General features: G+C 62.7%; 61 protein-coding genes, 1 tRNA gene and 1 riboswitch (2 of these 63 only partly in view). Of the genes, 36 read left to right on the plus strand and 26 right to left on the minus strand.

From position 1 onward, the window contains the following. A protein-coding gene (locus tag BTW08_RS09630) for a bifunctional acetate--CoA ligase family protein/GNAT family N-acetyltransferase (RefSeq protein WP_075562311.1) crosses the window boundary here: on the minus strand, positions 1–2,158 show its 5' portion. The gene continues 635 nt to the left of window position 1, outside the view; the window shows 2,158 of its 2,793 coding nt (coding positions 1–2,158); the start codon lies at positions 2,156–2,158; its stop codon lies beyond the left edge, outside the window. Between the two features lie 153 nt (positions 2,159–2,311). On the opposite strand from BTW08_RS09630, the gene BTW08_RS09635 reads away from it, so the two are divergent. The 5 genes from BTW08_RS09635 to glp all read left to right on the plus strand — a co-directional run bounded on the left by BTW08_RS09635 (position 2,312) and on the right by glp (position 6,184). After that, positions 2,312–3,247: a histone deacetylase family protein gene (locus BTW08_RS09635; protein WP_075562312.1), complete on the plus strand. Its 936-nt coding sequence runs from the start codon at positions 2,312–2,314 to the stop codon at positions 3,245–3,247. 102 nt (positions 3,248–3,349) lie between these two features. Next, entirely contained in the window at positions 3,350–3,982 is a 633-nt protein-coding gene (locus BTW08_RS09640) for an XRE family transcriptional regulator (RefSeq protein ID WP_075562313.1), read from the plus strand. 117 nt (positions 3,983–4,099) lie between these two features. Then, positions 4,100–4,435 (plus strand): DUF1244 domain-containing protein, encoded by a 336-nt coding sequence (locus BTW08_RS09645; protein ID WP_075562314.1) that lies wholly within the window; start codon positions 4,100–4,102, stop codon positions 4,433–4,435. Then, on the plus strand, positions 4,432–4,962 hold the full coding sequence (gene moaB / locus BTW08_RS09650) for a molybdenum cofactor biosynthesis protein B (RefSeq protein ID WP_075562315.1): 531 nt from the start codon (positions 4,432–4,434) through the stop codon (positions 4,960–4,962). The genes BTW08_RS09645 and moaB overlap by 4 nt, the downstream gene beginning before the upstream one ends. Beyond that, entirely contained in the window at positions 4,955–6,184 is a 1,230-nt protein-coding gene (gene glp, locus BTW08_RS09655) for a gephyrin-like molybdotransferase Glp (protein ID WP_075562316.1), read from the plus strand. Before moaB ends, glp begins: the two co-directional genes overlap by 8 nt. Before the next feature lie 78 nt (positions 6,185–6,262). Here glp and BTW08_RS09660 read toward each other — a convergent pair whose 3' ends face one another. The 6 genes from BTW08_RS09660 to BTW08_RS09685 form a co-directional block, all read right to left on the minus strand. After that, a complete protein-coding gene (locus BTW08_RS09660; RefSeq protein WP_075562317.1) occupies positions 6,263–6,811 on the minus strand; it encodes an ACP phosphodiesterase in 549 nt (182 codons plus the stop codon). A 26-nt stretch (positions 6,812–6,837) separates the two neighbouring features. Continuing rightward, entirely contained in the window at positions 6,838–7,188 is a 351-nt protein-coding gene (locus BTW08_RS09665; protein ID WP_075562318.1) for a TusE/DsrC/DsvC family sulfur relay protein, read from the minus strand. Next, positions 7,188–7,478: a sulfurtransferase complex subunit TusB gene (gene tusB, locus BTW08_RS09670; protein ID WP_083627795.1), complete on the minus strand. Its 291-nt coding sequence runs from the start codon at positions 7,476–7,478 to the stop codon at positions 7,188–7,190. Before tusB ends, BTW08_RS09665 begins: the two co-directional genes overlap by 1 nt. A gap of 16 nt (positions 7,479–7,494) precedes the next feature. Beyond that, complete coding sequence (gene tusC / locus BTW08_RS09675) at positions 7,495–7,881, minus strand: sulfurtransferase complex subunit TusC (protein WP_075562319.1); 387 nt, start codon at positions 7,879–7,881, stop codon at positions 7,495–7,497. Beyond that, a complete protein-coding gene (gene tusD / locus BTW08_RS09680; RefSeq protein WP_075562422.1) occupies positions 7,878–8,270 on the minus strand; it encodes a sulfurtransferase complex subunit TusD in 393 nt (130 codons plus the stop codon). Before tusD ends, tusC begins: the two co-directional genes overlap by 4 nt. Positions 8,271–8,391: 121 nt before the next feature. Beyond that, positions 8,392–9,063 carry a Bax inhibitor-1/YccA family protein gene (locus BTW08_RS09685; protein WP_075562320.1) on the minus strand — a complete coding sequence of 224 codons (672 nt, stop codon included), beginning with the start codon at positions 9,061–9,063 and terminating at the stop codon, positions 8,392–8,394. Positions 9,064–9,227: 164 nt separating this feature from the next. Between BTW08_RS09685 and BTW08_RS09690 the strand changes: the two genes are divergently transcribed. From BTW08_RS09690 to BTW08_RS09715, 5 genes are all read left to right on the plus strand, one after another. Next, a tRNA-Ser gene (locus BTW08_RS09690) sits at positions 9,228–9,318 on the plus strand. A gap of 1,240 nt (positions 9,319–10,558) precedes the next feature. Next, positions 10,559–10,810 carry a hypothetical protein gene (locus BTW08_RS09700; RefSeq protein WP_110691821.1) on the plus strand — a complete coding sequence of 84 codons (252 nt, stop codon included), beginning with the start codon at positions 10,559–10,561 and terminating at the stop codon, positions 10,808–10,810. A 146-nt stretch (positions 10,811–10,956) separates the two neighbouring features. Beyond that, the gene (locus BTW08_RS09705) at positions 10,957–11,199 is read left to right on the plus strand and encodes a DUF1654 domain-containing protein (RefSeq protein ID WP_075562323.1); all 243 of its coding nucleotides are present in this window, start codon (positions 10,957–10,959) and stop codon (positions 11,197–11,199) included. Between the two features lie 162 nt (positions 11,200–11,361). Continuing rightward, on the plus strand, positions 11,362–11,664 hold the full coding sequence (locus BTW08_RS09710) for a hypothetical protein (RefSeq protein ID WP_075562324.1): 303 nt from the start codon (positions 11,362–11,364) through the stop codon (positions 11,662–11,664). A gap of 154 nt (positions 11,665–11,818) precedes the next feature. Further along, positions 11,819–12,034, plus strand: a complete 216-nt coding sequence (locus BTW08_RS09715) for a hypothetical protein (RefSeq protein ID WP_075562325.1) — start codon at positions 11,819–11,821, stop codon at positions 12,032–12,034. Between the two features lie 71 nt (positions 12,035–12,105). On the opposite strand, the gene BTW08_RS09720 is transcribed toward BTW08_RS09715, so the two are convergent. Then, complete coding sequence (locus BTW08_RS09720; protein WP_075562326.1) at positions 12,106–13,815, minus strand: potassium/proton antiporter; 1,710 nt, start codon at positions 13,813–13,815, stop codon at positions 12,106–12,108. 92 nt (positions 13,816–13,907) lie between these two features. Beyond that, positions 13,908–14,774, minus strand: coding sequence for a hypothetical protein (locus BTW08_RS09725; protein WP_075562327.1), 867 nt, complete (start codon positions 14,772–14,774; stop codon positions 13,908–13,910). A gap of 69 nt (positions 14,775–14,843) precedes the next feature. Beyond that, positions 14,844–14,994, plus strand: a riboswitch (TPP riboswitch). Between the two features lie 35 nt (positions 14,995–15,029). On the opposite strand from BTW08_RS09725, the gene BTW08_RS09730 reads away from it, so the two are divergent. The 4 genes from BTW08_RS09730 (at position 15,030) to BTW08_RS09745 (ending at position 18,645) form a co-directional block, all read left to right on the plus strand. Then, a complete protein-coding gene (locus tag BTW08_RS09730) occupies positions 15,030–15,773 on the plus strand; it encodes an ABC transporter ATP-binding protein (RefSeq protein WP_075562328.1) in 744 nt (247 codons plus the stop codon). Continuing rightward, entirely contained in the window at positions 15,766–16,542 is a 777-nt protein-coding gene (locus BTW08_RS09735; RefSeq protein ID WP_075562329.1) for an ABC transporter permease, read from the plus strand. Before BTW08_RS09730 ends, BTW08_RS09735 begins: the two co-directional genes overlap by 8 nt. 115 nt (positions 16,543–16,657) lie before the next feature. Further along, positions 16,658–17,701, plus strand: a complete 1,044-nt coding sequence (locus BTW08_RS09740) for an ABC transporter substrate-binding protein (RefSeq protein ID WP_246837691.1) — start codon at positions 16,658–16,660, stop codon at positions 17,699–17,701. 20 nt (positions 17,702–17,721) lie between these two features. Continuing rightward, a complete protein-coding gene (locus tag BTW08_RS09745; protein ID WP_075562330.1) occupies positions 17,722–18,645 on the plus strand; it encodes a GIY-YIG nuclease family protein in 924 nt (307 codons plus the stop codon). Between the two features lie 51 nt (positions 18,646–18,696). Here BTW08_RS09745 and BTW08_RS09750 read toward each other — a convergent pair whose 3' ends face one another. Continuing rightward, complete coding sequence (locus BTW08_RS09750) at positions 18,697–19,482, minus strand: alpha/beta fold hydrolase (RefSeq protein WP_139313621.1); 786 nt, start codon at positions 19,480–19,482, stop codon at positions 18,697–18,699. Positions 19,483–19,571: 89 nt separating this feature from the next. Beyond that, entirely contained in the window at positions 19,572–20,252 is a 681-nt protein-coding gene (locus BTW08_RS09755) for a 7-cyano-7-deazaguanine/7-aminomethyl-7-deazaguanine transporter (RefSeq protein ID WP_075562332.1), read from the minus strand. Positions 20,253–20,544: 292 nt separating this feature from the next. Between BTW08_RS09755 and BTW08_RS09760 the strand changes: the two genes are divergently transcribed. Continuing rightward, a complete protein-coding gene (locus tag BTW08_RS09760; RefSeq protein ID WP_075562333.1) occupies positions 20,545–20,847 on the plus strand; it encodes a metalloregulator ArsR/SmtB family transcription factor in 303 nt (100 codons plus the stop codon). Positions 20,848–20,866: 19 nt separating this feature from the next. Here BTW08_RS09760 and sohB read toward each other — a convergent pair whose 3' ends face one another. Then, positions 20,867–21,919, minus strand: a complete 1,053-nt coding sequence (sohB, locus tag BTW08_RS09765) for a protease SohB (RefSeq protein ID WP_075562334.1) — start codon at positions 21,917–21,919, stop codon at positions 20,867–20,869. A 188-nt stretch (positions 21,920–22,107) separates the two neighbouring features. Between sohB and BTW08_RS09770 the strand changes: the two genes are divergently transcribed. Next, positions 22,108–22,428: an SCP2 sterol-binding domain-containing protein gene (locus BTW08_RS09770; RefSeq protein WP_075562335.1), complete on the plus strand. Its 321-nt coding sequence runs from the start codon at positions 22,108–22,110 to the stop codon at positions 22,426–22,428. Positions 22,429–22,438: 10 nt separating this feature from the next. On the opposite strand, the gene nudC is transcribed toward BTW08_RS09770, so the two are convergent. The 4 genes from nudC to BTW08_RS09790 all read right to left on the minus strand — a co-directional run bounded on the left by nudC (position 22,439) and on the right by BTW08_RS09790 (position 25,545). Continuing rightward, positions 22,439–23,206 (minus strand): NAD(+) diphosphatase, encoded by a 768-nt coding sequence (gene nudC, locus BTW08_RS09775; protein WP_075562336.1) that lies wholly within the window; start codon positions 23,204–23,206, stop codon positions 22,439–22,441. After that, complete coding sequence (gene dnaQ, locus BTW08_RS09780) at positions 23,206–23,955, minus strand: DNA polymerase III subunit epsilon (protein WP_075562337.1); 750 nt, start codon at positions 23,953–23,955, stop codon at positions 23,206–23,208. The genes nudC and dnaQ overlap by 1 nt, the downstream gene beginning before the upstream one ends. A gap of 144 nt (positions 23,956–24,099) precedes the next feature. Further along, a complete protein-coding gene (rnhA, locus tag BTW08_RS09785) occupies positions 24,100–24,558 on the minus strand; it encodes a ribonuclease HI (protein WP_075562338.1) in 459 nt (152 codons plus the stop codon). 60 nt (positions 24,559–24,618) lie between these two features. Beyond that, positions 24,619–25,545: a methyltransferase domain-containing protein gene (locus BTW08_RS09790; protein ID WP_083627797.1), complete on the minus strand. Its 927-nt coding sequence runs from the start codon at positions 25,543–25,545 to the stop codon at positions 24,619–24,621. Positions 25,546–25,778: 233 nt separating this feature from the next. Between BTW08_RS09790 and gloB the strand changes: the two genes are divergently transcribed. The 6 genes from gloB (at position 25,779) to BTW08_RS09820 (ending at position 33,716) form a co-directional block, all read left to right on the plus strand. Continuing rightward, the gene (gene gloB, locus BTW08_RS09795; RefSeq protein ID WP_075562340.1) at positions 25,779–26,546 is read left to right on the plus strand and encodes a hydroxyacylglutathione hydrolase; all 768 of its coding nucleotides are present in this window, start codon (positions 25,779–25,781) and stop codon (positions 26,544–26,546) included. 78 nt (positions 26,547–26,624) lie between these two features. Further along, positions 26,625–27,791 carry a transglycosylase SLT domain-containing protein gene (locus BTW08_RS09800; protein WP_075562341.1) on the plus strand — a complete coding sequence of 389 codons (1,167 nt, stop codon included), beginning with the start codon at positions 26,625–26,627 and terminating at the stop codon, positions 27,789–27,791. A 194-nt stretch (positions 27,792–27,985) separates the two neighbouring features. Beyond that, positions 27,986–29,920, plus strand: coding sequence for an extracellular solute-binding protein (locus BTW08_RS09805; protein ID WP_075562342.1), 1,935 nt, complete (start codon positions 27,986–27,988; stop codon positions 29,918–29,920). 9 nt (positions 29,921–29,929) lie between these two features. Further along, on the plus strand, positions 29,930–31,018 hold the full coding sequence (gene yejB, locus BTW08_RS09810; protein ID WP_075562424.1) for a microcin C ABC transporter permease YejB: 1,089 nt from the start codon (positions 29,930–29,932) through the stop codon (positions 31,016–31,018). Beyond that, positions 31,018–32,136 (plus strand): ABC transporter permease, encoded by a 1,119-nt coding sequence (locus tag BTW08_RS09815; protein WP_075562343.1) that lies wholly within the window; start codon positions 31,018–31,020, stop codon positions 32,134–32,136. The genes yejB and BTW08_RS09815 overlap by 1 nt, the downstream gene beginning before the upstream one ends. Beyond that, complete coding sequence (locus tag BTW08_RS09820; protein ID WP_075562344.1) at positions 32,133–33,716, plus strand: dipeptide ABC transporter ATP-binding protein; 1,584 nt, start codon at positions 32,133–32,135, stop codon at positions 33,714–33,716. The genes BTW08_RS09815 and BTW08_RS09820 overlap by 4 nt, the downstream gene beginning before the upstream one ends. Positions 33,717–33,842: 126 nt before the next feature. On the opposite strand, the gene BTW08_RS09825 is transcribed toward BTW08_RS09820, so the two are convergent. The 3 genes from BTW08_RS09825 to BTW08_RS09835 are packed head-to-tail and all read right to left on the minus strand — an operon-like array spanning position 33,843 to position 36,356. Next, positions 33,843–34,544, minus strand: a complete 702-nt coding sequence (locus BTW08_RS09825) for a pseudouridine synthase (RefSeq protein ID WP_075562345.1) — start codon at positions 34,542–34,544, stop codon at positions 33,843–33,845. Between the two features lie 30 nt (positions 34,545–34,574). Continuing rightward, the gene (gene corA / locus BTW08_RS09830) at positions 34,575–35,522 is read right to left on the minus strand and encodes a magnesium/cobalt transporter CorA (protein ID WP_075562346.1); all 948 of its coding nucleotides are present in this window, start codon (positions 35,520–35,522) and stop codon (positions 34,575–34,577) included. 9 nt (positions 35,523–35,531) lie between these two features. Beyond that, the gene (locus BTW08_RS09835) at positions 35,532–36,356 is read right to left on the minus strand and encodes an amidohydrolase (RefSeq protein ID WP_075562347.1); all 825 of its coding nucleotides are present in this window, start codon (positions 36,354–36,356) and stop codon (positions 35,532–35,534) included. Between the two features lie 222 nt (positions 36,357–36,578). Between BTW08_RS09835 and rarD the strand changes: the two genes are divergently transcribed. Continuing rightward, positions 36,579–37,448: an EamA family transporter RarD gene (rarD, locus tag BTW08_RS09840; protein ID WP_075562348.1), complete on the plus strand. Its 870-nt coding sequence runs from the start codon at positions 36,579–36,581 to the stop codon at positions 37,446–37,448. Positions 37,449–37,520: 72 nt separating this feature from the next. Here rarD and fliE read toward each other — a convergent pair whose 3' ends face one another. Next, positions 37,521–37,847: a flagellar hook-basal body complex protein FliE gene (gene fliE / locus BTW08_RS09845; protein WP_075562349.1), complete on the minus strand. Its 327-nt coding sequence runs from the start codon at positions 37,845–37,847 to the stop codon at positions 37,521–37,523. Positions 37,848–38,327: 480 nt separating this feature from the next. Here fliE and fliF point away from each other — a divergent pair, with 480 nt between their 5' ends. The 5 genes from fliF (at position 38,328) to fliJ (ending at position 43,947) form a co-directional block, all read left to right on the plus strand. Next, complete coding sequence (fliF, locus tag BTW08_RS09850) at positions 38,328–40,133, plus strand: flagellar basal-body MS-ring/collar protein FliF (RefSeq protein WP_075562350.1); 1,806 nt, start codon at positions 38,328–38,330, stop codon at positions 40,131–40,133. Then, on the plus strand, positions 40,130–41,128 hold the full coding sequence (gene fliG / locus BTW08_RS09855; RefSeq protein ID WP_075562351.1) for a flagellar motor switch protein FliG: 999 nt from the start codon (positions 40,130–40,132) through the stop codon (positions 41,126–41,128). The genes fliF and fliG overlap by 4 nt, the downstream gene beginning before the upstream one ends. Beyond that, positions 41,115–41,906 carry a flagellar assembly protein FliH gene (locus BTW08_RS09860; RefSeq protein WP_075562352.1) on the plus strand — a complete coding sequence of 264 codons (792 nt, stop codon included), beginning with the start codon at positions 41,115–41,117 and terminating at the stop codon, positions 41,904–41,906. Before fliG ends, BTW08_RS09860 begins: the two co-directional genes overlap by 14 nt. Further along, positions 41,896–43,320, plus strand: coding sequence for a flagellar protein export ATPase FliI (gene fliI, locus BTW08_RS09865; protein ID WP_075562353.1), 1,425 nt, complete (start codon positions 41,896–41,898; stop codon positions 43,318–43,320). Before BTW08_RS09860 ends, fliI begins: the two co-directional genes overlap by 11 nt. Before the next feature lie 171 nt (positions 43,321–43,491). Then, complete coding sequence (fliJ, locus tag BTW08_RS09870; protein WP_139313622.1) at positions 43,492–43,947, plus strand: flagellar export protein FliJ; 456 nt, start codon at positions 43,492–43,494, stop codon at positions 43,945–43,947. Here the strand turns inward: fliJ and BTW08_RS18930 are convergent. Further along, on the minus strand, positions 43,923–44,273 hold the full coding sequence (locus BTW08_RS18930; RefSeq protein ID WP_075562355.1) for a hypothetical protein: 351 nt from the start codon (positions 44,271–44,273) through the stop codon (positions 43,923–43,925). The genes fliJ and BTW08_RS18930 overlap by 25 nt on opposite strands. Positions 44,274–44,337: 64 nt before the next feature. On the opposite strand from BTW08_RS18930, the gene BTW08_RS09880 reads away from it, so the two are divergent. The 8 genes from BTW08_RS09880 (at position 44,338) to fliR (ending at position 50,230) form a co-directional block, all read left to right on the plus strand. Continuing rightward, positions 44,338–45,564: a flagellar hook-length control protein FliK gene (locus BTW08_RS09880; protein ID WP_075562356.1), complete on the plus strand. Its 1,227-nt coding sequence runs from the start codon at positions 44,338–44,340 to the stop codon at positions 45,562–45,564. Positions 45,565–45,788: 224 nt separating this feature from the next. Then, complete coding sequence (fliL, locus tag BTW08_RS09885) at positions 45,789–46,259, plus strand: flagellar basal body-associated protein FliL (protein WP_245392142.1); 471 nt, start codon at positions 45,789–45,791, stop codon at positions 46,257–46,259. Between the two features lie 18 nt (positions 46,260–46,277). After that, positions 46,278–47,288 (plus strand): flagellar motor switch protein FliM, encoded by a 1,011-nt coding sequence (gene fliM / locus BTW08_RS09890; RefSeq protein ID WP_075562358.1) that lies wholly within the window; start codon positions 46,278–46,280, stop codon positions 47,286–47,288. Next, on the plus strand, positions 47,281–47,841 hold the full coding sequence (gene fliN / locus BTW08_RS09895; protein WP_139313623.1) for a flagellar motor switch protein FliN: 561 nt from the start codon (positions 47,281–47,283) through the stop codon (positions 47,839–47,841). Before fliM ends, fliN begins: the two co-directional genes overlap by 8 nt. Next, on the plus strand, positions 47,838–48,272 hold the full coding sequence (gene fliO / locus BTW08_RS09900; protein ID WP_075562359.1) for a flagellar biosynthetic protein FliO: 435 nt from the start codon (positions 47,838–47,840) through the stop codon (positions 48,270–48,272). Before fliN ends, fliO begins: the two co-directional genes overlap by 4 nt. Before the next feature lie 98 nt (positions 48,273–48,370). Then, entirely contained in the window at positions 48,371–49,105 is a 735-nt protein-coding gene (gene fliP, locus BTW08_RS09905) for a flagellar type III secretion system pore protein FliP (protein ID WP_246837693.1), read from the plus strand. Positions 49,106–49,152: 47 nt separating this feature from the next. Beyond that, positions 49,153–49,422 (plus strand): flagellar biosynthesis protein FliQ, encoded by a 270-nt coding sequence (gene fliQ, locus BTW08_RS09910; RefSeq protein ID WP_075562360.1) that lies wholly within the window; start codon positions 49,153–49,155, stop codon positions 49,420–49,422. 16 nt (positions 49,423–49,438) lie between these two features. After that, positions 49,439–50,230 (plus strand): flagellar biosynthetic protein FliR, encoded by a 792-nt coding sequence (fliR, locus tag BTW08_RS09915; RefSeq protein ID WP_075562361.1) that lies wholly within the window; start codon positions 49,439–49,441, stop codon positions 50,228–50,230. 227 nt (positions 50,231–50,457) lie between these two features. Here the strand turns inward: fliR and flgL are convergent, their stop codons facing one another. From flgL to BTW08_RS09940, 5 genes are all read right to left on the minus strand, one after another. Continuing rightward, positions 50,458–51,672: a flagellar hook-associated protein FlgL gene (gene flgL / locus BTW08_RS09920; protein ID WP_075562362.1), complete on the minus strand. Its 1,215-nt coding sequence runs from the start codon at positions 51,670–51,672 to the stop codon at positions 50,458–50,460. A gap of 99 nt (positions 51,673–51,771) precedes the next feature. Then, complete coding sequence (gene flgK / locus BTW08_RS09925) at positions 51,772–53,400, minus strand: flagellar hook-associated protein FlgK (protein ID WP_075562363.1); 1,629 nt, start codon at positions 53,398–53,400, stop codon at positions 51,772–51,774. 127 nt (positions 53,401–53,527) lie between these two features. Next, positions 53,528–54,613 carry a flagellar assembly peptidoglycan hydrolase FlgJ gene (gene flgJ / locus BTW08_RS09930; RefSeq protein ID WP_075562364.1) on the minus strand — a complete coding sequence of 362 codons (1,086 nt, stop codon included), beginning with the start codon at positions 54,611–54,613 and terminating at the stop codon, positions 53,528–53,530. Next, a complete protein-coding gene (locus BTW08_RS09935; RefSeq protein ID WP_075562365.1) occupies positions 54,613–55,764 on the minus strand; it encodes a flagellar basal body P-ring protein FlgI in 1,152 nt (383 codons plus the stop codon). Before BTW08_RS09935 ends, flgJ begins: the two co-directional genes overlap by 1 nt. 5 nt (positions 55,765–55,769) lie before the next feature. After that, a protein-coding gene (locus tag BTW08_RS09940; RefSeq protein WP_075562366.1) for a flagellar basal body L-ring protein FlgH crosses the window boundary here: on the minus strand, positions 55,770–55,907 show its end. Its footprint extends 534 nt past the window's final position; 138 of the gene's 672 nt are visible here — the last part of the coding sequence; the start codon falls outside the window, past its right edge; the stop codon is at positions 55,770–55,772.

Raw genomic sequence — 55,907 nt, forward strand, 5'->3', positions numbered from 1 at the left:
ACGGTTCCCCCAGGTCGAGCGCGAAATCCACCGCCATCAACCCTTCCTGATTGAGCAGCAGCGGATTGATCTCCAGGCCTTTGAGTCGTGGCAGATCCGACGCCATCTGAGATAACTTGACCAGTAACCGCGAAACCCAGGCCACGGCGTCCTGCGGGTCGTGACTGTGTTCACGAATCAGTCGGCCGGCCCGGGTGCGATCGATCAACTCCTGCGCCAGACGCAGATTGAGCGGCGGCAGCGCCGTCTGTCGATCGGCCATGACGTCGATCTTGTAGCCCCCGCTGCCGAAGACGATGACCGGGCCGAACTCCGCATCCCGGGTGATCCCGGCGCAGAGCTGGAGCGAGCCCTTGCCGCGCTGCATGGTCTGCAGGCAGTAGCTGTAGATCGGGCTGTCCGGCAGCATTTCGCTGATCTGCGACTCCAGCCGCACCACGGCGTCCACCACGCGACCCGGCTGCTCCAGATCCTGAATCAGCGAGGTTGCCGGCCGGCGCGACTCCCCGCCGTCGCGAAACGGCTCGCAGTTGTCTCGATGGACGATCTTGACCGCCCAGGGTCCTGGCAGCCGCTCGGTGGCGCGCTCCGCCTGTTCTAGATCGAATACGTATTCGCTGGGCGCGCACTCGATACCGTAGGCGCTCAGAATCTCGCCGGTCTCCTGATGCGTCAGCCGATCCCGCTGGCGCACCAGGGCGTCGTCGACGAGTGCGTGGCAGCGCCGGCGCACTTCGGCATCGGAGTCGAACGGTAACGACGGCGGCGTTTCCTGCAGCAGTCGCTGGACCTGCCGGTAGCGCACCAGATGGAGGAACGCTCTCACGGCCTTTTCCGGCGACACGTAGCTGGGAATGCCGGCTCGGTTGCAGGCCGCGCGGGCATCGAGCGCCTCCTTCAGCCCCATCCAGCTCACCAGCAGGCGATGGCGGAAACGCTGGCGGGCCTCGACCAGCGCGTTGGCCGTTGCCAGCGACGGTGCCAGACGTGTCGGTGCATGCAGCACCAACACCGCGTCGACGCCGGGATCGCGGGTCACGATCTCCAGCGCGCGCAGATAGTGATCCGGGGTGGCCCTGCCCCCCAGATCGACCGGATTGCGCCCGGGCCGGCTGACATCCAGCTTCTGGGCAACCAACGCCTGGGCGGATGTCTCGCTGAGCTCGGCCAGCAGACCGCCGCCGTCGATCAGCTTGTCGATCGCCAGCAGCGCCGGGCCCACGCCGTTGGAGACGATCGCCAGACGATCACCTTTGGGGGGCTTGAATCGCGATAGCGTCTCCAACGCGTCGAACAGCTCGTCGGAATCCGCGACCCGCACCACGCCCGCCCGGGCCAGTGCCGTATCGACGATCGCGTCACGTCGGTCGATCCCGGCCGTCGCCGGGACCGGATTCAGTGTTGCCTCGGCAGTGCGCCCGCTCTTGATCGCCAGCACCAGCCGGTTGCGTGAGGACTCGCGCAGTGCCGTCATGAAGTGGCGCGCGTTGCGGACGTCTTCCAGATGCAGCAGCAGGGCTCGGCAACGTCCGGATTGATTGAGATAGTCGATGACATCCGGCAGTTGAACGTCGAGGCTGTCGCCCAGCGTCACCAGGTGTGAAAAGCCGACTTCACGCCCGGCGGCCCAATCGATCATCGCATTGCCCAGCATGCCCGACTGACCCAGATAGGCGACGGTGCCATCGCTGATCGGCTGACTGGCATAGGTCGCATTGAGCTTCACGGACGGAACGGCGACACCCAGACATTCAGGGCCGAGTACGCGCATGCCGGAACGCAGCGTCGCTCTCTGCAAGCGTCGACGCAGTGCCGCGCCGGCTTTCGAATCGGGGTCGAGCGACACCCCGCCCGAGACGATCAGCGCCGCGCGGACCTGCCTGTCACCCAATCGCTCCAGCACCTCGGGCACGCTTTCCAGCGGTGAACAGACCACGGCCAGATCCGGCGTCTCGGGGAGATCGGCGATGCGTCGAAAGCAGGTCACGCCATGCACCTCCTTGTAGCCCCGCGGGTTGACCACCCACAGCGGGCCGGGAAAACCCGCCTGGAGCAAATTCTGCAGCACCATCCCCCCGATGGATTCGGGTTTGGGGGAGGCTCCGACCACTACCAGCGAGCGGGGAGCAAAGAATCGGCGCAAGAACTGCGTGGCCACGGTGGACCTCTCGACATCGGCTATGAGGGTTTCAACCCTACACGGTCAGACCGTTGAGGTTCAGCTCATAGACCAAAGTCGACACGTGACGGTGTGACGCAGCCGCTGCTCTGGCTCAGAATGAAGCCACCTCGAACCGGCCGGCGAGTCTCAATGATCACTTCGTATCTCACGCATCCCGATATCGCGCTGCATGACATGGGCTCTCATCATCCGGAGTCGCCAATGCGTCTCGAGGCCATCCGCGCCAGGCTGATGCTGAGCGGCCTGCTCCAGCAGACCATGCAGTCCGAGCCCGGCCCGGCAACGCGGCTCCAGCTGGAACGCGTACATGCGCCAGACTACCTCAGTGCGCTGGACGCACAGCGACCGCAAAGCGGCCTCCATCAGCTCGATAGCGACACGCGGATGGGCCCGCATTCGCTGGACGCCGCGGCGCTGGGCGCCGGCGCTGCCGTACGAGGCGTCGATCTGGTCTGCGGCAATCGCGCCGACAATGTCTTCTGTGCCGTGCGCCCCCCCGGCCATCACGCCGAACGGTCGCTGGCGATGGGTTTCTGCTTCTACAACAATGTCGCGGTGGCGGCGGCCCACGCTCGTGCCGTCCACGGTATCGAGCGTATCGCCATCCTCGATTTCGATGTCCATCAGGGCAACGGCACGCTGGACATTTTTCACGACGATCCGGCGATCCTGATCTGCAGCAGCTATCAGGAAGCCTTCTACCCCTGGCGCTATCTGACGGGAGACTGGCCCAACATCGTCAATACGCCGTTGGCGGCCGGCACCGGCAGCCTCGGTTTCAAAAACGCGGTCGAACGCGAATGGCTACCGGCGCTGGAACGACATCGCCCTCAGCTGGTGCTGCTCTCCAGCGGCTTCGATGCCCATCGTGACGATCCACTGGGGCAATTGACTCTCGATCACGAGGATTTCTACTGGGTCACCACACTGGCCATGGATATCGCGCGTCGACATGCCGGCGGCAGGCTGGTCTCGGTGCTGGAAGGCGGTTATCACTTGAAGACCTTGCCTGTGAGCGTCGAAGCTCACCTGACCGCGCTGCTGGGGCAACCGTATTCGCCCTGACACGCCGTCAGGTCGGTTTCGGCGCAGAGCCCGAGCGACTGGCTGTGATATTCTTCGCCCTCATGCCGTCAACGACTTTTCACGCTCCTGACAGAGAGTTTCATGGCCGCCAGTAACGATCAGGATGCCGCGCTGCGTATCGCCGCCGGTCGCAAAGCCTTCGTCGAACCCCTGCGTCTGGGTGAGCGGCTCAAGGAGATACGGCTTTCGAATCAGTGGACGCTCGGCGATGTCAGCACCCGTACCGGCCTGGCGCGTTCGACGCTGTCCAAGATCGAGAACAATCAGATTTCGCCGACGTTCACCGCCGTTCAGAAACTGATTGCCGGGTTGGGCATCGATCTGCCCCAACTGCTCAAGCCCACCAAGCCCAAGCGTCAATCTAGCGGACGTCGCGATCTCACGCCCCGCGGCGATGGCAAGCAGCATCCCACGCCGACCTATGAACACGAGCTGCTGTCGTATCAGCTGGCGCAGAAGCGGATGATCCCGTTCAAGACGATCGTGCGCGCGCGTCGTTTCGAGGAGTTTCAGGAGTGGGTTCGCCATGATGGCGAGGAATTTCTGATGATTCTCGAGGGAGAGATTCTGATCTATTCCGAATTCTACGAGCCGCTGGCGATGACCGCCGGAGATTCGCTCTATTTCGACAGCGACATGGGCCATGCCCTGGTCTCCACCAGCGATGCCGATGCCGTGGTGCTCTCGGTCTGCACTCCCGGCGACGGCGAGTAGCGATTCATCGGCTATTCTCACGATTCGTCGACTATTCCCATATCACGCGATTGCCTCGAACGCTCGGCATCGACGCGGGTATCGAACCTTTCACCTCCGAGACGACAGGAGCCCGTTATGCATCACCTCGATGAACAGACCCGTACCGAACTCGAAGCCGCCGCCTTCCGGCGCCTGCTTCGCCATCTGGATGACAACAAGGACGTCCAGAACATCGACCTGATGATCCTGGCCGATTTCTGTCGCAACTGTCTCTCCAAATGGCTGGTCACTGCGGCCGAGAAGCGCGGAACCGAACTGGATTACGAAACGGCGCGCGAGTATGTCTACGGCATGCCCTACTCCGAATGGAAGGCGCACTATCAGGCGCCGGCCAGCGACGAGCAGCTCGCCGCGCTGGAAGCCCGTCAAGCGCGCAAGGCGGCAACTGAAGACGGCAAGGGGGAATCATGAGCGAATCGGCCATGATCCCGCTGTCGATCGCGGTGCTGACGATCTCGGACACGCGTGACGAAAGCAGTGACCGTTCCGGCCAGACACTCGTCGAACGCCTGGAAGGCGCTGGCCATAGTCTGGTCGAGAAGCGCATCGTGCCGGACGACATCTACCAGATCCGCGCGGTGGTGGCGGCCTGGATCGCCGATGCTGGCGTGCAGGTGGTGCTGACCACCGGCGGCACCGGTTTCACCGGCCGCGACTCCACCCCGGAAGCGGTTGCGCCGTTGCTCGACAAGCACATCGAGGGATTTGGCGAACTCTTTCGCCAGCTCTCGTTCGAGGAGATCGGCAGCTCCACCGTTCAGAGCCGCTGTCTGGGCGGGCTTGCCAACGCCACCGTGATCTTCTGCCTGCCGGGTTCGACCGGCGCCTGCCGCACCGGCTGGGAGCGTATCCTCGAAGAGCAGCTGGATAGCCGTCACCGGCCGTGCAACTTCGCCAACCTGGTCATCCCCGAGCGAGGCACGCAACTTCATGGCTGAGCGATCCACGACCGGACAATCGAGCGCCAAAGGCCCCACGGATGGACTCCAGAGCGTCGAGCAGGCGCTGGAAGCGCTGCTCCATGGTGTCGAGCGTCTCGAAGGCGAAATCATCAACTGTGTCGATGCCGATGATCGCGTGCTGGCGGAAGACGTGCTGGCCACCATCGACGTGCCGCCGGCCGACAACAGCGCCATGGATGGCTACGCGCTGGCCAGCGAAGATAGCGGCCGGCGTCTGCCGATCTCCCAACGCATTCCTGCCGGCCACCCCGCACAGCCGCTCGCCCCCGGCACCTGCGCCCGCATTTTCACGGGTAGCGAAATTCCGCCCGGCGCGGACTGCGTGGCGATTCAGGAAAACGTCGAGCTGGACGGGGACATGGCGATGATTCCGGCTACCCAGCCCGGCCAGAACGTGCGTCTACGAGGGCTCGACGTCAGCGCCGGTACCCCGCTTCTTGCGGCAGGCACTCGCCTCGGCGCCGCGGCGTTGGGATTGCTGGCGGGGCAAGGGTTGTCGACGGTGAACGTAGTTCGACGCCCGAAAGTGGCACTGCTGCTGACCGGAGACGAGATTATCGAACCCGGGCAGGCGCTGGCTCGCGGCCAGATCTACAACAGCAATGGCCCGATGCTGGCCACGCTGATCCGCCACTTCGGCGGTGACCTGGTCAGCCAGGTCAAGGTGGCGGACGATTTCGACACCACGCTGGCGCGACTGCGGGAAGCCTCGGCCCAGGCCGATGTCATCGTGACCACGGGCGGGGTCAGTGTCGGCGAGGAGGATCACGTCAAGCCGGCGCTCGAGCAGCTCGGCGAACTCTCGCTGTGGCGTCTGGCAATGCGCCCGGGCAAGCCGCTGGCGCTGGGAACGATCGGCAACGCGCGGCTGGTGGGCCTGCCCGGCAATCCGGTATCGAGTTACGTCGGCGCCTGGCTTTATCTCCGGCCGCTGCTTGGGCGGCTCCAGGGTTGTCGTGACAGGGAGTCGCTTCCGGTGGTTAGCGCTGAAGCGCAGTTCGAAGCCCTTACCCAGGGGCGGCGCCATTACATGCGCGCCAATCTCGAATTCCACGGCGAGCGTATCGTCGCAAGCGTCTATCCCGAACAGAGCTCGGCGGTACTGACTTCCTGCGCCGCGACCAATGCGTTCGCGGTGATTCCGGCCGACAGCCATATCCGCCCCGGCGACCGCGTCGACTGTCTGTGGCTCCGGTGACGGAGCCTGGATGACGAAGCGTGGATAATGAAAGCCAGATGACGATCCCTGCGGACTGCAGGCGGCGTCGGCATCGCGTCATTCGCTGAAGCGGTGCTGCATCTCCGGCCATAGCGTGACGAAGGCGGCTTCGAGATTGGCGTACTCGTCACGCAACCAGGGCGTCAGCGCCGCGAGCTGATTGGGGCCACGCAAGCGCTGGCCGATACCGGCGATGGCGCGGCAGGTGAAGTCGAAGTCCGCGTAGCGCTGCAACCAATCACCCTCGATCATCGCCGGCACCATCCCTGCCAGACGCGCAGGCGCTTCGCGCTCGCCCAGTACCCGATAGCAGCGTTCGACCAGCGCTGCATCCGGGTGGCGGCTAGCCAGAAAATGATCCCATACCAGATCCAGCGCGATACCGGTATAACGCCGCTGCGCTTTCGGCGCCATCTGCAACAACTGCAGAACTTCGGCGTGATGATCGATGCCGGCATCGACCCGGCGGTGGTGGCGGATGCCGGCAGCCACTGCCGTCGGCCAGGATTCGAGATGCGCCCCTTTGACACCATCGGCAATCAGATTGCCGTAGAGAAAGTCATCGCTGCCGTGGCGGGAGAGCCAGGCGTGAGCGAGAAAATTCATCGTCGGAATTCCAGGAAGATCACGAACTAGAGACAGTTGGTCGGCTTGGGCAGACCGGCCAACCGAGCGCCGACCTTGGCCGGGCTTTCGGGAAAGAGTTTCATCAGATAGATCGAGCTGCCCTTCTCCGCGCCCAGCGACTGCTTCACCGCCTTGACCAGCGGGCGCATGGCTGGTGCCGCCTCGAAGCGTTGGTAGAAGTCACGCAACACCTCGATCACTTCCCAATGCTCGGAAGTCAGCTCTCGACCGTCTTCCGCCGCCAATGCTTCGGCAACGCGCTCCGACCAGTCGTCGAGCGATACCAGATAGCCCTCCGGGTCCAGCGCGATGGGCTGGCCTTCCACCATCAAGGTTCTTGCCGTCGTCTTTGCCATCAGAACCAGCTCACACAGCGTTCATGGGTTTCCGTCAAGGCCAGGAACCCTTTCATATCCACCACGGTAATGTCCGGGCTCACTCGCCCCGCCAGGCCGCGAGATACCAGATCTTCCTCGAGTACCGAAATCCGCCCCCCGAATGCCGCGAGCACGCCGCTGGCAGCGGGCAGCGCTGCGTAGCAGGCATCTTCGATCAAGAGTAGCTGATCATTCACGCCGAAAGCCTCGCCCAGGTCTCGATAGACGGCCGTCGACTGCGGAGATCGGTTAAGCAGATGCAGCAGCATGGGATGCGTTCCGGACTCAGAAAATCAGTGTATGGGGTTGGACCTGCATCAGTTCGGCCACCGCTTCGGCGCCCAGGGGCTTCACCGGCAACATCAACTCGTCTACCGACAGGCCGCGTTCCGAGAGCGCCGCTGCGCTGACCCATAACGAATCGATATCGTACATCTCCAGCATCGCCAGCTGTGGATGGGTACCCTTCTGGCCCAGCGCGCCGCTCTGCTGACCTTCCAGCAGCGCATAGACGCCATCGCCCTGAAACAGCAGACCCACACGCTGGCCGAACGCCGCAGCGACCAGCGCCACGTCGATCCCTTCGCGTAGCCAATGGCTGCCGTGGGGCGGATGACGCAGCACGATCAATACGTCCTGCGGCTCGATGTCGGAAACGTGAACACTCGTCATGGGGCAAACGTGATCAGTCGATCGTTGTTGAGCATGGCATCGACCAGTTGGCCAATGCCGGTCAGTTCGAACGGCGCTTCGACATTGTGCGCGGCCAGACCATGACGGCTGGCTTCGTCGGCACTCAACAGGCCACGCCGCAGACCAGCTGCAATGCAGACCAGCAGCTGGGTACCATAATTCTGGTGCAGCCGCTGCCAGCCCTCGGCCAGATGGACTTCGTCCTGCGGCGGCGACATCAATGCCGAGGCATTGTGCACACCGTCGTGGTAGAAAAACACGCTTGCCAGCCGGTGCCCGCTCGTGACGACGGTATCCGCAAAACGCAACGCCGACAGCGCCGCCTGGTGGCTATAGGGCGCGCCATGGACCAGCAACGCGTAATTCAGCATGACACCGCGGCTCCCGTTCATCCGATCGGTCATAGAAGGTCGAACCGATGACATGGTATCAAACGACGGGGCCCCACCGTAGTGGGGCCCCGAGACAGCCTATGTCACACCATGATCGCTAGTCGCGAGACATGACGCCGAGAATCGACAGCAGGCTGAGGAACAGATTGTAGATCGACACGTAGAGCGTGACGGTCGCCAGAATGTAGTTCGTCTCACCCGCACGGTTCACGATCTCGCTGGTCTGGTACAGGATCGCCGCTGACGAGAACAACACGAAACCGGCTGATACCGCCAGAGCCAGGCCGGGGATGTTGAAGACCATTGCCGCGACCATGGCCAGTACCAGCACGATGGCGCCTGCCATCATAAAGTTGCCCAGGAAGCTGAAGTCCTTGCGCGTGATCAGCGCAACGGCAGACAGGCCCAGGAACGTCGCGGCCGTCATGCCCAGCGCCGTCATCACCAGCTGTGCGCCGTTGGGAATCGACAGATAGAGGTCGATGATCGGCCCCAACGTGAAACCCATGAACCCGGTGAAGGCAAATATCGCTGCGATGCCCGCGCCGGAGTTAGCAGTCTTGTGAACCAGGAACATCAGGCCGTAAGCCCCGATGAAGAATACGAAAATGTTGAGCTGCGTGACGCCCATTGCCATGGCGGCGCCGGCGGTCACGGCAGAGAATAGCAGCGTCATGGCCAGCAACATGTAGGTGTTACGCAACACCTTATTGGTGCTGACCGCGCTCGATCGACGATCTGTGATGTCGTGCGACGTTCGAAAATCCATTGTAGTCCCCTCAGTTCTGTTGAAACTCACCCATGGACCACAATGCCCTTGCAAAGTTCCCCTGACAAGCGTTATACGACCGGCTCGAGGCGAAATAAGTTGTTGAAAGCTAAAGAACCTGTTGACGTATTCGGATCAGCTGGTAGTATTCCACGCCGTAAGCCGGAGGGATGGCAGAGCGGTTGAATGCACCGGTCTTGAAAACCGGCGTAGGTTAATAGCCTACCCAGGGTTCGAATCCCTGTCCCGCCGCCACGCTACATCTGGGAAGCCTCGTAAGCATCTGTGCTGCGGGGCTTTTTCCTTTCTGAGCCTGTCAAACCGCCCTCTTCTTCCTCCCGATCCTCGACCCACGCGTATTCGCCAGTATCTCTCGCGGCTTGCAAGCTGGCTCAGACTGAGAAATCCTGCATTTCAGTAATATAGAGCATCGTCGCGACCGAGCTTCGCAACCGAGACTTTGAGCCCGTCGTCGAAGACAAGCCGTACTTCGGTCAGGCAGCACGGGTGGCGAAATAGCGCTTTCCGAGCCCGGCACTCTATATCAATCTAAGCGAATCCCGTTCAAGGAAAACTACAATGACTCGCCCTACTCACTTCCCGCTTTGCTTCTCGACGAGCTGTCTGCTGTTGTCGTTGATGTCTTGCTCCGTCGCCCAAGCAGATAATGATGGATGGCCATGCACCAGTGGAACCTCAACGGCCGATATGAACGAATGCCTGACAAGTGTCGCGAAAGAGGTCGACGAAGAACTACATCGTTATCTGAAGGTAGCTCAGGCGTCACTCGATCAAGGCCATGAGCAGTTTCCCGACGGAGTCAAAAAAATAGATCTTTCTGAGGAGAGCGCTGCTTGGAAAGAGTACGTCAGCACCTATTGCAGGCACGTTTACGACTCCTATGGCACAGGTAGCCTGAGGGATTCAGCCGCAAGGCGCTGCTACGTCGATTTGACGAAGGAACGTACACATCGAATCTGGGAGGACTTCATCGCCACACCCGACTCGAGCGCTCCTGCGTTACCTGAGCCGAAAATATAAAGAGCTCGACGCTCGAGCCCGTTCCGCCATGTGGGTCAGCATCGCCTACAACTTTCCATTGTAGCCGAGGCAGCGCCTCTGCCGTGGGCAGCCCAATGCATTTTCTATAGCGCCACAAGCCAATCAAGACCAGCCAAGCTTTTCCGGCGGGTAGCTTTTTTTCGCGTCGGATTATTGGTCTTCACGCTGCTCAATCGATGCGACTCCCGCATATTGGTAGTTATCGCCGAGCGACGTAGATCTCAAAGTCGGTGTGGCTATTGCTTCTATCGCTGGGGCTCCTTCACGGCCTAGGCTCCAGAAGCCAAAGCTGTCATAGTGGATAGCCAACGCTTTAAAAATGGATACTCCATTGAATTACATAAGAAATATTGCTTATGCCGCTGTGATCGGCGCTGTATTCGCTTCGACTCAGGCGCTCGCAGACGATCTCGAATGCACCTCGGATAGCCTGATGAAGCATGTCAGCGAGCAGACGCAACAGATCGATGACTACATTTCCAGCAGCGACAATCCGCAGCAGACCCAGCAGGATCTGACCAGCATGGCGCGGGGCCTGCGGGAGAATGGTCAGGTTTCCAATCACGATGAAGAGATGAAGAAGCTGGCTAGCGGCGCTGACTTCGAGCCGTCCCAGTCTTTCTGTGACGATATGCAGACCACCATGTCTGCGCTCGAGTCTTACATGGAGAGTCATCCACAGTAATTCTCTCGAGCGATGCCGCTTTCGAGCCTGACGGCGGCAAGCTGGGCCAGCCGTCGCGCCGTGCCGGCATCATTTCGGCATCGAGATTGTTTTCGGGTCTATTCTGCTAGATACTGTATGGATAAACAGTCATTGCGGAGCCTTCGATGGTCATTTCCTTTCCAACGCCTGAAGCCAGACTCAGACGCCGTGTGGAAAAGCTTATCTCGGTGGCGCACGCCAATCGTCGCCATCAGGTGACGATCAGTCGAGGCGAAGGCGAGCCCGTGAATGTATGGGAACGGCTCGTCGAGCAGTTCGATGACAGCGACAGAATTCATGTCATACACATCACTCGTCACGACATCCTGCTCAACTGGTGCTCGTCTACTTCGGGCCTCGCTTCGTGAAGCCATCCGTGGGGTCACTCGTGCGGCCACAAGGCATTTTTTTCACGCACCGGTCTTGTCGGATATCGTAAATGGCGGGTGGATCTAGGCTTTTTTTGATTGACGATGCGGATGCGGGCATGAACGGTGCTACCCTGAACCTAGTCTTCAGTGATGTAGCCAATGTACCGCGCGTTAATTTTTCTCATCGCTCCCCTTCTTCTGGCAGGCTGTGTGTCGGCTAAGCCGCGGCTGACGGCCACGAATTTCCTGCAGGACAGTAATACCTGCGAGCGTCAGACACATCAGATCAGCGGTGAACCCGAGTATCAGCTATGCATGGCCAGGCGTGGGTGGCCGGATCCTCAGACGCAGGTGGCGAGAGAGCAAGCGGACGATAGCAATGGCGGCCGCAACAACGGCCTCATCGACGAGGCCATCAACGGCCTTCAATTCGGTTTGCAGTGGGATCTGGATCCAGATTGAGCGGTCATGCGTCATTCATGGAGCTGTTCATCAAGTGACATTAAGTGACAGTACCGTCGGCGAATCATCGCCTTGGCGACAACCGCCGCGCCGCTGTACAACACGGGCCACTCGGCTAACCTGATAGCCGACCCCTTTTCAGGAGGATTCCATCATGTCAGAACCGTTTGTCGAGATCAGAAAGACTCACAAACCGGGTAATCCGGCCGAGGTTTGCTACGAGGTCTATGATGGCGATACCGGTGGCAGCCTCGGACATTTTGCCGATGTCTCCCAGGCTCAGAAACGTGCCGACAGCATGAACCGGATGACATCCCGCGAGACCGGCAAGCGACTGGACAACCCCACCGACGAGGCTGAAGTCGAGTAGTACGCCTCGGGCCTTTTCCTGGGCTGCCGCTAAATTGAGCCCAGCACCTCTTCGCTGTCTTCACTCTCGGCTCAGTGGTAGAGACGCAAGCCGACCCGGGTCACGCGATTGCCTTCCATTTCGTTGACGACCCAGTGAAATCCGTGCCAATCGACGTCATCCCCGACCACGGGATGGCCTCCGACGCGAAGCGCCACGAACTCCCCAAGCGTCATCTCCTGCTCGCCAGGGCTCAAGGTCAAGCCGTAGGCGTTGGCCACTTCCTGCATCAGTGCCTCGCCATCCAGCGTGAACGTGCCGAAGAAAGCACGCTCTCGCTTGAGTTTGGCTTCGCCATTGAACAGGCGGTTGAGGGAGGGCAGATCACCGGTTCGCCCGATCAGACAGATGACGTCGCGCAGACGAAGGCGAGTACTCCCCTTGGGGTGCAGCATCGCGTGCTGGCGGAAAATCGCGGAGATCAACGTGCCTGACGGTAGACGCAATAGGCGAATCGGCACGTCATCGAGCGATTCGTTCTCGACCTTGTAGATGAACATCTCGTAGTCGTTTTCGGGCAATACGCCCAACTGCCCTCGCCGATCCGGTGTGGTGCTCTCCGGCAGCACGACGCGCATCCAGACCGCGACGCGTGCCAGCGTCGACCCCTGAAGCAGAAGCGAAATCAACACGACGAAGAACGCCACGTTGAAATAGAGCGAGGCGTTTTCGACACCGCTGATGACGGGGAAGATCGCCAGCACGATGGGTACCGCGCCGCGAAGCCCGACCCAGGAGATGAAAAAGAGTTCGCGCCAACGAAAATTGAAGAACGGCAGCAGCGAGACCATCACCGCGACGGGACGCGCCAGCACGATCAACGCCACTGCCAGAATCGCGCTGGGGATGGCGTAGTCGATCATCTCGGACGGCGTCACCAGCAACCCCAGCACCAGGAACAGACCGATCTGGCTGAGCCACGCCAGCCCGTCATGCACCGGCAGAATATGGTTGAGATGGCGGCCCGGCTGGTTGCCGATCATCAGGCCCGTCAGGTAGATGGCCAGGAACCCGCTGCCACCGGCGGCACTGGTCGCGCCGAAAATGCAGAATCCCAGGGCCAGGGCCAACAGAGAATAGAGACCCGGCGCCAGGTCCAGCCAGCGCAGCAGTTTGGCCGACACCCAGCCCCCACCCAGTCCGACCGCGAGACCCAGGCCGAACTGGAGAATGAAGTGCATCAGCGTATCCCAGACCCCACCGACGGCTCCCGTCAACAGCTCGGCCAGCGTGATGGTCAGGAAGATCGCCATCGGATCGTTGGTGCCGGACTCGATCTCGAGCGTCGCCCCTACCCGCTCGTTGAGATTGACGCCCTGACCCTTGAGCATCGAGAACACCGCCGCGGCATCGGTCGAGCCGACGATCGCGCCCACCAGCAAACCTTCGACCAGGCTCAGATCGAGTAACCACATCGCCAGCAGGCCGACAATGCCGCTGGTCAGGAAGACACCGATGGTCGCCAGCGAGAGCGCGGGCTTGAGGCCCACGCGAAACGTCCTGAACCGTGTGCGAAGGCCGCCATCGAGCAGGATCATCGCCAACGCGAGATGGCCGATCAGAAACGCCTGGGAATAATCGTCGAACTGCAGGCCGAGCACACCCTCCTCCCCGGCGAGCATGCCGAGACCCAGAAAGATGACGAGCAGCGGTACGCCGATTCGCGACGAAACGCGACTGGCCAGGATGCTGAGGGCTATCAGTGCCCCGCAGACGAGAAAAAGGCTATTGATCGAGTCCAAGACTGAGCCCGTTGGTCAGGTTGAAAGGGCAAGATTCAAGCCACAGTATGCCACGTCCGCGAAAGCTTGCGGCGCTGAAAAGTGCTGTGAATTTAATCTTTTAGCCATTGAGGGTGAGCGTATACCCAGTTTTTTCCGTCTTCGCCATGCAGCGATAACGCCAGCGCCAACGCCCGCATACCGGCACGATACGCGCCGAGCGCGGGCAGGGGCTGATAGCGGCGATACGCGGTGACGAACGCGTCACGCTGGCCCGCGGTGGCGAGAATCAGTTCGAGCAGACACAGATCGAATTCCAGCGGCGCCCACACCAGGGCTTCCCAGTCACTCCAGAGCCAGTCCGTCGCCCCCGCCAGGAACTGATCGCTACGCAGGTCGGGCAGCGACCAGACGGCCCGCGTGGGCACCGGAAAGATCGGCGCCTCACCCACCCAGTCACGCTGGGGATGATGTTCGAGGAAGCGCCCGGCCCGTTCCGGCCAACGCGATAGCGGCGACACGTCGCCCGCGGGATGGCCGAACCCCGGCAGCCCCTCATGATGCAGGATTCCCAGCTGATGGCCCAGATGCTGCGCCAGCGCCACGCCCATTGGCGGCGGTTCGGCCCGCCGCCAGGGCAGGCTCCAGAGCGGTGCGCCCTGCAATCGCCCCAGATAGGTCATCGGCAGCGGAGCCAGCGGGAGTCGCGGCGGCAGCATGCCCGGTAGTTGGGTCAAGGCTTCCGCAGACTGCCAGCGGTCAAACCCGAACAGCCGCTGAAGACCTCGCCAGAACGGGTCGGTCGTCGGCGACCTTCTCGCCAGCTTGAAAAGTTGTGGCGACAGCTCCTCACTGCGCCACAGCCAGTTGGCGCTGTCCGGCCAGCGAAGCGCCAGCGGCGTCAGTGACTTGCCGGTCAATACCGATACCCGTCGCGTCAGTTCGGGGGAGGCGTGGGGCGAGTCGTCGAATGCCGTCAATGAACATCATCCTTGCAGGAGCGCTGCCATCGCCGGTGGGCAGGCGGCGCTGGTCGGCGTACAATTCGGGGCACTGGATAGGGGTGCCCGTCACGCGGGCTGAGAGTGAAATTGGCTGCAGGCGCGATCGAGCCATCGAGAACGCGATTGTAAACAGCCATGCACAACCCTGGAACCTGAACCGGCTAGTACCGGCGGAGGAAATGCCAGCAGTTCTCGCATGTCTTCTTCCGGTTCCCCTCAACGGGAGTTGTCATGCCACCACCCGGACTCCTCGTCCGGCAGGCTTCGCTGACCTTCGGTGATCGCCCGCTGTTTCACGACCTTCAGGCCTGCTTCGATGCAAGCAGCTGGACCTGCCTGCTCGGCCGTAGCGGCAGCGGCAAGAGCTCGTTACTGCGCATGATCGCCAGCCTGAAACTGCCTGACAACCATCACATCGATCTCGAAACCAGCGACGGTTCGCCGCTGACGGGTCGGCTGGCCTGGATGGCGCAACAGGATCTGCTCGTGCCCTGGCAGCGCGTGGCAGGCAACGTGATGCTCAGCGCCCATTGGCGAGGGCGTCCTACCTCCGCTGATCGCCAGCGCGCCGGGCAGCTGTTGGAACAGGTCGGTCTTGCCGACAAGGCCGAGCAGTGGCCCGACGAACTCTCCGGCGGGCAACGTCAACGCGTCGCCCTCGCCCGCACCCTGTTCGAGAACGCCAGCGTGGTGCTGATGGACGAGCCCTTCTCTGCGGTGGATGCCATCACGCGGCTGGAACTTCACGAACTCGCCAGTCGGCTGCTGGCCAATCGCACCGTGATCATGGTCACTCACGATCCGCTGGAAGCGTTGCGGTTGGCCGATCGGATTCTGATCCTCAAGGGAGAGCCGGCTCGGCTGGTATCGATTGGGGTGCCCGAAGGCTCTCGCCCTCGCCCGCTCGACGACAGCGAACTGCAGCGTCGTCAGGCCGAACTGGTAACCCAGCTGCGGGAGTCCGATCATGACTGACCGTCGCGGCTGGGATCGCTGGATGCGCCCGCTGCTGGCGCTCGTCGTGCTCGTCGCGGTGTGGCAGCTCATTCTGACGCTGACCGGCGTGCCCCGCTATATTCTGCCCTCGCCGATGGCCGTCGGCCGCGCCCTGATCGAGCAGCGCGGACTGCTGGCCCATCACGCCGGCATCACCGCCATCGAGATCGTGGCCGGACTGATCGGCGGCATCCTGCTGGGGCTGGCCACCGCATTGGCACTGGCTCGATTCCGGGCGCTACGCCGAACGCTGCTGCCACTACTGCTGATCAGTCAGGCCATTCCGCTGTTCGCGCTGGCGCCGATCCTGATGCTGTGGCTCGGCTATGGCATCGGCCCCAAGATCCTGATGGCCATGGTCATCATCTACTTTCCGGTGGCCTCGACCGGCTACGATGGCCTGCGCCAGACGCCCCAGGGGTGGCTGGATCTGGCCCGGACGTTCGGGTTGAGCCGGCGTCAGCGGCTGTTGAAGGTTCAGCTGCCGGCCGCATTGCCGTCGCTGGCCTCCGGACTGCGAATGGCAGCCAGCGCCGCGCCGATCGGCGCCGTGATCGGCGAATGGGTGGGCTCGAGTCAGGGGCTTGGCTACCTGATGCTGAACGCCAATGCCCGGCTGCAGATCGATCTGATGTTTGCCGCCCTGGTCGTGCTGGTCGCGTTCGCCGTGCTGCTCTACTTCGGCGTCGATGCCGCATTGAGACTGGCGATGCCGTGGCAGCAGGACCGGATAACGACCGATGACTGAAGCCGATATGACATCTGGCGCAGACGACAGTGCCTTGCCTTCAGGCCTTCGCCTGAACGCATCACCCAAGACGAACACCTAAGACCATCCATTCGACCCAACGAGGGAATCCGGAATGATGACTTCACGCTCGACGCCTTGGTACCGCAGGCTGGCCATGAACCTGGGACTGTTCGGTCTGACTCTGGTCGGCCTGGCATTGTTTGGGCTGGCATCAGCCTCGCCGGCACTGGCGCAGGACAATGACGACGACCTGGCGCCACCGCAGATGATCCCTTTGAGCGTGATGCTCGACTGGTACGTCAATCCGGTCCACGCCCCGATCATCATTGCCAAGCAGCGCGGACTGTTCGAGAAACGCGGGCTGGACGTCGATATCCAGTCTCCCGCCGACCCCAGCGTTCCGCCCAAGCTGGTCGCAGCCGGACGTATCGACCTTGCGGTCAGCTATCAACCTCAGCTGCATCTGCAGGTCGACCAGGGGCTACCCGTCGTCCGGGTCGGTACGCTGATCGCGACGCCGTTGAACGCGCTGCTGGTGCGCGCGGACAGCGGAATCGACGATATCTCCCAGCTTGCGGGCAAGAAGATCGGCTACTCGGTGGGCGGCGTCGAGGAAGTGCTGCTTGCGGCGATGCTCGAGCACAACGGCCTGAGCCTGAAGGATGTCGAGATGGTCAACGTCAACTTCTCGCTGACACCTGCCCTGATCAGCGAGAAAGTGGATGCAGTGACCGGCGCGTTCCGCAATTTCGAGCTGGCGCAGATGAAACAGGAAGGCGTCGAAGGCAAGGCGTTCTATATCGAGGAGCAGGGGATCCCCGACTACGACGAGCTGATCTTCGTCGCCAATCGCGACACGCTCGATCAGCATCGCGACGCCGATCGACGCTTCATGGATGCTATCGGCGAGGCGACCTCCTGGATCATCAACCATCCTGACGACGCCTGGCAGAGCTTCATCGGCTATGATCCGTCGCTGGATACGCCGCTGAACGCCGCGGCGTGGAAAGCCACCCTGCCGCGCTTCGCGCTGCGTCCCTCGGCGCTCGATACCAAACGCTATCGCGACTTCGAAGCCTTCCTGCTCGAGCGAGGGCAGATCAAGGCGCAGAGTCCGGTTTCTCGTCTCGCGGTGGATCTCAACGCCTCCCAGTGACACGCATTCCGGTGGATGACATGAGTTCGAATTCAACCGACGGCGATTCCTCGCGCCCCGAACCGTCGCGCCCCGAAGCCTGGCGCTACGACCCGCAGCAGGATCCGGTCGAGACGCTGCCCAGCGTCTCGCTCGACGACCTGGCCGCGCTTCCCGCCCGGCCGGGTGTCTACGTCTTTTTCGGTCTCAACGATTTACCGCTCTATGTCGGCAAGAGTGTCGATATCCGCAGCCGCATCCGCAGTCATGTCCAGCAGCCGGCCAGCCGGCGGCATGCCCAGATGATCGACCAGACCCAACGTATCGCCTGGCTTCGGACCAGCGGCGATCTCGGCGCGCAACTGCTCGAGGCCGACTTGATCAAACGCTGGGTGCCGCTCTACAACCGCCAGTTGCGCAAACGCGTCCGCATGGTGAGCTGGAACTGGCCCGAGGGCGATGCCCGGCCGGCGCTGACCGACGGCCAGTGGGTGGTGACGGCACGAACTCAGTTCTACGGCCTGTTCCGCAATCGCCGCGATGCGCAGATGACATTACGCGACATCGCCACCGAGGAATCGCTCTGCCTGCGGGTGCTGGGGCTCGAAGCGGGCAGCGGGCGCTGCTTCGGCTATCAGATCGGGCGCTGCCGTGGCGCCTGCTGCGGTGGGGAGACCCTTGACGACCACGCCTCGCGAGCGCGTGACGCCATGGAGCGGCTGCGCATCGAGAACTGGCCCTGGCCCGGCCGGGTCGCCTTCCGTGAAACCAATCGCTATGGCGAGGCCGGGCTGCATATCGTCGATCACTGGCACTATCAAGGCAGTGTCGCCCGGCTCGAGGAGCTCGACGTGCTGCCCGATACTCGCGGCTTCGACATCGATACCTACCGCATTCTCAATCGCTTCATTGCCGCGCCGAGCCCGGCGATCGAGGCCATCCCGATCGATGGCGAGATCGACTGATACCCGATGCGAGATCGAGTGATACGACGCGTGATCGACTGATATGACGAGCTACGGCGCGTCGATGAAGCGATTCACCGCTTCGCGAAAGGCTTCCGGCTGTTCGGCGTGCAACCAGTGGCCGGCGCCGTCCAGCGTCTGCCACTCTGCGCCGGGCAGAACCGCCTCGACCGCGTCGCGATAATCGTCTCGCACGTAGGGCGACGCGCCACCACGGATCAACAGTGTCGGCCCTTCGAAGGGTGCGTCCCCATCGGGGGCGGCGACGATATCTTCGTAGCCGGCACTGATTTCGTCGAGCCCTACGCGCCAGCGCATCACGCCGTCGTCGTCGCTCACCAGATTGGTGGCCAGAAACTGCCGCGTGGGCGCACTGGCTATCGCCTCTTCCATCAGCCTGCCGGCATCGCGCCGGGAGGCCGGCTCGGCCGCCTCGACCCGACGCATGGCGGTGAAAATGTCGTCGTGACCATGGGCATAGACCACCGGGGCGATATCGGCGACGACCAGGTGAGCCACCCGCGCCGGATGCAGGCGTGCCAGCGTCATCGCGACCTTGCCGCCCATCGAATGGCCCAACAGGTCGATCCTGTCGATCTCGAGCGTATCCAGCAGCGCGATCACATCGGCCGCCATCGACGCATAGCGCATGCCGTCGACATGCGGCGAGCGACCATGATTGCGTAGATCGACCGCGATCACGCGACGCTCGCTCTGCCACTGTTTGATATGGGAACGCCAGTTGTCGGCGCTGCCGAACAGGCCGTGCAGCACGACTAGCGGAAGCGCGGTCCGGGCGTTCTCCGGCTCACCGGTATCGATACAATGAAGTTGCAACGTCGTCTCTCCTGATAATCTGCCTAACACCGTTGGAGCAGAATAACAAAGCCTGCGCCGCAACGCCGATCCGTCGTGTCACGACACCCTCAACTCCGCTGGCGTGATATGCCCGGCAGATTCAACTGGTCGCGCTGCGTCAGCAGACGCCGCCCCAGATAGGCCAGCAGCACGCCATATAACGGCAGGAAGAAAACCAGGCTGATCGTTAGTTTGACGGCGTAGTCGAACCAGGCGATTTCGACCCAGTGCTGCCGCATGAAGGGATCCGGGCCCTGCCAGAAAGCGATCGCAAAGAAGGCGAAGGTATCCGCCAGATTCCCCAGGATGGTGGAGAACGTCGGCGCGACCCACCAGGCGCGAAGACGGCGCATCCGATCGAAGACGTGAATGTCGAGCAGCTGACCAAGCACATAGGCCATGAAACTGGCCAGCGCAATCCGGCCGACAAACAGATTCCACTGCGCCAACGCCTCGAAGCCCTGGAAGCGGCCCTGCTGGAACAGCACCGATACGCCATAGGAAACCAGCAACGCTGGCAACATCACGCTGGCGATGATGCGCCGCGCCGATGACTTGCCGAATAGCCTGACCGTCAGATCGGTGGCCAGAAAGATGAAGGGGAAACTGAAAGCACCCCAGGTGGTATGTAAACCCCAGAGCGTAAAGGGTAGCTGAACCAGATAGTTACTGGCGGTGATCACCAGCACGTGAAAACTGACCAGCCAGAACAGGGCGAGCCGGAGTTGGCGACTGTCGAGTGTCAACATGGAGAACCTTTTTCGTTTGCCGGCGCTTCTGACCCATGAAGCGTGTGTCTACCGGAGCGTGGCCGAGGGGTAAGGGAACCCTCTGGATGACGTGGTTGTGACGCCGTGATGGCGTCCCCCGCGAATAGCGGGCGCATATTATAGAGATTGGGAAGATCAACGGCCAGAAAAACTACCGATTGTCACGGGTTAAAAAACTATTGTAACAATAAGTTACATTAAGCTAATATGACGCGAGACTGAACCGCCGGTTCAGTGTTGGCAACCCGCCAACGCGAATGCGGAATTTTTTATGACGACCACAGTTACCCCGCTCGGCGATCACCAGATCGGCCCTGCCACGGCCACGCTCAAGGCTATCGCCAACGAAAGCCGGTTGCGCATCTTGTGCCTGTTGATGCGTGGCGAGCGTTCGGTTACCCAGATCAACCAGGAGATGACGCTGAGTCAATCAGCGCTGTCACAGCATCTGGCGGTGCTACGCCAGGAGCGTCTGGTATCGACACGTCGCAGCTCGCAGGTGATCTACTATTCACTCCAGGGCAATGCTGCCGAGCGCCTGATTCAGACGCTCGGCGAGCTGGACATCGGCTGACACCCATAGCGAAGCGATACTAGCGGCGCTGCCAGCGCAGATCGTCGACGCGCTGGAGCACGCCGTCGACGCCTTTTTCCAGACGGCTGTCCACGCCTTTGCCCAGCCTGCCGATCAGGCCGGTGCGGGTCTCCAGCGATACCTTCAATACCCGAGCTCGCTGGCGCTGCTTCTCCAGCAGATAGGCGTCGCTGGTGCCCACGGCATCGACCAGGCCGGCGGCCAGCGCCTGGCTGCCATACCAGATCTCGCCGGTCGCGGCGGACTCGACATCCAGCCCGGGGCGTCGCTCCCCGACGTAATGCTTGAACAGGTCATGAGTCGAGGCCAGATCCTCGAGAAACTTGGCTCGCCCTTCTTCGCTGTTCTCGCCCAGTACGGTCAGCGTGCGCTTGTAGCGCCCGGCTGTCAGCAGTTCCACGTCGACATCGTGCTTCTTGAGCAGACGATGGACGTTGGGTATCTGGGCCACGACCCCAATCGACCCGATCACGGCAAAGGGCGCCGCGATCAGCTGATTGGCGCAGCATGCCATCATGTAGCCGCCGCTGGCCGCGACCTTGTCGACGCATACCGTCAGTCGGGCCCCGGCGTCGCGAAGACGATCCAGCTGGGCCGCCGCCAATCCGTAACTGTGGACCAGCCCGCCGCCCGACTGCAGCCGCAGCACGACCTCGTCGCCTGACCGAATCTCCTCGAGCAGCAGCGATACCAGCTCGGCCAGCGCGGGTGTGCCGGACGCCTTGAGGTCACCATTGAAATCCAGCACCCAGACTCGCTCGGTATTGGCATCCGCGCGTTCCTTGGCGGACTGCTTGTCAGCCTGCTTGCCGGATTTCTTGAGCCGCTTGGCGAGCTGGCGCCGGCTCGCCTTGGGCTCAGCCGCCAGACGCAGCTGTCGGCGCCGACGCTGAAAGCGCTCATCGAGCTCGACGACCTTCAACGTCGCCCCACCGCCGCTCTGCCCTTTTCGTCGCCCGTGGGCGATCAATGTCAGGATCACCCCAAGGGCGATCACCAGAGTGGCGGTCTTCGCCAGAAAAAGGCCATAGTCGGCCAGCCATTCGATCACTTCACGCTCCTTGCACTGAGAAATACCCGTTTCCAGGCCTTCGTTCTATCCGAGTCGCGTCCACGCCAAACTCGTTTTCGCCCCGACGATCGTCTGGCGCCTGATTGAGGCCAGCATGCGCTTGCACGAGACTTGCATGAAAATATGGGCAATGATTTGCTTAGCGTTTTGTGACCGGAGAGACCCTCATGGAAGACCAGCAACTGATTGCCAAGCTCCGCGCGCGCTTCGACGCCGAGGCTGCCGAGTCGGTGTCGGCCATCTATCAATTCGATCTCGACGACGTCGACGACTACCACATGTCGATCGATCACGGCGTGCTCGATATCCAACCCGGCCGTCATCCGGACCCTAGCGTCACCATCATCAGCGACACGCAGACCTTGCTGGCGCTGGTGAGGAAAGAACTCAATACCATGCAGGCGTTGCTGACGGGCAAGGTCAAGGTCAAGGGCGACATCGGCCTTGCCAGCCGGCTACCCAAGCTGTTCGGCAAATCCAAGGCCTGAGTCGGCCCGATCAGCGCACCGCCACCGATTCGCAGTGAGTGTCGATCAACTGGCGCGAGATCGAGTAGACCGGCGGAAGCTGCGGCAGCTTCTGCGGGCGAAACCAGGCCGCATCGACGATCTCTTCCCCATCGATGCGGATGCGTCGACTGGCGGCTTCGGCGAAGAATCCCATCATCAGCGAGTGCGGGAACGGCCACGACTGACTCTTGAAGAAGCTGACGCGACCGACATCGACACCCACCTCTTCCATCACTTCTCGCCTGACCGCAGCCTCCACCGCCTCGCCCGGCTCGATGAAACCGGCCAGCGTCGAGTAGCGCTGAGGCGGGAATCGAGGGCTGCGCGCCAGCAGCATGTCCTTGCCGTGGGTCACCAGCGTGATGATGCATGGCGAGATACGCGGATAGCCGCGTAGACCGCAATTATCGCACTGCATCGCGAACTCGTGAACGAGCCGCCGTGTGGCGTGGCCGCAACGGCCACAGAAGCGATGATCCCGCTCCCAGCGTGTGACCTGGAGTGCCGTTGCCAACAGCTCGCTCTGCGCGGCCGGTACCTGCGCAAGCCAGTCGCGGAACGCCGGCCAATCGTCGCGCCCCGCCTCGACCACCACGGCCACGGGCTCACCCAGCCAGTAACCCAGCGGCAGCGCCCGTTCCGGCCAGCGTTCGCAGCGGATCAGCATGTTGCCGGCATCCGACGCCACGCCGTTGTCGCTCATGCGCAGCAGCCAGCCGCCCTTGGCATCCGCCGGCGGCATCTCGCGTTGTAACATCAGCGTGGGGTCTCCGGCAGAGCCAAGGCATCCCAGTGGCACTGACCCGCCGCCTGGCGAATCTGCTCGAGGCGCTGCTGATGCGCTTCCCACTCGGCTGCGCTCGGCTGGACCACGGCCAGCGTCGAGCCGTTGCGCTCGACCTGACGCCTGCCGCTGGCGCCGCCGGACTCCCGATTCTCGCTGGTGTCGTTGCCGGCCAGCGACAGCGCGGTCTGGCCCCCGGTCATGGCGAGATAGACTTCGGCCAGGATTTCGGAGTCCAGCAGCGCGCCGTGGAGCACACGCTGGCCGTTGTCGATGTCGTAGCGCTTGCACAGCGCGTCGAGGCTGTTGCGCTGCCCCGGGTGCATCTGCCGCGCCATCTTCAACGTGTCCAGAATGCTGCAGTGCTCGGCCACCGGCCCCAGCATCGGCTCCCCGCGGGCCGCGTTCAGCAACTTGAACTCATGATCGAAGAAGCCGACGTCGAACGGGGCATTGTGGATCACCAGCTGCGCGCCGCGCATGAACTCCCACAGGTCGTCGGCGATCTGCGCGAAGACGGGCTCGTTGGCGACCCGTTCGCTGGTAATACCGTGAATCTCGACGGCTTCCGCTTCGATATCCCGTTGCGGGTTGACGTACTGGTGATAGGTCCGTCCGGTGAACCGGCGATTGACCAGCTCGATGCCGCCGATCTCGATGATGCGATGGCCTTCCCGCGGATCGATACCGGTGGTTTCCGTGTCCATGACGATTTGACGCATACCGTTATCCTCGCTTGTGTCCGGCGGCTTGAATGTCCGGAGGCTCAGTGCCTGTAGACCTAGTGCCGGTGAACCCAGTGCCCGTAGCCTCAGTGCCTGGCGGCCGTCACTCGTTGTACGGGAAAAATTGCTGTCGAGGCGCGCTCAACGGACTGAAGACCGCCGCGCCGCGACGACTTCATCGATCGCCTCGTTGACCAGGCGGTCGGCGGCCTCGTTGCCCTGATGGCCACTGTGGCCCTTCACCCAATGCCACTCGATGGCATGGCGCTGGGTCTCGGCGAGCAGTTCCCGCCACAGTTCGGCGTTTTTCACCGGCTGCTTGGCCGCGGTTTTCCAGCCCCGCTTCTGCCAACCATGGATCCACTCCGTGATGCCTTTGCGGACATACTGGGAGTCGGTCCAGAGCGCAACCCGGCAGGACCGATCCAGCGCCCGTAACGCCTGGATCGCCGCCATCAGCTCCATGCGGTTGTTGGTGGTTTCGGCCTCGCCCCCTTTCAAGGGCTTCTCATGGTGGCCGGAAACCAGCAACGCACCCCAGCCGCCGGGGCCGGGATTGCCACGGCAACCGCCGTCGGTATAGATCGTCACGGCGGGCATCGTCGAATCGGGTTTTGGAGCAGGCAAGACGTAAACTCTCTGTGAAGTCGGACTTTGATGTCAGGCGGTCGTCTGGGAGACACGAGTGCGGGTCACGGCACTGGCACTGGCATTGGCATCGATGACGCCATTGAAGCCGTCACTCGACGTCGCCGTTCGCTGATCGCTGTCGGCGGCCTCGAGCGCGACCCGGCTGGGCAAGGGCCCGGGGCCAGCGACGCGGCGAGACTCTTCGTCACGCCGACCACGGGCGTGCGCCGTCTCCTTGGCGAGCCCTAGCCAGGCACCGGACTTGTTGCCACCGAGCACCCGCTCCCGCACCTTGATCGGCTGGACCGGAATGCTGCGACGCCGGGCCACCATCAGGTAAGCCGAAGCCAGCGGCAGATTGTAGCGCCGGCCCAGCGTCTCGAGCCGCTCACTTCCGCTGGCGCGACCGGGCAGTCGGAAGCCGCAGTAGTCTACCCGCTCGATCTCGAAGTCGACAAACGCCAGCCAGTCGCGCAGGCGGCCGGGAGTACGCCACTGCTGCTGCCACGGCGCGGGCCGCTGCCGCGGACGCAGACCACTGGGACCGAACGGATGCCAGCCGAACACCAGCAGACGCCCGTCGGCGCGGGTAACGCGTGCGGCTTCCTGCAGGACGTGATGCGGATGCTCGACGGCTTCGAGCAGATGGTGCAGCACCACCAGATCGAGGCTGTCATCGGCGAGCGGAAGACGATCGGGAAGGCAGACGAGGCTGTTGGCACCACGAACGAGGTCGGGCGTCGGGGCCCAGTCCAGCGCATGGCGGATCGGGCACATGTCGCTCATCAACGGCGCCATGCCCAGTTGCAGGCTGACGATCCCTCGATGATGCTCGCAGTGCGGCCCCAGGCATGCACGCTCCGCCCGCCACAGCGAGAGGCCGGGCGCCGATTCCCAGAATCGACGCCCTTCGCGGACGATTGCCTGCAAACCCGGATCGGTGGGCGAGATTGACACGACCGACTTTACTCCCCAAGGTTATCGCTTTTTAAACGGTGGCTCGTCGGGTTCGACGACGGTTCCTGTACTAAAAAGGTCATTTTAGTAAGGTCTTTTCCAGACGGCCTGGGGAACCTCCGGGCAATGCCTGGATCTGAGCGATGGGTCGCGCGGATCGAGCGATATTCGCCGTCGACGCCGCAACCCGCACGTAGAACTCCCTGGACGAAGCCGCCGCAGAAGGATGCCATATGTTGACCGTGAAACCGATTCCCGCGTTGCAGGACAACTATATCTGGGTATTGCGCCAGGACAATCAGGATAGCGTCATCGTCGTCGATCCCGGCGACGCCGCGCCGGTTATCGCCTGGCTCGAGCAGGAAAACCTGGCCCTGGACACCATCCTGATCACTCACCATCACCAGGATCACACCGCCGGGCTTGCCGAGCTGATCGAGCGTTACTCTCCCAAGGTCTACGGTCCCGCCAACGACGCCATTGCCGGTATCGACCATCGCGTCGGCGAAGGCGACGAATGCCGCGTCCTCGGTCGACGCTTCGAGGTGTTTGCCGTACCCGGCCACACGCTGGATCATATCGCCTTCTACGCTCCCGGGACACCGGGCCTGCTGTTCTCCGGCGATACGCTGTTCTCCGGTGGCTGCGGGCGCCTGTTCGAGGGCTCGCCAGAGCAGATGTACGAATCACTGGCCAAGATCCAGTCCCTGCCGGAAGACACGCTGGTGTTTGCCGCCCATGAATACACGCTCGCCAACCTCGCCTTCGCTGCAGCGGCCGAACCCGACAATGCGGCCCGTGATGCCTACCGGGACGAGTGTCGCACGGCCCGCGACCTGGACCGCCCGACGTTACCGACCACGCTGGTCCGTGAGCGCCAGATCAACCCGTTCCTGCGCATCGACGAGCCTGGGCTGCTCGAGACTTTACGTCAGCGCGGTGCTGCCGATAACGGTATGGAGGCTTTTGCCACCCTGCGGGCGTGGAAAGATCATTTTTAGCATTGCGATGAAAGACGAGGTTACTCGCTGTTCGCCTTATCCGGTTGTGCGACAGCGTCATCAAGGATTGTCGAACACATGATTTCCCGATCGAGGCGCTGCCAGGTTTTCGTTGGCCTGGCAGGCAGCCTGCTACTCTCCGCGCTGCCCGTGACTGCCATCGCGGGCAGCGGCGCCGATGCCCAGGCCAGTGCGCCCCAGCGCACCTTCTGGTCATCGCTGAAACTGCAGAAGCATCGTTCGCCGGACGCCTGGCTTCGCCTGCGCGAGGCATTTCGTCTTTCTCACGAGACGGCCAACCCCCGAGTCGCCGAGTGGCTCGAGTGGTATCGGGAACACCCACAGCACGTCGAGCGCGTGGCGGCCCAGGCCCGGCCCTGGCTGCGCTGGGTTACCCTGCAACTGCGGTCTCGTGATCTGCCCGGCGAGATCGCCCTGTTGCCGTTCATCGAGAGCGGCTACGACCCTACCGCCACCAACCCCGGCGGTGCCGCCGGTCTCTGGCAATTCATGCCCGCCACCGGCGACGCCATGGGCCTATCGCGCACCGCCTGGTATGACGGTCGACACGATGTCGTGGCCGCCACTGGCGCCGCGATGAGCTATATCCGGCAGCAGGCCGACCGCTGGTACGATGGCGACCTGTTGCTGGCACTGGCGGCTTACAACGCTGGCGCCGGCACGGTGAATGCGGCCAGAGAGGCCGCCGCCAATCGCGGCGACCCGATCGATTACTGGCACCTGCGTCTGCCCGCCGAAACCATGGCTTACATCCCGCGCCTGCTGGCGCTGTCCGAAGTGATCGCGGAGCCGGAACAGTACGGTGTGGTGTTACCGGAAATACCCGATAGCGTCCAGTTTGCCCAGGTCCCCACCGACGGCCCGCTGACACTGTCGATGGCGGCCGATCTCGCCGGGGTCGATCCCCAGACGCTTCGCCAGCTCAACCCGGGATTCAAGCGGGCATCCACGCGCCCTCGCGGCGATGCCACGATCCTTGTGCCCGTCGCGGTCAAGCAGCGGTTTCTCGCCAACCTGGCAACGCTACCCGCCGCCGAACGCACGGTACTCGACCGCTACGTCGTCAGACGCGGCGACACCCTCTCCGCCATTGCTGCGCGCTTCGGTGCCAGCGTTGCCGAGATCCGTCGTGAAAACGGCCTCGAGGGCAGCACCATCCGCGTCGGACAGACCCTGACGGTTCCGGCCACGGCAATCGCGCAAAACAGCAATGCTGGTCGATAGAGCTTGGAGGTCAAGCGCCGACGGCGTCGGGAAATAGCGCTTTGAAATCACGGCCGTTGCCGGTACAACGTGTCGAAGTGTGGCCGCGCCTGGATGTCGGCATGCCTGATGTCATAGCGCCTGATGTCATAGCGCCTGATGCCCTTGCTGGCATCCGTACAAGATCCGCGACACGTGAGGAAAGGATGTCGACGATGGCTGGATTTCGAGGGTTACTGGCGACGGTCACGCTGGCGCTGGCCATCGTGTTGCCAGCAGCCGCGCTCGCCCAGCAGTATGATTCTGAGGGAAAAATCGCTGAAGGAAAAAGCGCTGATGGAACAAGCGTCGAGAAAAAAACCACCGCCGAACAAAGCGCCGTGGAAAAAACCGGCGACGTGCCGACCGTTCACGCCATCGCCCTCTACGACGACCCGGGCTTGCCCGCGGACTTCGACCATCTGCCCTACGCCAACCCCGCCGCGCCCAAGGGCGGCACGCTGCGCCGGGCCGCCAACGGCAGTTTCGACTCCACCAACCCGTTCATCATTCAGGGCACGCCCGCCGACGGCCTCAACCAGATCTACGATACGCTGATGGAATCCAGCGCCGACGAGCCGTTCACCATGTACGGATTGCTGGCCGGCGGTATTCGTCTCGATCCCGACCGCCACTGGATGGAAATCGATATCCGGCCTGAAGCGCGCTTTCACGACGGGAAGCCGGTAACCGCCAGGGACGTCGTGTTCAGTTTTCGCCTGCTGCGCGACAAGGGTTCGCCGTTCTATCGGGCCTACTACGCCAGCGTCGAATCGGTCTCGGCGCTCGGCGAGCGCACCGTGCGCTTCGAGTTCTCGAACAATCAATCGCGGGAGCTGCCATTGATCCTGGGTCAGCTTCCGGTATTACCCGAGCACTACTGGCAGGACCGGGACTTCACCAAACCGACGCTCGACAAGCTGATGGGATCCGGCCCCTACGAGATCGCTGAAATCGATCCCGGTCGGCGCATCGTCTATCGTCGGGTCGACGACTACTGGGGCCGCGACCTGCCGCTCAATCGCGGGCGCTACAATATCGATCGGCTGATCTACGACTACTTCCGCGACCAGTCCGTGGCACTGGAGGCCTTTCTTGCCGGCGCACTGGACATGCGCATCGAGAGCAGCGCCAAGAACTGGGCGACCGCCTACGATACCCCGGCCGTCGAGGACGGAGCGATCCAGCGAGTCATCGTTCCCGATGGCCAGCCGGCGGGAATGCAGGGCTACGTCTTCAACACGCGACGCGACAAGCTTTCGGATCCCAAGGTTCGCCGCGCGCTGGGCCTGGTGTTTGATTTCGACTGGATCAACCAGCACCTGTTCTACGGCGCCTATCAACGTACTAATAGCTACTTCCAGAACTCGGAGATGGCCGCCAAGGCCTTGCCGGACGGCGCCGAGCTGAAACTGCTCGCGCCCTATCGAGACCAACTGCCCGACGCGGTATTCGACCAGCCGCTTCCAGTCCCCCAGCCGGAGTCTTTGCGGCCACGGCTGCGCGAGGCGCTCGATCTGCTCCGCGAAGCCGGTTACGACGTGCGCGACGGCAAACTCGTCAACCTCGCCACCGGCCAGCCGTTCACGCTGGAATTTCTGCTCTACGACAGTCAGTGGGAGCGGATTACCCAGCCGTTCGTGCGCAATCTCGAACGGCTCGGCATCCAGAGCGAGATTCGCGTGGTCGACGTCAACCAGTATCTCGATCGCCTGCGCGGATTCCAGTTCGACATGATCGTCGGCAGCTTCCCGCAGTCGGCCAACCCCGGCAACGAGCAGCGGGACTTCTGGACCAGCGACTATGCCGATGTGCCACAGAGCCGCAACCTGGCGGGCGTGCATGACCCGGTGGTGGACGCGCTGGTCGATCGATTGATTCAGGCCGACAGCCGCGACGACCTGGACATCGCCTCGCGGGCGCTCGATCGCGTTCTTCGATGGGGTTTCTACGTGGTTCCGCAGTGGAACTTCGACGGCACCCGCGTCGCGGTCTGGGACAAGTTCGACTACCCCAGACCGTTCCCGCGCTACACTCCCGATTTCACGGTGTGGTGGGTCGACCCCGACCGCGCTCGAGCCGTCACCGCGCGTCAGCGCGGCCAGGAGTGATTGTCGATCATGGCCAGCTATATCGTTCGCCGCCTGCTGCTGATGATCCCGACGCTGCTGGGAATTCTGCTGCTCAACTTCATCATCGTCCAGGCCGCCCCGGGCGGGCCCATCGATCAGATGATGGCGCGTTTCGAAGGCTTGAACAGCAACGCCAGCACCGGTCTCGAAAGCGGCGGCGGTGACGGTAGCAATGGTGGTGGCAACAGCAGCGGCAGCGCGCAGCGACTCCATGGCGTCGACGAACAGCTGCGACAGCAGTTGACTGAGGAGTACGGCTTCGACAAGCCGGCCTGGGAACGCTTCGGGCTGATGCTCAAGGACTACGCGACGTTCGATCTCGGCGACAGTCTGTTCCGCGGCCAGCCGGTGATCGATCTGATATTGGATCGACTGCCGGTGTCGATCTCGCTGGGGCTTTGGACCACGCTGCTGGTCTATCTCATTTCGATTCCGCTGGGCATTCGCAAGGCGCTGCGCCACGGCAGCGCTTTCGACGTTTGGTCGTCGGGCGCGGTGGTGGTCGGCTACGCGATTCCCGGGTTCCTGTTCGCCATCCTGCTGATCGTGGTGTTCGCCGGCGGCAGCTACTGGAACTGGTTCCCGCTGCGCGGGCTGACGTCGTCCAACTTCAGCGAGCTGTCGCTGCTCGGCAAGATCCAAGACTATTTCTGGCATATCACGCTGCCGGTCCTCGCCTCGGCCATCGGCAGTTTCGCCACGTTGACCATGCTCACCAAGAACAGCTTCCTCGACGAAATCCACAAGCAGTACGTGCTGACGGCAAGAGCCAAGGGCGCCTCGGAGCGCCGCGTACTGTACGGCCACGTCTTCCGTAATGCCATGCTGATCATCATCGCCGGGATGCCGGCGGCGCTGATCGGCATCCTGTTCACCGGCTCGCTGCTGATCGAGGTGATCTTCTCCCTCAACGGCCTGGGCCTGCTCGGATTCGAGGCGGTCATGCAGCGCGACTATCCGCTGATCTTCGGCACGCTCTATCTCTACACGTTGATCGGGCTGGTGCTCAAGCTGGTCTCGGATCTGACCTATGTGTGGGTCGACCCTCGCATCGATTTCGGCACCCGGGAGTCCTGATGACATCGAGCCGCCGCCGGCATCTGTCGCCGATCACCCAGAGACGCCTGCAGGTCTTCCGTGGCAACCGCCGCGCCGTCTGGTCGCTGTGGATCTTCGGACTGCTGTTCATCGTCAGCCTGGGCGCCGAGCTCATCGCCAACGACAAGCCGATCGTGATGCAGTACGACGGCCACTGGTACGTGCCGCTGCTGGTGGATTATCCGGAAACCGAATTCGACGGTTTCCTGCCGACGACGGCGGACTATCGCGATCCCGTGGTTTTCGAGCAGATCGCCAGCAACGGCTGGATGCTGTGGCCACCGGTGCCGTTTTCCTATCAGACGCTCGATCGCGACGTGCGCGGGCCGGTGCCCTCGCCGCCCGGCAGCCGCCACTGGCTGGGGACCGATGACCAAGGCCGTGACGTGTTTGCCCGTGTCCTCTACGGATTCCGGCTATCGGTCGCTTTCGCCCTCGCGCTCACCATAGGCTCGATTTTTCTGGGCGTCGTGATCGGCGGCATGCAGGGTTATTTCGGCGGCAAGGTCGACCTGATCGGCCAACGCGTGATCGAGATCTGGTCCGGGTTGCCGGTGCTATTCCTGCTGATCATTCTCGCCAGCCTGGTCGAGCCCAACATCTGGTGGCTGCTGGGCATCATGCTGCTGTTTTCGTGGCTGGGTCTGGTGGATATCGTGCGCGCGGAATTTCTGCGTGCCCGCAATCTGGAGTACGTCAGAGCCGCTCGCGCCATGGGCTTGCCCTCGCGCCTGATCATGCGTCGGCACGTGCTGCCCAACGCGATGGTCGCCACGCTGACGTTCATTCCGTTTCTGTTTACCGGCGCCATCACCACCCTGACGGCGCTGGACTTTCTGGGGTTCGGTCTGCCGCCGGGCTCGCCCTCTCTGGGTGAACTGGTCGCCCAAGGCAAGAACAATCTTCAAGCGCCGTGGCTCGGCGTTACCGCCTTCATCACCTTGAGCCTGATGCTGTCGCTGCTGGTGTTCATCGGCGAAGGACTTCGCGACGCTTTCGATCCGCGCCATATTCTCACAGCGACCCGGATTCCGAATCCCCCTGCCGCCGGGCCCCAAGCCCCGGCAAACCGACCGCGTCAGGAAAGTCTCCCATGAGCGACCACCGACTCTTCGAACTTCGTCGTCTCACCGTCCGCTTCGGAAGCCACGTCGCGGTCGACTCGCTGGATCTTCACGTCGATCGCGGCGAGACGGTGGCCGTGGTCGGCGAATCCGGCTCGGGCAAGTCGGTCAGCGCGCTGGGGGCGTTGGGATTGCTGCCCGCAGGGGCCGATATCGAGGGCCAGCGGCGTTTCGACGGCCGCGACCTCGGCGAATTCTCGCCGCGCCAGTGGAACGCGCTACGCGGCGGCCGGATCGGCTTCGTCTTTCAGGAACCGATGACGTCGTTGAATCCGCTGCACAGCGTTGGCAAGCAGTTGGGAGAAACCCTGCGACTGCACCAGGGGCTGCGAGGTCAGGCCGCCAAGGGCCGCATCCGCGAACTGCTGACGCAGGTCAAGCTGCCCCGGGTCGATGAGCTGATTGCGGCCTGGCCCCACCAGCTTTCCGGCGGGCAGCGCCAGCGGGTGATGATCGCCATGGCGATCGCCAACGATCCGCAGCTACTGATCGCCGATGAACCCACCACCGCGCTGGACGTGACGGTTCAGCAGGAGATTCTGGCACTTCTGGACGATCTGCGTGATCGCTACGGTATGGGTCTACTGCTGATCAGCCACGATCTCAACCTGGTGCGGCGTCACGCCGATCGCGTGGTGGTCATGCGTCACGGCGAATGCGTGGAAGCCGGGCCGACAACCGATGTTTTCGACACACCACAGAACGCCTACACGCGTCAGCTGATCGACGCGATACCCGCCGGCCGGCCGCTGCCCGTGCCAGAGAATGCCGCGACGCTGCTGAGCGCCAACGATGTGGGCATCACCTTTGCCCGGCCCAAGCCGTTTCTGCGCCCCCGGCCGCCCGCTTTCGTCGCGGTCGAGCCTCTGTCGCTTCAACTGCGTGAGGGAGAAACACTCGGCGTGGTGGGTGAATCCGGTTCCGGCAAGAGCACGCTGGCGGCTGCCCTGATTCGCCTGCTACCGGCCAGTGGCGAGATCCATTTTGACGGCCTGCGCCTGGATTCACTGAGCGGTAACGCGCTCCGGCGCCAGCGACGCGGTTTCCAGATCGTATTTCAGGACCCCTACGGTTCGCTGTCCCCGCGCATGCCGGTCGCCGATATCATCAGCGAAGGGCTGCGCTTTCATCACCCCGAACTCGACGCGTCGAGCGTGACTAAACGGGTCGCAGAGGCGCTACGGGAAGTCGACTTGCCGCCGGATTGCGGCCACCGCTACCCGCACGAGTTCTCGGGCGGCCAGCGCCAGCGCATCGCCATCGCTCGCGCCTTGATTCTCAAACCCCGGCTACTGGTACTCGATGAACCGACATCGGCGCTGGATCGCACCGTACAGAAGCAGCTGATCGAACTGCTGCGCAGCGTCCAGGCCAGGCATGGCCTCAGCTACCTGTTCATCAGCCACGATCTCGCTGTGGTGCGCGCGATGGCCCATCGGATACTGGTACTGAAAGAGGGCAAGGTCGTCGAAGAGGGCCAGTGCGAAACACTGCTCGAAGCGCCCCGCTCGGCTTATACCCGAGCGTTGATCGACGCTTCGTCACTGGTCTGATGACTGCTTTTAAGAAGTTGCGTTACCTTTAAATTTTGAAGAAAGATAACGGTATAAACGTTGACTCGCAATAGATAGAGAAGTGGTCAACGGCAACATTGTTGGCCCGAAGTCCGGCGATCGTCCTTAGAACGCGGCAATTTCTTCCGGGCGCAGATACCGGCACTCCCCCGGCTGGAGATCGGGATCGAGCTCCAGCGGGCCGATCGCTTCGCGATGCAGTGCCTCGACCGTATGCCCCACCGCGGTGAGCATACGCCGGACCAGGTGGTAACGCCCCTCGGTGACACCGATCAGCACTTCGGTGTCGCTGACGGCCTCGAAGGTTGCCGGCCGGGTCGGCCGGTCGTCACCGTTCAACTCGACGCCCTCGGCAAACCGCTCCGCAATACGCTCTGCCTCGCCCGCTGCCAGCGGTTCACCCAACGTCGCCCGATAGCGCTTCACGCAGGCGCGGTTCGGCGACGTCACGCGGTGCGTCCACTTGCCATCGTCGCTGATCAGCAGCAGGCCTGAGGTGTCGAGATCCAGCCGCCCTACCGGATGCACCCGCTCGATCTGCGGGATATCGATCAGACTGAGCACGGAAGGATGATGCGTCGGTCGCAACGAACACTCGACGCCGACCGGCTTGTGCAACATCAGATAGCGCCAACCGACCCGCTCCAGGGTGTCGCCCTGCCATCGCACCACCTGATCGTCGGATACCTGATACGAGGCATCTCGCGTGACTTCGCCGTCTACGCTGACTTCGAACTGGCGCAGCGCACGCTTGGCCTGGCTGCGCGTGAGCTCCGTGGCTTCGCTAAGAAATCGATCCAACCGCATGAATTTGAAAACCCCTGGCTCGCGGCAGGCTCACAGCCATCCGCGGTATTTGAAATAGAGATAAGGTGAAATGCCCGACAACGCCATCAAGCCGATCGCCATCGGATAGCCGAAGCTCCAGGTAAGTTCCGGCATCACGTCGAAGTTCATCCCGTAGATACTGGCGATCATCGTCGGCGGCAGGAACACGACCGAGGCGATGGAGAAGCTCTTGATGATCTGGTTCTGCTCGATGTTGATGAAACCCTGGGTGGTATCCATCAGGAAGTTGACCTTGTCGGACAGGAAGGTGCTGTGGGACATCAGCACCTCGACATCCTGCAGCGCCTCCTTGGCCTGCTCCTGCAGCTCGCCATAATAACGCAGATGCCGGATGAGGAAATAGAGCGAGCGCTGCGTGTCCATCAGACACAGGCGTATCTTGCCGACGATATCCTCGACCTTGGCCAACTGGTCGATCGCCTCCTCCAGATCGGCATCCTCGATCTCCAGTACCATGTGGCTGACCTGTTCGAGGTCGCGGTGCATGTCCTCGATGCCGTCGGCCAGGTTTTCCACCTTCTGTTCGAACAGCGTCACGATCAGCGATTGCGGCGAGGCCGCCTTGACCTGACCGCGCCGCGCTCTTAGCCGGAACAGTCGAAAATCGGCGAGATCGTCCTCGCGCAGCGACAGCAGTCGCTGGGGTTGCAGGATGAAAACCACCGTATTGGTCTGATGCTTGCCTTCGTTGCGTGCCAGAAACAGTGAGTGAACGTGCAGCCCGTCGGTATCGGTAAAAAAGCGCGCCGAGGATTCGATCTCTTCGATATCGGTATTGGCGGGCAACTCGTCCGCGAGAAAGGGTTCCAGTGCCGCGCGGTCTTCGTTGTCGAGATCGTAGGCATCGATCCAGTTGGCTTCCCATAAACGTGCGTCGATGGGGCCTTCACTAAGCTCTCTGAAATCGTTCTGATCGAGGCGAAAGGTTCGAATCATGGCCCATCCTTACTCATGCAGGTCGTCATCGGAATCGGCCAACGCAAAGCCATCTGCGTCTCTCCAGGCGGGGAATTTATCGCGAAACGATGACAGTGCCGATCCCGACAGCGTTACCGTCTCCACGAATCCCTCGTCTACCGGATGATCGGCCAGCGGCTCGCCCTTGAAGTCCACGACCATCGAATCTCCGGCGTAGGGCAAGCCATTGCCATCTTCGCCGACACGATTGACCCCGACGACATAGCTCAGATTCTCGATCGCACGGGCCTTTAGTAGGGTCCGCCAGGCGTGGCGACGTGGGGCCGGCCAGTTGGCAACGCACAGCAACACATCGTATTCGAATGGCTGCTCGGCAGTCGGCTGCTGACGTAGCCAGACCGGGAACCGCAGGTCGTAGCAGACCGACAGCATGACACGCATGCCCTTGACCTCGACGATCTGACGTCGCGAGCCCGCGGCGTAGTGTTTCGGCTCGTCGCCCATCCGGAACAGGTGGCGCTTGTCGTAAACCGTTGCCCGCCCTTCCGGCGTCATCCACACCAGCCGGTTGTAGCAGTTACCGCCTTCGGCGATCGCCAGACTCCCGGTCACGATGCAATACCGCTCGCGTGCCTGGCGGCGCATCCACTCGAGCGTCGGGCTCGAATCGGAGGGCTCGGCCATGAGTTCGGCATTCATGGTGAATCCGGTGGCAAACATCTCCGGTAGCACGATGACATCGGTCTGGCTGCCGTCCAGCGTTCCCATACGGCTATCCAGCAGGCGACGATTGCCTGCCGGATCCTCCCAGTGCAGCTCGCTCTGCACCAGACTCACGCGTAGTTCAGTCATGGAATTCCTCGTTCGAATCGTATTGCACACCGCCCGCGGGCAAACTTCGGACCAGCGTCATCAGGCGCGGCGGCCGAGAGATACGGGTCGTGATAGATTACGGGTTCACGACACGGAGCGTCGAACATGGCTGGTTCTTCTACGGAGACTTCTCGAGTACCGACGACCGATACGGCGCCTGCCGCATCGTCGCCAACACCAAGCGAGGCGCGTCGCGGCGTCATGTTCGGCGTTGCCGCCTACGCCATGTGGGGATGCTTCCCGCTGTTCTTCTCGCTGTTCGACGGCGTACCGGCATTCGAAGTCCTGGTGCAGCGAATTCTGTGGTCCTGTGCCTTTTTGCTTATCGTGGTCACGCTGATGGGGCGCTGGCCGGCACTGCGCCGGAGCTTTCGAAGCTCCCGGGAACTGGCTCGCGGACTGGCCTGGAGTCTGGGTTGCGCGCTGCTCATTGCGCTGAACTGGGGGCTTTATATCTATGCCGTGGAAACACACCACGTCCTCCAGGCGAGTCTGGGCTACTTCATGACACCGCTGGTCAACGTGGCGCTGGGAATGCTGGTGCTGCGTGAACGGCTGAGCCGCTGGCAGATGCTGGCGATCGGGCTGGCGCTGGCAGCCGTCGTGCTGCAGCTGGTGATGCTGGGGCGATTGCCCTGGATCAGCCTGGTGCTCGCGATGACGTTCGGCACCTACGGCCTGCTGCGCAAACGCGTGGCGCTGGATGCGCTCTCGGCCCTGCTGGTTGAAACGAGTCTGCTGCTGCCGTTGAGCCTGGTGGCATTGGTGTGGCTGAGCTGGCATGGCCAGTCCCACTTTGGAGACGGTGCCGGGACCACCGCACTGATGATCGTCAGCGGGGTCATCACCACCCTGCCGCTGCTCGCCTTTGCCGGCGCCGCGCGGCGATTGACGCTCTCCACCGTCGGCTTTCTGATGTATCTCAACCCCACCCTGCAATTCCTGCTGGCGCTGTGGGTGTTCGGTGAGCCGATTTCCGCCTCCCAGTTGATCACCTTCGTGCTGATCTGGATCGGGCTCGGCTTCTACTCGGTGGACACCTGGCGCCGGCATCGCCAGCACGTCGCCTGAACGACGGCAAAGGCCTGCCGTCAGTCAAGACGGCAGGCCGCATCGAAGCGCCGGCAGGATCGGAACGCGGTTTTAGACCTGCAGCCCCATGACTTCCTTATAGGCGGTCACAAGGCGGTTACGCACCTGCACGCCCATATCGAAGCTCACGCTCGCCTTCTGCATGTCGATCATCACGTCGTTCAACGCCACGTTCGGATCGCCGGCCTGGAACGACATCGCCTGTTGATTGGCGGTCTGCTGCATCTGGTTGATTCGACCGAGCGATGCCTGAAGCTCACCAGCGAAGCTACCGCCGGTCTCGGCGGTCGGGGCCAACGGGCTCGCGCTCTGACCGCTGGCCTGGGCCGACAACGCCTGCATCTGTTGAAGCGCCGCCTGGATGGCTGGAGCACTCATGGAGTTTTCCCTGTGTGACGGTTTGACGACAAGACGATTCTCTATCTGCGACGACAGCTATTCGCAGCCGCGGTTCTAGGCAGCGGCTCTTTGCAGTAGCGACTCACTGCAGCAGCGGCTCTTTATCGATAGCGAACGCGCTCAAAAAAGCTGCCGATGGATTCGACGCTCGCAGCCTATCAATAGCCAGCCAATCACTATCGCGGTAAATGCGTGTGAAAACACCGGCTTTTCCTACCTTCACGGTTAACAGAGCGACACATAATGGCTGCCATCAAATTTACGCCCCGGTCTTGGCCGCATCGGACGGACGCTCCGAGCGGGTCGAGTCACGGATGAGCAGACGCGTTGCAGGGAGCAGACTACTGCTATGTTGTCTAGTCGTACCAGGTTGACGGATCGCGCCCCGATGGGTCGCGCCCTCTCGATGGAACACCTCAGGTCGTTGGATCGTACCGCGTGCCTTGATCGGAGCCCGACATGAGCACGGCCGCGTCGCCCAACGACACCCAAGGTTCAGGCAACGCCTCCGCCCGGGCTTCGAATCGGCAAGCCGATTCGGGGACGACCGCTGGCGGCCGCGACTGGTTGAGCAAGCTGCAGACGAATCCGCGCATCCCGCTGATCATCGCCGGCGCCGCTGCCGTGGCGATCGTGATCGCGCTGCTGCTGTGGGCTCGCAGCCCGGAATATCGCGTTCTCTATTCGACACTGACAGACGCCGATGGCGGCCGGATCATCAACCAGCTCGATGCCATGGGCGTGCCCTACGAATTCAGCGAGGGCGGCCAGGCGCTGCTGGTCCCTGCCGATCAGGTCCGTCCGATTCGTCTGAAGCTGGCCGAACAGGGTCTGCCCGAGGCTAGCGGCGTCGGCTTCGAGCTGATGGACGATCAGGCATTTGGTATCAGCCAGTTTGCGGAACAGATCAACTATCAGCGTGCTCTCGAAGGCGAACTGGCACGCACCATCGGTACGCTGGGCAGCGTCGCCCGCGCCCGAGTGCATCTGGCCATGGCCAAGCCGTCGGTCTTCGTCCGCGAGAGTCAGCCCGCCACCGCCTCGGTGGTTCTCGACCTGCAACCGGGTCGCGTACTCGGCGAAGGCCAGGTCAACGCGATCGTCCACATGGTCTCCAGCAGCGTCGCTCAGCTGGCCGTCGATGATGTCACCGTGATCGATCAGAACGGCGACCTGCTGAGCCGGCCGAGCCATGACGCCAATCAACTCGACGGCAGTCAGCTCGATTACGTCGGCAATCTCGAGAATCAATACGCCGATCGCATCGAAGCGATCCTGGCACCTATCGTCGGTGCGAGAAACGTGCGGGCCCAGGTCACCGCGCAGGTCGATTTTTCCCAGCGGGAACAGACCTCGGAGCGCTACGGCCCCAATCAGTCTCCCCACGACGCCGCAGTGCGCAGCAAGCAGAACAGCGTGTCGTTCCAGAGCAATAGCGATCTCGCCATGGGCGTTCCCGGCGCGCTGAGCAATCAGCCGCCGGGGGTGGCCACCTCGCCGATCAATGCCCCGGCCACGCAGGCCCAGAACGTAGACGACGCCGCCGATCAGGCGGATGACGCCACTACCGACGATACGGCCCAGACGGACGACAACGGCACCGATACCGGCCAGGGCCGTCGCGACAGCACCATCAACTATGAAGTCGATCGAACCGTCGATCACGTCAAACAGCATAGCGGCGGCATCGATCGTCTCTCGGTCGCGGTCGTCGTCAACTACAAAGACGGCGTGGACGACGAGGGCAACCCGACTCAGATCGCCCTGAGCGATACCGAGATGGATCAGATTCGCGGCCTGGTGCGTCAGGCGATGGGCTTCTCCGAGACGCGCGGCGATGCTCTCGAAGTGGTCAACAGTCCGTTCCAGATCAAGACTTCGGATTTCGTCGCTCAGCCTTGGTGGCAGACGCCGGCAGTCTGGGACTTGGCCAAGAGCGCGCTCAAATATCTGCTCGTGGCCCTGGCCGCCCTGTTCCTGTGGTTCAAGGTGCTGAAACCGTTGATCCGGCGTCAGACCCCGGAGCCCATCCCGGCACCCGCGGCAGCGCCCGCAGCTCCCCCCTCCGGTGCGGCGGCGGCGGCCGGCGCCGCGAACTATCAGACCGTCAGCGATGCTGGCGGCGGCAGCGCCGCGAAAAGCCGCGAGCGTAACCGGCGCAGCGCCTCGAATTACGAGCAGGACCTCAAGGACGTTCGTGAAATGGCACAGGAAGATCCGCGCCTGGTCGCCATGGTCGTCAGAAGCTGGATGGAAAAATCATGACGCTGGAAATGACCGGCGCCCGACGTGGCGCCATCCTGTTGCTGTCGCTGGATGAAGACAGCGCCGCGGAGGTGTTCAAGTACCTCTCCACCCGCGAAGTACAGGACATCAGCCAGGAGATGGCCAAGCTCGGACAGGTCTCCCATGAGGAAATGGCAGCGGTGCTGCGGGACTTCCATGACGAGGCCGAGCAGTTCACCGCCATCAACCTGCACTCCAACGACCATATTCGTGCGGTCCTGACCAAGGCCCTGGGTAGCGAACGCGCCAGCAGCCTGATCGAGGATATTCTCGAGACCAACAATGCGTCCTCGGGCATCGACTCGCTGAATCTGATGGAAGCGTCGATGGTCGCGGAGTTGATCCGCGACGAGCACCCCCAGATCATCGCCACGATCATGGTTCACCTGGAACGCTCCCAGGCGGCGGACATACTCGAGCTGTTCGACGAAAAATTGCGCGACGACGTCATGTTGCGTATCGCCACGTTCAGCGGCGTGCAGCCGGCTGCGCTGCAGGAACTCACCGAGGTGCTCACCTCGATGCTCGACGGCACCAACCTGAAGCGCAGCAAGATGGGCGGCGTCAGAACCGCGGCCGAGATTCTCAACCTGATGAACACCGCTCAGGAAGAGCAGGTCATCGACGTCGTCCGCGCCCACAGCGAGGACCTCGCCCAGCGCATCATCGACGAAATGTTCCTGTTCGAGAACCTGCTGGACATCGACGATCGCGGCATCCAGATGATCCTGCGCGAGGTCGAGACCAACTCTCTGGTCATCGCGCTGCGAGGGGCCGAGGAGGCACTGATCGATAAGTTCACGCGCAACATGTCCCAGCGCGCGGCCCAGCTGATGCGCGAGGATATGGAAAACCGCGGGCCGATTCGGCTGTCGCAGGTCGAAAACGAACAGAAAGCGATTCTGGGTACGGTGCGCCGTCTTGCCGATTCCGGCGAGATCGCCTTGAGCGGTGGCGACGATGGCTACGTCTGATCGACGCAACCCGCCGGCTCTCGAGACCACCGGTGAGTGGCATCGCTGGCAGATGGAAGATCTCGGCCACGAACACACGTCGGACACCGGACACCCCGTCTTCGATGCCGAGGCGCAACGTCAACGCCGGCAGCAGGAGGCCGACGCCAGGGCGCGTCAGGTAGCCAGCGAAAAGGCCGAGCGCGAAGGCTTCGAGAGCGGCCACCGCGAGGGCCACGAACAGGGCTACCAGGCGGGGTATCAGGAAGGCCTGGAAGCGGCCAACGCCGCCGCCGAGCTGGAGTTCCAGAAACGTCTGGAAATGACTCTGAATCCCCTCGCCGAGCTTGCCGACAACTTTCGTCACGCCCTGACGTCACTGGATACCGAAGTCGCCGACCAACTGATCGAGCTGGCCCTCATTACCGGGCGCCAGCTGGCAGGGGAATCCCTCGCCGCCAACCCCGACCAGATCCTCAGCGTGGTGCGCGAGCTGCTCGATGCCGACACCACGTTGAATGGCAAACCGCGCCTATGGCTGCATCCGGCGGATCTCGAACTGGTGACGGCGGCGATGGGGGAAACGCTCGCGGCCAGCGGCTGGGAGTGCCATCCCGATCCGGCGCTCGAACGCGGCGGCTGCCGTGCCACCAGTGCCGGCGGCGGGCTCGACGCCAGCTTGAGCACCCATTGGAAGGCGATTCTGGGTCAGCGTCGCCAACGCAAGGCACCGTCGGTCAGCGAAAGTCCCGAGCCCCCGGTGGAGCCGAACGCCGAGGATGAGGCCGATGATGCGTGACCCGGCCTCCACCCAGGCAGATTCAGGGGACTCCCCTCACCATCAACGCTGGCGTCAAGCCCTGGCCAAGATCAGCCATCGGGTGGAATCACTCTCCCACTATCGCTACGAGGGTCGCGTCACCCGCGCTACCGGTCTGGTTCTGGAAGCGGTCGGCATCAGCCTCCCGCTGGGCAGTGCCTGCCTGATCGAACTCTCGGCCGGCAATGGCAGTGGCGCCGACGAACGCTTCGCCGAGGCCGAAGTGGTGGGCTTCTCCGGCGACAAACTCTTCCTGATGCCGTTGGCCGACACCAGCGGTCTCTTGCCCGGTGCCCGTGTACTGGCGCTAAGCGGCAATCGCCTGGATATCGCCAGCGCACGTCGATTTCCGCTGGGGGATGGCCTACTGGGTCGTATCGTCGACGGCAACGGCCGCCCGCTGGATGACCACGGCCCGCTGGAACAGGCCCCGCACGCTCCGCTCGAGACGCCACCGATCAACCCACTGTCTCGCGCGCCCATCGATACCGCCATCGATGTCGGTATCCGCGCCATCAACGGCCTGCTGACCGTCGGCCGCGGTCAACGCATGGGCTTGTTCGCCGGCTCCGGGGTCGGCAAGAGCGTGTTGCTGGGAATGATGGCCCGCTTCACCGATGCCGACGTGATCGTCGTCGGCCTGATCGGCGAACGTGGCCGCGAAGTTCAGGACTTTATCGAGAACATCCTCGGCGAAGACGGCCTGGCACGTGCCGTGGTCGTTGCCGCCCCTGCCGACACCTCGCCGCTGCAACGCATGCAGGGCGCAGCCTACGCGACCCGTCTGGCCGAGGATTTTCGCGATCAGGGCCGCAATGTCCTGCTGATCATGGACTCGCTGACCCGCTACGCCATGGCCGCGCGCGAGATCGCCCTGGCCATCGGCGAGCCGCCGGCGACCAAGGGCTATCCGCCCTCCGTCTTCGCCAAGCTGCCCGGTCTGGTCGAACGCGCCGGCAACGGCAAGCGCGGCGGCGGATCGATTACCGCGTTCTACACCGTGTTGACCGAAGGCGACGACCAGCAGGATCCGATCGCCGACTCCGCACGCGCCATTCTCGATGGGCATATCGTGCTTTCCCGCCAACTGGCAGAAAGCGGCCACTACCCGGCCATCGATATCGAAGCCTCGATTAGCCGGGCGATGCCGGCGGTGGTCGAAGCCAAGCGCTTGCGCCAGGCGCAGGGATTCAAGCAGATGATCTCCCGCTACCAGCGCAACCGCGATCTGATCAACGTCGGCGCCTATATCAGCGGCCAGGATCCGCAGCTTGACCGCGCGGTCGCCCTGTATCCGCGGCTCGAGTCGTTCCTGCAGCAGGGTATGAACGAGATCGCGGAGCTGGCGCCCACCCATGCCGACCTGGACCGACTCATCCCCATTGCCGACTGACTTACCGGATTCGCTCACCTCTCCTCGCCTGTCCGGCTGATGGAATAGTCGCCTTTTCTAGCGTTTCTCGAGCGTTTGCCACGCCGCCCGGGCGGTCACAATGGCAACCGGTGAAAGATCCCAACGGTATCGGGCTTCACCGCACTCACGGTATGAACAGGAGGTGACGTCTTGGCCAACAGACCCGCCATGCAGATGCTTCGAGATCTTGCCCAGCGCAGCAGCGACAAGGCCGTCGAGACTCTTGGCCACCTGCAGCGCCAGCAGCAGGAGGCCCAGGATCAGCTGGCTCAGCTTCAGCGCTATCGCGACGAGTATCAGCGCAAGCTGCACGACAGCCTGACGCAAGGCGTCTCTTCCAGCCAGTGGCGCGACTATCAGCAGTTCATCGGCTCGCTGGATAACGCGATCGAGCAGCAGCAGCGCCGGCTCGGCGAGCAGCAATCGCGTGTCGAGAACGGCAAACAGCACTGGCAGGGCGAGCATCGCAAGCTCAACGCCTACGAAACGCTGCATAGCCGACGGCAGAGCGAAGCGGCCCACCAGCTGTCACGCCATGAGCAGCGCCACAGCGACGAGATGGCAGCGCAGTTGCGTCGTCGTCAACAAGATGGCGCGCACCGGTAGCCGGCTGTTCGCAAGACGGGTCCCGGTTCTCGTGTCCGGTGCCACTCTGCATCGAAAAACTTAACGATAATCACTCTGGCGCCATCGTCCATGGAACTCTCCTCTCTTACCGCTGCGACGTCCTCCTCTTCGGCGCGAAACACCGACGCCCGGAGCAGTGCATCCTCGAACTCGGCCAACGCGCCGTTCGCCGATGTCATGCAGCGCACGGCGAATGCCGGAAAGCCGCAACGTTCCGGCGCCAGCAGCGAGAATCCAGCGCCGCGTTCCTCGACAACATCCACATCGGGCGCGAGTTCGCAGCCGGACACGAGCCAGGCGTCCAATGACCTGACGTCCTCAGGCCAGACGCCCTCTGGAGAGAAGACGACAGCGCCCTCTTCGGCGGACGTGGCGACCTCGCGAACGACGCAGGAATCACCGCAGGCGCAGGGCGGCTCTCAGGGATCCGACCCGGCCTCCACGGACGCGCAGCAGATTCTGCAGTCGCTCGAGACGGGCGACATGGCCGGGCTTCACGCCGCGCTCGAAAAGCTTGCAGGCGGCAAAGAGATTGGTAACACAGCATCCGATACCGCGGCGGCCGACGATGATTCGGCAGCGCCCGACGCCCAGGGGCTTGCCGCGCTCTTCGCCGCCCTGCCCCTGAACATGACATCGGCGGGATCGATGCCGAACGGCGTCGGCAATACCGCTGGCGGATCGACCGCAACCCAGGCCGCGCTCCAGCGGACCGGGTTGGGGGCGCCCACAGGCCATGCCGGCGAGCTCGCGAGCATCGCCCAGAAGGTACTGGCTGCGGCGAGCCAGCAGCCGGGCGCATCGACTCGCGTCAACGCCGGTTCCCAGGCCGCAACCGGGGACGCCTCGTCGGATCTCTACGGCAAGCCGGGATCACTGGGCAACCTCGTGCCGGGCAATCTCGTTCCGGGTAATCTCGCGCCGGGCACTGGCACGTCATCGGGTCAGCCCATGCCGCAGGGCGATTTGACCGCGGGTGACAGGCTCGATGCCACGTTGGCGAGCAATCGCGACTTCGGCAATCTGAATTCGGGCGCGTCACCCGGCGATCGTCCCGATCCCGGTTCACTGGCCAGCCTGACCGCCTCGCTCTCGAATGCCACCGGCGCTTCCACTCCGGCGGCATCGGCAGCGCCGGCCGCCATCACCACTGCCGTTCAGTCGCCCCAGTGGCCGGCCTCTTTCGGCCAGCAGGTGCTGCAGATGCATCAGCGCGGTGATCAACAGATGTCGCTGAGACTTCACCCTCAGGATCTGGGGCCGCTGAGTGTCACGTTGACGGTTCAGGATCAACAGGCCCAGCTCCAAATCCTCTCGGCTCATGCGCCGGTCCGGGCGGCGGTCGAGGCGGCGATCCCCCAGCTTCGCCAGGCGTTGGCCGATAGCGGCATCGCCCTGGGTGAAGCGATGGTCGGTGATCAGGGGTTATTTCAGCAAAACCAGTTTCAGGATCAGTCTTCCGGCGATGATCGGCGGCGAGGCGCTTCGGTTCCCGGCGGCGCGCTGCTGACCGCCGCGCCCATCGATACCGGCGACGAGTCCGTTCTCCGTCAGGTCGACCTCAGGTCGAATGGCAATATCAGCCTTTATGCCTAGCCGGCGCTGCCGATAATACGGGTGGCGATTGGCGAACGTTCGCCGCGACATCACGCCATCACCACGCTATGCGACGGCATTGGCAACCCATGCCCACCGTTAGATTTCGGGGCATGAAAGGGGAAGTTGGCAAGTCGCAAGGCGTCTTTTCCAGCGATCGTCACGAGCCCTCGCCCCGCATAATCCGCAGCAACTTCCCGAGATAATCCGCAATGGCAGAAGCAATGTCCGCACCCCGTAAAAGCCGAACCCTGATGTTGGTGGGACTATTGATCGTTCTGCTGGCGGTAGCCAGTTCGGTCGCCGTCTATTTCTATCTCGATGCCCGCGGTGGCAGCGATACCACCGACGTCGTCGAGGACGAGCCGGTCGAACCGCCGGTGCCGATCTTCGTCACCATCCAGCCGTTCACGGTCAATCTGCAGAGCGATTACGGTGATCGTCTGCTCTACGTGGGTCTCTCACTGCGCGTCGACGACCAACGAACCCGTGATTTCCTCGAGCAGCACATGCCGGAAGTCCGCAGCCGGCTGCTGATGCTGCTTTCCGGCAAGAGTGCGGAAGAGCTGATCAAGCCCGAAGGCAAGACCCGGATAAAGCAGCAGATTCTCGGTCTGTTCGACGAGCCGATCACCACGCCGCAGCCCCAGTTATCCATCGATGACGTGCTGTTTTCCGATTTCATCGTGCAGTAAGCGGACGCCAGGCCAATCATGTCCCAAGACGATTTACTGTCGCAGGAAGAGATCGACGCCCTTCTCAACGGGGTCAGCGGCGGCGACGACGACAAGCCGGCCGACGACTCCCAGAGCGGCCGTCAAACCCGACCGTTCGACCCGGCCAACCAGCACCGGGTCATTCGCGAGCGACTGCAGGCGCTGGACATCATTAACGAGCGTTTCGCGCGTCTCTTTCGGATGGCGCTGTTCAACCTGATACGACGCAGCGCCGACATCACGGTGTCCGGCGTGCGCTATCAGAGCTACAGCGAATTCGCGCGCAATCTGCCGGTGCCCACCAATCTCAACCTGATCAGCCTGAAGCCGCTGAAGGGCACCGCTCTGCTGGTGTTCCCGCCGGGCCTGGTGTTCATGGTGGTGGACAATCTGTTCGGCGGCGACGGTCGATTCCTGACCAAATCCGATGGCCGGGAATTCACCGCCACCGAGCAACGCATCATTCAGCGCCTGATGTCCTTGGCGCTGGAGGGCTACGAGGACGCCTGGAAATCGATCTATCCGCTGGAGATCGACTACATGCGCTCGGAGATGCAGGTCCGTTTTGCCAATATCACCAATTCGCCCAACGAGATCGTCGTCAACAGCACGTTCCATCTCGAGGTCGGCAACCTGGCCAGCGACTTCAATATCTGTATTCCGTTTTCCATGATCGAACCGATCCGGGACATTCTATCCAGTCCGATCGGCGCTCTGGACAGCGACGACACCCAGTGGGAGTCGCGGATGGCCGGCGAGATCAAGCAGACCCAGGTCGAACTGATCGCCGATTTCGCCGAGATATCTTCCACCATCGGTGACGTGCTGGCACTGGAAGTCGGCGACATTCTGCCCATCGATCTCCCCAAGACTCTCGGCGTGCGCGTCGACGGCGTTCCGGTCATGGCCTGTGAATACGGTACCCGGCATGGCCAGCGCGCCCTGCGGGTGAAGCATCTTATCGACCATGGTACGTACTCCGCCATGAAGGACTTTGACAATGAGTGACGATCAAAAACCGGGATCCCAGCAGGGAGCTTCCGATAACGCAAGCCAGGAAGATGCCGAAGATCTCTGGGCGGCAGCCATGGCGGAACAGGGCGTCGAGCCTGAAGCCACCGAGCCCAACGCCGCTGAGTCCAGCGCCGTCGAGTCCAAAGCCGCCGAGTCCAACGCTCACAAGGCCGCGCCCAAGGGACCCGCCCAGCCTACCGCCACCGCGAACTCAGGCGAGTCCCGAGCCGCCGAAATCGGCGTGTTCCAGTCCTTCGATCAAGGCAGCGACAACGCGCGCCAGACGCGGGATCTGGGCGTCGTCATGGATATCCCGGTCAAGCTGTCGGTGGAACTGGGACGAACGCGCATCACCATCAAGCAGCTGCTGGAGCTGGCCCAGGGTTCGGTGGTGGAACTGGATGGGTTGGCCGGTGAGCCGATGGACATTCTGATCAACGGCTATCTCATCGCCCAGGGCGAAGTGGTCGTGGTGGAGGACAAGTACGGCATCCGCATCACCGAGATCATCACGCCGTCCGAACGCGTCCAAAAACTGAATCGATGAAAGACGACACCTTCCAGCAGGCAGCCCACGCGGGCGGTGAAGGGATCGGTCTGCTGATGATCGGCAAGACGGCCATCTCGCTGCTCGTGGTCATCGCGATCATTCTGGGTTGCGCCTGGCTGCTGAAGCGCCTCGGCCCCAATCGCCGCGCAGGAACGCAACATCTGCGCGTCGTGGCAAGCACGCCCGTGGGCCAACGCGAGCGCGTGGTGATCGTCGAGGTCGCCGATCGCTGGCTGGTGCTGGGTGTCGGCGGCGGCCAGGTGACCAGGCTGGACAGCATGGATCCGCCTACCCCGCCCGCCGTAGACCCCGCGGCGTCACCGCTGGTCGGCTCGTTCGCCAGCCGTTTCGGGCAGGCGCTCAAGCACAACGCACGAGATTCCCTGAAGCGCCGGAGCTCACGGGACGGTGGCGGGGTCGACTCCTGATGGCCGTCTTCGGCGCAGCGGTCGCCGCCCCGCCCGCCGGCATCATGGCTACGCGCATCGCCGCGGCGAGACGGGGTCATCGTCAATGCCGTGGCCTGATCGTGACGCTGGCGGCACTGGCAGCTTTGACGGCCAGTCACGGGGCCCTCGCACAGGCGCTCCCGGGCATCATCAGTGAACCGATGCCGGACGGTGGGCAACGCTGGTCGTTGAGCCTGCAGACGCTGCTATTTCTGTCGTCGCTCGCCTTCCTGCCGGCGATGCTGCTGATGATGACCTGCTTCACCCGAATCATCATCGTGCTGGGCCTGTTGCGCACCGCCATGGCCACGCCGTCCGCGCCGCCCACCCAGGTGCTGCTGGGGCTCGCCCTGTTCCTGACCTTCTTCATCATGTCGCCGGTGCTGGACCGGGTTTACGACGAGGCCTGGCAACCGTTCTCGGCCGAACAGATATCGCTGGAGGAAGCCCTCGACCGGGGTAGCCAACCCTTTCGCGAGTTCATGTTCGCGCAGACCCGCCAGGCCGATCTGGCGATGTTCGCCCGGATTGCCGATGTCGGTGAGATGCAGGGCCCGGAAGACGTGCCGATGCGCATCCTGGTTCCCGCTTACGTGACCAGCGAACTGAAGACGGCGTTCCAGATCGGCTTCACGATCTTCATTCCGTTTCTGATCATCGATCTGGTCGTCGCCAGTGTGCTGATGGCACTGGGGATGATGATGGTGCCACCGGCGACGATTTCCCTGCCCTTCAAGCTGATGCTGTTCGTCCTCGTCGACGGCTGGCAGCTTCTGATCGGCTCGCTGACCCAGAGCTTCTATCTTTCTTGAACGGCTGGCGGCGTCGAGGGTTAGCCGCCACCGCACGGAGGTGAACAGTGTCCCCGGAAATGGTAATGAGCATGGCCTATCAGGGCATGAAAGTGACCCTGATGATGGCCGCCCCGCTGCTGCTGACCGCGCTCCTGATCGGCCTGCTGGTCAGCCTGTTTCAGGCCGCGACCCAGATCAACGAAATGACGCTGTCGTTCATTCCCAAGATCCTGGGCGTCTTCGCCATGTTGATCGTGTCGGGAGCGTGGATGATTCAGCTGCTGGTCAATTTCACCCGGGAGCTGCTGCAGAATATTCCCATGATGGTGAGCTGAGGCGGCAACGCCCGCGATGATCGACATCACTTCCGCCCATTGGCTGGGCTGGCTTCAGCTGTTCTTCTGGCCCACGGTGCGCATTCTTGCCTTCTTCATGGCCTCGCCGCTATGGAGCCTTCCCAGCGTGCCGACCCCGGTCAAGGCGCTGTTTGGTGCCAGCATTGCCATCGCCATTGCTCCGACGCTGCCGCCGATGCCGGAGATCCCGCTGTTTTCACTGGAAAGCTTCGGTCTGATGCTGCAACAGATCCTGATCGGCGTAGCCATGGGGCTGGTACTGCGGGTGATGATCGCGGTGGTCCAGACGGCCGGTGAATTCATCAGCATGCAGATGGGCCTGGGGTTCGCCACGTTCTATCAGCCGGATGCCGGCACCAACACGATGGTGCTATCACGCCTGCTGGAGGTGGTGACGCTGCTGATGTTCCTGGCCATGAACGGGCATCTGGTCACCATCGAAATTCTGGCCTGGACGTTCGAGATGTTGCCGATCGGTTCGACCTCGATCGATGCCAGTTTCGCCGAGACGCTGGCCCGCTGGGGCGGCACGATCTTCTCTTCCGGCCTGCTGATGGCTATCCCCATCATCACCGCTCTGCTGCTGATCAATCTCTCGCTGGGCATTCTCAACCGCGCCTCGCCTCAGCTGTCGATCTTCTCGGTGGGCTTTCCCATGACCTTGACCGCTGGCCTGGTGCTTATCACTGCCTTGATTCCGGATCTGGGTGGTTTCTGGAGCGGCCTGTTCAATACGCAGCTCCGTTTCATGCAGGGCATGATCGAGCAGATGGCCGGCTCGTCCTGACTCGGTGGCTGGGTGATTCGAGGGTAAAGCCCGGCATCGACATTCGGTTTCGCGTCAGCCCGCGCTTTTCGATCCCTGACGCGCTTCGACCCTGACGTTTTTCGACCCATTCGCGTTGCATGACACTCGAACGAAAAAGAGAGGCGCATCCAGATGAATACGCCCCTCTCTCGTGTCGTGCCCACCGACCGACCCCGGCCTGGCCCGACTAACATGGACACCGAATCTCACATCAGATCGAACAGCGAGGTCCCCTGTAGATCGACGAAGGCTTTCTGCGACGCCTGCAACCCTACCTGACGTAGCACGTAGTCGGAAATGGCGGTGGTGTAATCCAGATCGATCAGATCGCTCTGGGTCTGGGTGTAGCTGATTTTACGGTCGCTACCCACGGTGTCGAGGGTGTCCAGCTCGTTGAGCCGCGCCCCGACGGATGCGCGCACGGTCAGCACGTTGTCCAGCGCGTTGTCCATCTCCCGACTGGAGGTCGACAGCGTATTGGCGAAAGCCGCTTTGTCGGCGTCGGAATCGAGCGGATTCTCCAGCGCCGAGAGCATGTTCTCGAAGGTAGTGAAGACGTCCGGATCCATGCTCTGCGCCGTACCCACCGCGAGCGAGTCGCCGTCCTCGGGCGCGCCTTCAAGCGTCAGACGGACACCACCGAATTCCAGCGTGGCGCTGGAGCCGTCATAGGTGCCCGTTGTGCCATCTTCAGGGCCACCATTGATCGTATACTCGAAGGTTCCGTCGCCGTTGTCATCGAACGAGATGGCGTAGCTGTCGCCATAGCCGTCGGCGGTGGTGTCGGTGACCTGTGGGCCGGTGAAGGTGAGGCTGCCGGCATTACTCGTGTCGGCCTTGGCCACGTAACCGGACCCGGCAGCGACGGTCTGGAAGACATCGGTGCCGGTATTGCCCACTTCCATTAGCCGCGAGGAGTCTACCTTCTGCTGACGCACCTGGTCGGAACCTTCGTACTGCACCGCGCCGGTGGCATCCTTGACGAACGGTGCGGCCCCGTCCTGATAACCGCCGAAGAGATGGCTGCCGTTACCGTCGGTGGAGTTCGCCTGGCCCAGCAGTGCCTCGTAGACGCCGCGCAATTCCGTGGACATCGACTGCCGGTCGGCATCACTCAGCGTGCCGTTGCCGGCTTGAACCATCAACTCCTTGGCCCGGGTCAGGGAGTCGGAAACGCTATTGAGAACGCTCTCTTCCTGGCTCAGGGAGTTACGCACGGTCACGCGGCTATCGCTCTGCTGGCTATTGCTGGCCAGCGACTGCGACACGCCGACGGCACGCGAGGCGGCCTGCGGGTCATCGGACGGACGCACGACGCGCTTACCGGACGCGATCTGTTCGCCGACTTCCATGAAGGCGCTCTGCTGGCGGTTCATCGAGCTGACACTGCGCTCGAACATCATTACGGTGCTGACACGCACGGCACTCTCCTCGATGATGCCTCGATGGCGCCACGATAAAAGGCGCGATCAATAGCTGTTCAATAACGACGCTTCACAATCACGACGTTCGGCGGCTTTTTAAGCGCGCAGATTCAAGATCGTATCCAGGATGGTCGAACCCGCTTCGATGATCTTGGCGTTGGCCGAGTAGTACTGCTGATACTGCATCAGGTTGGCGTACTCCTCGTCCAGATTCACGCCGGAGTCGGCCTGCTGATAGGCGTAGAGCTGATCGCTCAGCCCCTCTTGCGTGGTGAGGTTGGCCTGGGTGATCGCGGCACGGTTGCCGACATCGCTGACCATCGCGGCATAGCCGCCGCTGAGCGTGGCACTGCCACCCACCAGCTTCTGATTCTGCAGGTCCAGCAGCGCCAAGGCGTTGCGGTTGTCGCCGCTGCCACCGCTGTCACCATCGGCGGCGGCGATCTTGCTGGTATCGCTCAACGCCACATCGAATCCGGCGGCCGCGTTGCGGGTGGGCTGCAGCGTGAAGACATCCCCCTCGGCCGGGTTACCCTCGAGTGTCAGCGTTACCCCGCCAACGGATAACGTGCCATCCTCTGGAGAGACAGTACTGGTATCGCCGCTACTCAGATTTTCGACCGAGTAGGAGCCATTGGCCTGATAGGTCAGGCGATAATCATCCGATGTCAGTTGGCTGATATCGCCATATTCGGCGGACATCGAACCACTGCCGTTATTGGTCGAACGGCTGACGATGGTGGGACTGCCGATATCGAAGAACGCCTCGCCCTCATCACCGTTGAGATCGACGCCGGCTTCATGCTGCGCGTTGAAACTTGATGCCAGGGTCACCGCCAACTGGCCGAGCTGGTTCTGGGCGTTATCCAGCGTTTCGCGGCGAAAGCTCATCATCCCGCCCAGCTCGCCACCCTTGATGACCGACTCCTTGAGCGGCGACTGCGAGCCGGCGCCATCCTCGTAGGCGATCGTGACGCTGGAGGGGTCATCGCTGTTCTTGACCGCGACGAGATCGAACGACTTGTTACCGGCGACCAGCGGCATCCCGTTGGACAGCGACACCTGATAGGTCGAGCCATCCTGGACCTGGACGTTGACATCGACCAGCTCGCCGAGGTCGCTGACCAGCTTGTCGCGCTGGTCCAGCAGCGCGTTGGGCTCTTCGCCGCTTCGCGCCCGCGCCAGCGTGACCTGCTTGTTGAGACCGGCGATCTGATCGCTCAGGTTGTTGACCTGGGTGACCACGTCGCCGATCTGGCCATTGATGCCCTCGCGCATATCGCCAAGATAGCTGTCATAGGCGCGAAACTGAGCCACCATGCTGCGCGAGCTGCCCAACACGCCCTCTCGCGCCGCCGCATCCGCAGGCGCGCCGGTCAGATCCTCGACGCTGGAAAAGAAGCCCTGCATCAGCGTGGTCAGACCGGAATCGCTATCTGCCAACAGGTCGTCGACCTGGTTGACCTGGCTTTGATAGGTTTCCAGCGCCGACTGCTGGCTGTTGACCTGATTGAGCTGCGAGCTGATATAGCCATTGTACTGACGTTGAATGCCGTCGACGCTGACACCGGAACCGCCGGCCGCATCGCCACTGCCATTCTGTCCCAGCAGCGTCAACTGGCGGCTGTAGCCGTCGGTATAGACGTTGCTGATGTTATTGCTGGTGGTCGACAGCGCGTTCTGCGCCGCGCTCAAACCACTAAGGCCAATCGAATACAGGCTCATATCGCTTTCCCGTGAAACGCCGAGTCAATCCGGGCGATGTCCATGCAAGGTCATGATTTTTATCGGCGGCGCCCGTCACTTCTTGAACCTTCCAAGGCGTGATTTCGCAACGAATTGTTACCGCCGATCAGAAGATGGCAGTGGGCAGTGCGTCGGGGCCGAAAGGGTTATTGACGCGGCTGGACGCGGCCAACCGATCGCTACCTGCCGAGGATTCGAGCGTACCCAGCTGCGCCATGATCCCGCGAAGTTTGTCGGCGTAACGCGGATCGGTGGCATAGCCGCCCTGCTGCAATGCCTGCGCTGCCACGTCGGGCGACGCCGCCGCGACCACGCCCTGATAACGCGGATTGTCACCAATCAGCTTGGCGTAATCGGCGAACGCCTCGGCATAGGAGTCATAGACCCGGAAGCGATCGGCCATCTTGATCGGCCGCCCGGCGACATACTCGGTGGTGGTGATCTCGGTGGTGGCGCCCTGCCAGGACTGGCCGGCCTTGATGCCGAAAAGGTTATGACTGTTGCCGCCATTGGCGGTGGGGATCTCTCGCTGGCCCCAGCCGGTTTCGAGTGCGGCCTGAGCGAGGATCAGCTCGGCGGGCACACCCGATGACTGCTCGGCCTGCTGGGCGGGCCCGGCCAGACTGTCCAGGAAAGCGCGAACGTGAGCCGGGCGATCGTCGGATTCGCTCGTCGCCGACGCTGAAGGTGTGGAGTTCGCGGCAGTCGCCGCCGAGCCGAGTGCGTCGGACTCGAAGCCGGCCGAGGCGCGTTCCGAAGCGTTCGGCACGAATCCGGGCGTACGCAGACCGCCATGCAGCAGGCGCGGCGTCCCTCTCGGGATACCGGCAATCAGCGCCGAGCTGTCGTCGGCCGTGCTGGCTCCCGGAAGCGCCGCGGTTCCCGGCAGCCCGCTGCCTTCGAGCTGCTGAACCAGCTGATCGGCGAGCCCCAGGCCCTTGCCCGCGAGCTGCTGCGCCCATTGCTGATCCTGCATCGAGCGCATCATGTCCATCTGATGGCTCTCCAGCAGTCCGGATTTGGGACTGGCGTCGCGCATGCTCTTGAGCATCATCTGCAGGAAGATCGCCTCGAACTGACGCGAAGCCTCCTTGAGACTGCCCTGCGGCGAGTTGGCAGCGCTGTACTTGAGTTTCTGTACGCTATGGACATCAAGCGCGAACTGCCCCGAGAGATCGTTGCTCATCGCCATCAGATGATATCCAGTTCGGCATTGAGCGAGCCGGCCGACTTCAACGCCTGCAGAATCGACATCAGATCCTGCGGCGATGCCCCCAGCGCGTTCAAGGCATTGACCACCTCCATCAGGTCGGCGCTGGTCTGAACTATCTGCAATGCGCCGCCCTCCTGCTGCACGGTGATATCGGCATTGGGCACGACCACGGTATTTCCGCCGGACAGCGCGTTGGGCTGGCTGACCTGCGGATTGGAATCGATAACGATCGACAGGTTGCCGTGAGCCACGGCGGCACGATTGAGCGTCACGGTATCGGACAGCACCACCGAGCCGGTACGCGCATTGAGGATGACCTTGGCCGGGCCGCGTTCGGTGGTGACGTTCACGCCCTGTACTCGCGCCAGGAAGTTGACCCGATCATTGTCATTGCCCGGCAACTTTAGCTGGACCGTGCGACCGTCGAGCGCGGCGGCCACCGGCGCACCGAACTCCTGATTGATTGCCGCCACCATCCGCCGGGCGTTCTCGAAATCGGAATCCTTGAGGAACAGATCCAGCGTACCGTTGGCGTCGCCCAGGCGCATCGGGACTTCCTGCTCGACCAGCCCCCCGCCCGGAATGCGTCCCGCCGCCAGATGATTGACGGAAACGCTGCTGCCTGCGGCCTCGGCGCCGGCACCACCGACATAGACATTGCCCTGGGCCAGCGCATAGACACGGCCGTCGGCCCCCTTCAGCGGCGTCATCAAAAGCGTCCCGCCACGAATGCTATCGGCATTGCCGACCGATGAGACGGTGACATCGATCTCCTGCCCCTGACGCGAGAACGGTGGCAGCTTGGCGGTGACCATGACCGCCGCCACGTTGCGCAGCTGCATGTTGGTGCCAGCGGGGATCGTGACGCCCAGCTGCGACAGCAGGTTGGTGACACTCTGACCGGTAAACGGTGCCTGGGTGGTCTGGTCACCGGTACCGTCCAGGCCAACGACCAGGCCGTAGCCGACCAGCGGGTTGTCACGCACGCCGGAAAAGTTGGCGAGATCCTGAATACGCTGCGCCTGGGCACTCACGCTGAACAGCAGGACCGCCAACAGCAGCACGATTGTCGCCAGCGGTGATCGGCGTGACGGACAGCGCGGATCCGGCGACGGGAACGAAAGAGACATAGGCATCAGAAAGGCGAAATGTTGAGGAAGAAACGCTGCAGCCAACCCATGGTCTGCGCTTCGTTGATATACCCATCACCGATATATTCGATGCGGGCATCGGCCACCTGGGTCGACTGCACGGTGTTGGCACCGCTGATCGC

Source organism: Salinicola sp. MH3R3-1 (assembly GCF_001937155.1).
Classification (GTDB): domain Bacteria; phylum Pseudomonadota; class Gammaproteobacteria; order Pseudomonadales; family Halomonadaceae; genus Salinicola; species Salinicola halophyticus.

Coding starts and splice junctions, on each gene's coding strand:
- BTW08_RS09645 (WP_075562314.1), top strand. CDS start 4,100: ATGCATCACCTCGATGAACAGACCCGTACCGAACTCGAAGCCGCCGCC.
- BTW08_RS09710 (WP_075562324.1), top strand. CDS start 11,362: ATGTACCGCGCGTTAATTTTTCTCATCGCTCCCCTTCTTCTGGCAGGC.
- BTW08_RS09635 (WP_075562312.1), top strand. CDS start 2,312: ATGATCACTTCGTATCTCACGCATCCCGATATCGCGCTGCATGACATG.
- BTW08_RS09860 (WP_075562352.1), top strand. CDS start 41,115: ATGGCTACGTCTGATCGACGCAACCCGCCGGCTCTCGAGACCACCGGT.
- tusC (WP_075562319.1), bottom strand. CDS start 7,881: ATGACGAGTGTTCACGTTTCCGACATCGAGCCGCAGGACGTATTGATC.
- fliG (WP_075562351.1), top strand. CDS start 40,130: ATGACGCTGGAAATGACCGGCGCCCGACGTGGCGCCATCCTGTTGCTG.
- yejB (WP_075562424.1), top strand. CDS start 29,930: ATGGCCAGCTATATCGTTCGCCGCCTGCTGCTGATGATCCCGACGCTG.
- moaB (WP_075562315.1), top strand. CDS start 4,432: ATGAGCGAATCGGCCATGATCCCGCTGTCGATCGCGGTGCTGACGATC.
- BTW08_RS09640 (WP_075562313.1), top strand. CDS start 3,350: ATGGCCGCCAGTAACGATCAGGATGCCGCGCTGCGTATCGCCGCCGGT.
- BTW08_RS09735 (WP_075562329.1), top strand. CDS start 15,766: ATGACTGACCGTCGCGGCTGGGATCGCTGGATGCGCCCGCTGCTGGCG.
- corA (WP_075562346.1), bottom strand. CDS start 35,522: ATGATTCGAACCTTTCGCCTCGATCAGAACGATTTCAGAGAGCTTAGT.
- BTW08_RS09740 (WP_246837691.1), top strand. CDS start 16,658: ATGATGACTTCACGCTCGACGCCTTGGTACCGCAGGCTGGCCATGAAC.
- BTW08_RS09660 (WP_075562317.1), bottom strand. CDS start 6,811: ATGAATTTTCTCGCTCACGCCTGGCTCTCCCGCCACGGCAGCGATGAC.
- BTW08_RS09815 (WP_075562343.1), top strand. CDS start 31,018: ATGACATCGAGCCGCCGCCGGCATCTGTCGCCGATCACCCAGAGACGC.
- BTW08_RS09700 (WP_110691821.1), top strand. CDS start 10,559: ATGAAGCATGTCAGCGAGCAGACGCAACAGATCGATGACTACATTTCC.
- BTW08_RS09825 (WP_075562345.1), bottom strand. CDS start 34,544: ATGCGGTTGGATCGATTTCTTAGCGAAGCCACGGAGCTCACGCGCAGC.
- glp (WP_075562316.1), top strand. CDS start 4,955: ATGGCTGAGCGATCCACGACCGGACAATCGAGCGCCAAAGGCCCCACG.
- rarD (WP_075562348.1), top strand. CDS start 36,579: ATGTTCGGCGTTGCCGCCTACGCCATGTGGGGATGCTTCCCGCTGTTC.
- BTW08_RS09805 (WP_075562342.1), top strand. CDS start 27,986: ATGGCTGGATTTCGAGGGTTACTGGCGACGGTCACGCTGGCGCTGGCC.
- BTW08_RS09705 (WP_075562323.1), top strand. CDS start 10,957: ATGGTCATTTCCTTTCCAACGCCTGAAGCCAGACTCAGACGCCGTGTG.
- BTW08_RS09730 (WP_075562328.1), top strand. CDS start 15,030: ATGCCACCACCCGGACTCCTCGTCCGGCAGGCTTCGCTGACCTTCGGT.
- fliL (WP_245392142.1), top strand. CDS start 45,789: ATGTCCGCACCCCGTAAAAGCCGAACCCTGATGTTGGTGGGACTATTG.
- BTW08_RS09715 (WP_075562325.1), top strand. CDS start 11,819: ATGTCAGAACCGTTTGTCGAGATCAGAAAGACTCACAAACCGGGTAAT.
- flgK (WP_075562363.1), bottom strand. CDS start 53,400: ATGAGCCTGTATTCGATTGGCCTTAGTGGTTTGAGCGCGGCGCAGAAC.
- fliM (WP_075562358.1), top strand. CDS start 46,278: ATGTCCCAAGACGATTTACTGTCGCAGGAAGAGATCGACGCCCTTCTC.
- BTW08_RS09770 (WP_075562335.1), top strand. CDS start 22,108: ATGGAAGACCAGCAACTGATTGCCAAGCTCCGCGCGCGCTTCGACGCC.
- fliN (WP_139313623.1), top strand. CDS start 47,281: ATGAGTGACGATCAAAAACCGGGATCCCAGCAGGGAGCTTCCGATAAC.
- dnaQ (WP_075562337.1), bottom strand. CDS start 23,955: ATGCGTCAAATCGTCATGGACACGGAAACCACCGGTATCGATCCGCGG.
- fliF (WP_075562350.1), top strand. CDS start 38,328: ATGAGCACGGCCGCGTCGCCCAACGACACCCAAGGTTCAGGCAACGCC.
- BTW08_RS09745 (WP_075562330.1), top strand. CDS start 17,722: ATGAGTTCGAATTCAACCGACGGCGATTCCTCGCGCCCCGAACCGTCG.
- BTW08_RS09820 (WP_075562344.1), top strand. CDS start 32,133: ATGAGCGACCACCGACTCTTCGAACTTCGTCGTCTCACCGTCCGCTTC.
- fliR (WP_075562361.1), top strand. CDS start 49,439: ATGATCGACATCACTTCCGCCCATTGGCTGGGCTGGCTTCAGCTGTTC.
- rnhA (WP_075562338.1), bottom strand. CDS start 24,558: ATGCCCGCCGTGACGATCTATACCGACGGCGGTTGCCGTGGCAATCCC.
- fliE (WP_075562349.1), bottom strand. CDS start 37,847: ATGAGTGCTCCAGCCATCCAGGCGGCGCTTCAACAGATGCAGGCGTTG.
- gloB (WP_075562340.1), top strand. CDS start 25,779: ATGTTGACCGTGAAACCGATTCCCGCGTTGCAGGACAACTATATCTGG.
- BTW08_RS09760 (WP_075562333.1), top strand. CDS start 20,545: ATGACGACCACAGTTACCCCGCTCGGCGATCACCAGATCGGCCCTGCC.
- BTW08_RS09800 (WP_075562341.1), top strand. CDS start 26,625: ATGATTTCCCGATCGAGGCGCTGCCAGGTTTTCGTTGGCCTGGCAGGC.
- fliI (WP_075562353.1), top strand. CDS start 41,896: ATGATGCGTGACCCGGCCTCCACCCAGGCAGATTCAGGGGACTCCCCT.
- tusB (WP_083627795.1), bottom strand. CDS start 7,478: ATGCTGCTGCATCTGCTTAACCGATCTCCGCAGTCGACGGCCGTCTAT.
- BTW08_RS09685 (WP_075562320.1), bottom strand. CDS start 9,063: ATGGATTTTCGAACGTCGCACGACATCACAGATCGTCGATCGAGCGCG.
- flgJ (WP_075562364.1), bottom strand. CDS start 54,613: ATGGCGATGAGCAACGATCTCTCGGGGCAGTTCGCGCTTGATGTCCAT.
- BTW08_RS09665 (WP_075562318.1), bottom strand. CDS start 7,188: ATGGCAAAGACGACGGCAAGAACCTTGATGGTGGAAGGCCAGCCCATC.
- BTW08_RS09755 (WP_075562332.1), bottom strand. CDS start 20,252: ATGTTGACACTCGACAGTCGCCAACTCCGGCTCGCCCTGTTCTGGCTG.
- nudC (WP_075562336.1), bottom strand. CDS start 23,206: ATGTTACAACGCGAGATGCCGCCGGCGGATGCCAAGGGCGGCTGGCTG.
- BTW08_RS09835 (WP_075562347.1), bottom strand. CDS start 36,356: ATGACTGAACTACGCGTGAGTCTGGTGCAGAGCGAGCTGCACTGGGAG.
- BTW08_RS09935 (WP_075562365.1), bottom strand. CDS start 55,764: ATGTCTCTTTCGTTCCCGTCGCCGGATCCGCGCTGTCCGTCACGCCGA.
- fliO (WP_075562359.1), top strand. CDS start 47,838: ATGAAAGACGACACCTTCCAGCAGGCAGCCCACGCGGGCGGTGAAGGG.